Raw genomic sequence first — 54144 nt, forward strand, 5'->3', positions numbered from 1 at the left:
GGCGAGCCGCGCCGCCGGATCGGTCGCGTCGGCGGCCAGCAGGGGGTGCCAGACGATGCGGCGGCCGAAGACCCCGTCCGGGGCGGCGGCGGTGAGCGCATCGGCGAAGGCGGCGCGGAAGGCCTCCCCGCCCGGGCCGGGCGGCAGCAGCAGGCCGAGATGCACCGCCGCCGCCTCGACGCCCGGCACCGTCCGCGCGTCCAGCGCGCGCAGATGCGCCAGCAGGGCGCGGCCGTCCTCCAGGCTCAGCGCATAGCGCGGCATGGCCGGATCCAGCGCCCGGCCGCCGGAATCGAAACCGAGGGCGATGGCGCGGAGCAGCAGCGCCTCGTCATAGGCGGGGCGCCCCGGCGCCGGGCGGGACAGGGCGGACCAGGCGAGCGCGGGCGGCCGGAGCCCGGCCTCCAGCCGGCCGCCCCCGCCATCCGCGCCGTGGCAGCCGGCACAGGGCATGGCGGTGGCCGGAAGGCTCATCCCCGCCCCGGCTGTCGCGCGGGGGGCCGGGGCGCCGGGGCGCGCGCCGCGGGTGAAGATCGCCTCCCCCTCCTCCGGCGCGCCCTCCTTCGGCGCCCCGGCGCTCGCCAGGGCCGCAGGCAGGACCAGGACGGCCGCCAGCGCCAGCCGGGCGGGGCGAGAGCTCAGCCGGAACATGCCCTGGCATCCACCAGCGGCGCGGCGGCGGCCAGCTCGGCCAATTGAAGGCCGGCGGCGGCGGGCGGCAGATCGGGCCGCAGCTTCGCCCAGCGCCGCGCCGCGACATGGCCGGCGAGCATCAGGGTGGTGTGGCGGTCGGGCCGGTCCTCGTCCACCGCCTGCCCCAGCCGCTGCGCCACGTGGCGGAGATCGGCCGGCGCGCCGGTCAGCAGCACCCAGTCGGGGTAGTCGCCGAAGCGGGCCGCCCAGGCCTTGAGCCGCGCCGGCTGGTCGCGCCGCGGATCGGTGGTCAGGTGCAGGATGCGCGGCCGCGCGCCGGCCTCCTGGGCGGCCTCGGCGATGGCGAGGCTGCGCGCCGCCAGCAGCGGGCAGGCATCGGGGCAGCTGGTGAAGATCCAGCCGATCAGCACCGAATGGCCGCGCAGGACGTCGTCGTAGAAGCGACGGTCCCGCCCATCCTGGTCGACCAGCACGCGGTTGCCGAAATAGTCGCGCTCGCGCTCGTCGCATTCCGGCGTGGTGGCCATGGGCGTGGCGGGGCGGAGCAGCAGGGCCGGGGCGGCCAGCAGCAGGCCGCGTCGCGGCAGGGCCGGCGGGGTATGGCTCATGCCGTCCTCCGCGCCGCCAGCGCCGCTTCCACCGCGCCGAGGATGGCCTCGGGCGTGGGCAGGCCCAGCACCCGGCGCAGCGTGCCGCGGCGGGCATCCAGGACCACCACCATGGGAGCATGCTCGCTGCCCGCTTCCGGCCCGCCGAGCGCCCGCAGCGCCTGCTCCAGCGGCTGGAAGCCAAGGGCGACGAAATCCCAGCCCGGCCCGGCCTCGAAGCGTTCGGCGTAATGCGCCAGCTCCTCGGGGGTGGCGCGCAGCGGGTCGAGGGCCAGGCTGAGCAGCCCGACCTCCCCGCCCAGCCGGTGGCCCAACAGGTCCTGCGCCCCGGCCATGGCGGCGGAGATCGCGGTGCAGAAGCCGCTGCAATCGGTCAGCACGAAGTCGATGGCGACGACGCGGCCGGCCAGCACCTGCGAGACCAGACGGCGGCGGCGGCCCTGCGCGTCCAGCGCCGGGGCGTCGGGCAGGCTGCCGCGCAGCCGGGGCACCCGCCCCGCCTCCGCCGCGCCGGCCTCCAGGCCCGTGGCGCCGGAGCCGGCGGGCAGGCCGGCGCAGAGGCCGAGGAGGCCGAGCAGGGCACGCCGCCCGGGCGGGCGGGGGAGAGAGTCCGTCATGGCGACACCGCCCTGAGCATGAGGGGAGGAAGCGTGCCGGCCTCCAGGCCGAGGGAGGGCGCCACGAGATGCAGCCGCAGCAGGCCTGGGCGCGGCGGCGTCACGCCCTCCGCCTCGTAGCGGCCATCGCCGACCGGCCGCAGCGGCAGGCGCTCCTGCCAGTGGCCGGAGAGCTGGGTCAGCAGCACGGAGGCGTCGGGGGCGCTGCGCCAGGCCGGGCTGTCCTCCGGCCCGCTGAGGCGCAGGCGCAGCGCCGAGGGAGTCCCGGCCGGCAGGGTGTCACCGGATTCGAGGGGCGCCACGGTGAGGCGGCGGGCGAGCGGCAGCGCCCTGTCCTCGCCCAGATCGGCCTCGAAGCAGTGCAGGAAGTCGCCGCCCTGCAGCATCACCGGCAGGATGTAGCGGCCGGGGCCGGGAAACACGGCGCGCGTCTCGTAGCGGCCAGGCGCCGTCTCGCGCAGCGCGTGGTCGATGGCGGCCAGGGCCAGCGGCCGGTGGCGCGGCGCGCCAGCACCACGGCGAGGGCCATCGCCACCAGGGCCAGGGGCGCCATGGCCTTGGATTGCAGCACGGCGACAAAGGGGGCGACGACCAGCGCGGCGACGAGGGGGGCGGTCGGCGCGCTCCAGGCGAAGGGCGTCCGGCCCGCCGGCGCGCCGCTCATGCGGCCGGGGCCCGGCCAGGCGGGAAGGGGAGGGAGGAGGTCATGCCGCCGCTCCTGCAATCTCCGGGGCGGCGAGGCAAGAGCGGACCGGTGCTTTCTCTGGCGCTTTATCTAGCGGGCGTAGTCGGGTTCCTCGCGGTCGAGGATGCGGCGCCACGCATCGAGGTGCAGCCGGGCGTCCATGCGCTCGCCCCAGGGGCCATGATGATGGCGCCGCAGGCCCTCGGGCAGGCGATGCAGCGGCTGCCCCGTCTGCAGGGCGGTCATCTGATACATGGCGGTACGCTCCGCCATGTAGCATTCGTCGAAGGCATCGGCGACCGTCGGCCCGACCACCGTGACGCCATGGCCGCGCATCACCATGATCGATTTGTCGCCCATCAGGCGGGCGATGCGGTCGCCCTCCTCGTTCACATGCACCGGCTCGTCGCCCTCACGGTCATAGACCATGCGGTCGTTCAGCAGCAGGTTGTTGTGGTGCGACAGGGCGAACTCGGCGTCGCGCAGCAGCGACAGCGCGGTCAGCCAGCGCGGATGCACATGCACGACGCAGGCGGCGGCGGGATTCTGCACATGGATGCGGGCATGGATGTGGAAGGCGACCTTGCGCAACTCGCCGCTGCCGCGCAGCACGCGCCCGTCCAGGTCGCAGACGATGAGGTCGCTCGCCTTCAGCTCCTGGAAGAGGTAGCCGCGCGGATTGATGAGGAAGCGCGGCTCCGCCTCGTCCGGCAGCATCAGGCTGTTGTGGTTGCCGATCTGCTCGTTCCAGCCGAGCCGCGCGGCGACGCGGAACACCGCGGCCATGTCGCAGCGCAGCGCCCATTCGCGCTCCTCCGCCGCGCTGCTGGCCAGGGATTGCACCATCGCGCTCATCCGCCCGCTCCGTTCGCCTCGTGCCGCGTCGCAGCTTGCACCGGTCCCGCCGGGAGACCAAGCACTTTCACCGGCCCGTCGCCGACTTCGCTTCCGGGCAAATCGAAGTTCGCGGCCGGCGGAAGGGCTTTGCGGCGGCGGGGCGGCGAGTAGACTTGCCCTTCGTCTCGTCCTGCCGGAGCGAACCGCATGTCCGCATCTCCCCGCCGCGCCGACCAGCCCCGAGGCCACGGCGCATGACGGCGCCACGCGAGCTGCCGATCACCGGCTATCTCGACCGCTTCTCGCGCCGCCCGGGCGAGACCTTCGCGGTCCAGGTGAGCGTCCCCTCCGGCGAGCCCTACCGCGCGCGCCTGCTGCGCGTCATCAGCGGCGATCCGAACCCCGCCGGGCCCGGCCTCCGCTTCGAGGACCTCTCGGGCCGGTTCAGCGCCGGCTTCCAGGGCCGGCACCAGCCGGTCCGCTCCGGCTCCTGCGCCGTCATCCCGTCCGGGCCGCGCCGCGGGCCCGGGCCGGTGACCTGGACGGTGCTGGTCTGGGCGGCCGTGCTCCCCGACCGGACCGCGGCGCTGATCAGCGAGGCGCAGGGCGATGTCATGGTGACGCTCGGGCTCGGCGCTCAGGGCGCGGTGGCGCGGTTCCGCCAGGGCGCGACGGTGCGCGAGGTCGCGACCGGCGTGCCGCTGGCCGAGCGCGGCTGGTACCGTCTCTGGCTCAGCCTCGATGCCGATGCCGGCTGCTTCGACCTGGGGCAGGTGCCGCTGGCGGAGGTCTCGGGCGGCGTCGCCGCGCTGCGCGGCGCGCTGGAGGGCTTCCAGCCGCCCGGCGGTGGCGGCCCGGTGGTGATCGCCGCCGAGGACGCGGCGGAGCCCTGCGCGCATTTCACCGGCAAACTGGAGGAACCGGCGCTGCTGGCCGGGGCGCGGACGAGCTGGCCCGAGCCGCTGCGGCGGCCGGAGCGGGTGCTGGCGCTGTGGGACTTCGCGCGGGGCATTCCCACCCAGAGCGTCAGCGACATCGGCCCGCAGGCCTGCCATGGGAGCCTGCGGAACGTGCCGACGCGCGCCGTGGTGGGCGCGCGCTGGAGCGGCGACGAGATGTGCTGGCGCCATCGGCCGGAGGACTATGCCGCGATCCATTTCCACGCCGACGACCTGGGCGACTGCGGGTGGCGGACCGACTTCCGCTTCACCGTCCCGCCGGATCTGCGCAGCGGCGCCTACGCCCTGCACCTGAGCTGCGGCGCCGGCGAGGACTGGCTGCCCTTCTACGTGCTGCCGCCGCGCGGCGGGCCGACGGCCGATATCGTCTTCCTGGCCTCCACCTTCACCTACCAGGCCTATGCGAACCATGCGCGCGGCAACGCGGATGCCGCCTACCGGGCGCGGGTGGCGGCGTGGGGCGCCTATCCGCACAATCCGGACGACTATCCGGTCTATGGCCGCTCCACCTACAACCGCCACCCGGACCGCAGCGGCATCGCCTTCTCCTCCCGGCTGCGGCCGATCCTGACCATGCGTCCCGGCTTCCTCACCTTCAACGACGCGCGCGGCTCCGGCCTGCGGCACTATCCGGCGGACACGCATATCCTCGCCTGGCTGGAGGACAAGGGCTTCTCCTTCGACATCGTCACCGACGAGGATCTGCACGAGGAGGGCGCGGCGCTGCTGGCACCCTACCGCCTGGTGATGACCGGCTCGCATCCCGAGTATCACACGGCGCCGACACTCGACGCCCTGGCGGCCTTCACCGCCGGCGGCGGCCGCATGATGTATCTGGGCGGCAACGGCTTCTACTGGCGCATCGCCTGCGTGCCCGAGCTGCCGGGCATGATCGAGCTGCGCCGCGCCGAGGGCGGCATCCGCGCCTGGGCCGCGGAGCCGGGCGAGTACCACCATCAGCTCGACGGCCAGTATGGCGGGCTCTGGCGCCGCAACCGCCGGCCCCCGCAGGCCCTGGCCGGTGTCGGCTTCTCCGCCCAGGGCCTGTTCGAGGGCACGCGCTACCGGCGCCTTCCGGCCAGCCACGCGCCGGAGCATGCCTGGATCTTCGAGGGTGTCGAGGGAGAGACCTTCGGCGATTACGGGCTTTCAGGCGGCGGCGCCGCGGGCTTCGAGCTGGACCGCGCGGATGCCAGCCTGGGCTCGCCGCCCGGCACGGTCGTGCTGGCGCGCTCGGAGGAGCCGCCGTCCTCCTTCGTCACCGTGCCGGAGGAGCTGCTGTCGCATCTGGCGACGGTCAGCGGCGAGACACCGGAGGCGCTGAAACGCGGCGAGATCGCCTGGTTCGAGACGCCGGGCGGCGGCGCGGTCTTCGCCGTGGGCTCGATCACCTTCTGCGGCTCGCTCTGGCGGGAGGGTTTCGAAGGGCCGGTCAGCCGGGTGATGGAAAATGTGGTGCGGCGCTTCTCCGCGTCAGGATGATGATTTGACAGGCAAACGGCATCGTTTGCAGGCCACTCTTGCTGCGATGCGGCAGGAACTGCCCCAGAATGAGGCTTGACGGCCCCAGCCGCTGATTTGAAGCTTCACGGCGAGGCTTCACATCACAACAAGCGAGCGGGGGATCATGCTGATGCAGCGTTCCATCCTGGCGTCCTGCGGGCTGGCGGCGGCCATCGCCCTGCCGCTTTCTCCGGCCGCGGCGGCGCCCTTCTCCTGCCCCAGCCGGGGCGGCGATCTGGTCTTCGGCCAGGAAGCCAATGTGAACAGCCTGGACCAGATGACGTCCAGCACCATCTCCACCCGCAACATCGCGATGAACATCTACGAATCGCTGGTGACGCGCGACGAGAACAACAAGGTCATCGCCGAGCTGGCCGAGAGCGTCGAGGAGGCGCCGGACCGTCTCAGCTACACCTTCAGGCTGCGCCAGGGCATCGGCTTCCACAACGGCAAGCCGATGACCTCGGCCGATGTCGCCGCCTCCTTCGACCGCTACAAGCGCATCGGCCTGCAACGCAGCACGCTCGACAACGTGCAGGGCTGGGAGGCGCCGGACGCCGCCACCTTCGTCATCCGGATGGCGCGCGTGCAGCCGACCTTCCTGGAGGCGCTCTCCTCCTTCAGCGTGCCGATCGTCATCATTCCCGCCGAGCACAAGGACGATCCGCCGCAGCAGCTCCGGCCGGTCGGCACCGGCCCCTTCCGCATCGCGGAATTCGTCCCCGGCAGCCATGCGAAGCTGGTGCGGTATGACGGGTACAAGCCGAACACGGCCTATGAGGAGCGCACCGGCTTCGGCGGCTACAAGGCGGCCTGCCTCGACAGCGTGACCTTCCGCATCGTCACCGAGGCTTCGGCCCGCGTCGCTGGGCTGGAGACGGGCGAGTTGCAGGGGGTGGAGGATGTCCCGACCAAATCCGTCGAGGCGCTGAATAAGGACAGCAACGTCACCATCCTGCCGCTGGAGAACTGGTGGATCCAGATCGCGCTGCCCAACACCGCGCAGGCGCCGACCAGTGACCTGAACTTCCGCAAGGCGGTGCAGGCGGCGATCGGCGCCGAGGACGTGATGGATGCCGCGACCGACGGCAACTACCGGCTCAACGTCGGCTTCCAGTATCCGAACCAGCCGACCTACACGGACGCCGGCAAGGAGACCTACAACATCAACGACCCCGAGAAGGCCGCGGCGCTGCTGAAGCAGTCCGGCTACAAGGGCGAGCCGATCACCATCCTGACCAATCGCGACTATCCGGCCATGTACAATGCCGCGCTGGTCATGCAGCAGCAACTCCAGGCCGCGGGCATCAACGCGCAGCTCCGCGTGGTGGACTGGCCGACCTCGGTGCAGATGTCGCAGAAGGTCAACAGCACCGAGTGGCACTTCTTCCACAGCGGCTGGGGCACGCAGCCGGCGCTGGGCGCGCTGGCCACGATGCAGTTCCTGGCCTCGCCCGGCGCCAATTACCGCCCGCGCGACGACAAGGGCGACCCGGATGTCGAGGCCGCCTGGCGCGACATGAACGACCTGCCGACCGAGGCCGAGCGCAACGCCGCCTTCGCGCGGATGCAGAAGCTGGTGCTGGAGCGGGCCTATGCCTATCCCTTCGGCTCGCTCACCAAGGTCCAGGCGGTGCGGGCCAACGTGAAGAACTTCAAGCCCTTCCGCATCCCGCGCTTCAGCAACGTCTGGATCGCCAAGTGAGCGGACGCCGCGCCGGGCCGCGCCGGGGCGCCGCGGCATGATCGGCGTCGTGGCGCGGCGGCTGCTCAGTGCGGTGCCGGTGCTCCTCCTGGTCAGCCTCATCACCTTCGGCATGATGCGGCTGATCCCGGGCGATCCGGCCGCCGCCATCGCCGGCCTCTCGGCGACGCCGCAGCAGGTGCAGCAGATCCGCCAGGACCTGGGGCTCGACCAGCCTTTCCTGACGCAGCTGCTCCACTGGTACGGCGGCCTGCTGCAGGGCGATCTGGGCCGCTCGATCCTGCTCGGCCGCGGCGTCTTCGCCTCCGTCATGGAGCGGCTTCCGGTCACGCTCGCGCTCTCCGCCTATGCCCTGGTGCTGACGCTGCTGATCGGCCTGCTGGCGGGCATCCTGGCGGCGCTGAAGCAGAACACGGTGATCGACCAGCTGGCCATGGCCTTCGCCATGATCGGCATCTCGCTGCCGAGCTTCTTCCTCGGCCTGGTCATGATCATCGTCTTCGCGGTGCATCTCGGCTGGCTGCCGACCGGCGGCTACATCCCGCTGACGGAGGACCCCTGGGGCTGGTTCCGCACCTCGACCATGCCGGCCGTCTCGCTGGCGCTGCTGCAGGCGGGGCTGCTCGCCCGCATCACGCGCTCGACCATGCTGGAGGTGATGCGGCAGGACTATATCCGCACGGCGCGCGCCAAGGGGCTGAGCCAGCGCAGCATCATCTTCCGGCACGCGCTGTCCAACGCGATGATCCCGATCACCACCGTCGTCGGCATCATCGTCAGCCTGCTGATCTCGGGCGCCGTGGTGACGGAGGCGATCTTCTCCATCCCCGGCATCGGCCAGCTGCTGACGCAGGCGGTGCTGAACCGGGACTACCCGATGGTGCAGGGCGGGCTGCTGCTGGTCACCGGCTTCCTGGTGCTGGTCAATATCGGCATCGACGTCCTCTATGCCTTCCTGGATCCGAGGGTGCGCTATGAGTGAGACGGGAGCCCTGCCGCTGGAAGTCGATCTCGCCGGGCCGGCGGCGGAGCCGAAGCGCCGCAGCCCGGCCTGGGCCACGCTGCGCCGGCTGTTCCGGCACCGCCTCTTCGTCACCGGCCTGATCCTCTTCGGCATCATCGCGGTGATGGGGGCGCTCGCGCCCTGGATCACCACGGCCAATCCGAACCGGCTGGCGATGCGCAACAAGTTCCTGCCGCCGGGCGGCGACTACATCCTCGGCACCGACAATTTCGGCCGCAGCCTGTGGTCCCGCACCGTCTGGGGGGCGCAGCTCTCCGTCATCATCGGCCTCTCCGTCGTGGCGCTGAACGCAGTCTTTGGCACGCTGATCGGCGCGCTGGCCGGCTATTTCCGCCGCGTCGACAATCTCCTGATGCGCATCAACGACGCGTTGATGGCCTTTCCCGCCATCCTGCTCGCCATCGGCGTCACCGCCATGCTGGGGCCCTCCACCCTCAACGTCATCCTGGCGCTGGGCATCGTCTATATCCCGCGCACGGCGCGCATCGTCCGCGCCTCGGTCATCGTGCTGCGGGAGATGGAGTATGTGCAGGCGGCGGTGGCGGCGGGCGCCGGGCACTGGCGCATCCTGCGGCATCACATCCTGCCGAACGCCATGGCGCCGATGATCGTGCAGCTCTCCTTCCTCTTCGCCTATGCCGTGCTCTCGGAGGCGACGCTCTCCTTCCTCGGCCTCGGCGCCGTGCCGCCGACGCCGACCTGGGGCAACATCATGGCCGAGGGGCGGGACTTCATGCGCGACGCGCCCTGGATCATCTGCATCCCCGGCGTGGCGCTGATGATCACCGTGCTCGGTCTCAACATGCTGGGCGACGGGCTGCGCGACGTGCTCGACCCCCGGCTCAGGATCCAGCAATGAGCCTCCTTGAGATCAGCAACCTCACCACCGCCTTCGCCACCGAGCGCGGCGAGGTGACGGCGATCGAGGATGTCTCCTTCTCCCTGGAGGAGGGCGAGATCCTCGGCATCGTCGGCGAGTCCGGCAGCGGCAAGAGCGTCACCGCGCTGACCGTGATGGGGCTGCTGCCGCGCCCGCCGGCGCGCATCGTCTCCGGCTCCGTGCGCTTCGCCGGGCAGGAGCTGACCGGCCTGTCGGAGCGGCAGATGCAGAAGGTGCGCGGCCCCGGCATCGCGATGATCTTCCAGGAGCCGATGACCTCGCTGAACCCGGTCTTCCGCATCGGCGAGCAGATCATGGAGACGATCCGCGCGCATGAGCGCCTCTCGCCCCGCGCGCTTCGCGACCGCGCGCTGAGGATGCTGGAGAAGGTCGGCATCCCCTCCGCCGCGCGGCGGATGGACGACTATCCGCACCAGCTCTCGGGCGGGCAGCGGCAGCGCGTGATGATCGCCATGGCGCTGGCCTGCAACCCGAAGCTGCTGATCGCCGACGAGCCGACGACGGCGCTCGACGTGACCATCCAGGCCCAGATCCTCGACCTGCTGATGGATCTGCGCGACGAGTTCGGCATGGCCATCATGATCATCACGCACAACATGGGCGTGGTGGCGGAGACCGCGGACCGGGTCATGGTGATGTATGCCGGCCGCATCGTCGAGCAGTCGCCGGTGACGACGCTCTTCGACCGGCCGCTGCATCCCTATACGCGCGGCCTGCTCGACTGCGTGCCCTCGCTGGAGCAGGACAGGCCCCGGCTGGTCGCGATCCCCGGCAGCCTGCCCGAGCCGGCGCGGCGCCCGAGCGGATGCCGCTTCCGCCCGCGCTGCGGCCATGCGGTGGCCGCCTGCGCCGAGGCCATCCCGCCGCTCGCCGATTATGCGCCCTCGCACCGCGCCGCCTGTATCCGGGTGCCGGAGATCGCCGCCCCATGAGCCTCGCCACCCACCCCTCCGCGGCGACGCGGCCGCTGGTCGAGGCCGCCGGACTGTCCAAGCACTTCCCCCTCAGTGGCGGCTGGCTCGGCCGGCCGACCGGCCTGCTGCGCGCCGTGGACGAGGTCTCGCTCCGCATCATGCCAGGCGAGACCCTGGGCCTGGTCGGCGAGTCCGGCTGCGGCAAGTCCACCCTCGGCCGGCTGCTGATCCGGCTGATGGAGCCCTCCGACGGCCAGGTTCTCTTCGACGGCGCGGATATCAGCGGCCTGCCGCCGCGCGTGCTGCGCGAGAAGCGCCGCTCCATGCAGATCGTCTTCCAGGACCCCTATGGCGCGCTGAACCCGCGCATGACGGTGGAGGACATCATCATGGAGCCGCTTCTGATCCACGGCGCGAAGGCCGATGCGGCGGCGCGGGCGCGGGTGGGGGAGATGCTGGAGAAGGTCGGCCTGCCGGCCCGCGCGGCGATGCGCTACCCGCACGAGTTCTCCGGCGGGCAGCGGCAGCGCGTCGGCATCGCCCGCGCCCTGGTGCTGAACCCGAGCTTCATCGTCTGCGACGAGGCGGTCTCGGCGCTGGATGTCTCGGTGCAGGCGCAGATCGTCAATCTGCTGCAGGACCTGCAGCGCGAGATGGGGCTGACCTACCTGTTCATCGCGCATGACCTCTCGGTGGTGCGGCATATCTCGGACCGGGTGGCGGTGATGTACCTCGGCCGCGTCGTCGAACTGGCGCCGAAGGCCGCGATCTATGACACGCCGCTGCATCCCTATACCCAGGCGCTGATCGCCGCCGTGCCGACGCCGCATCCGGCCGGCCGCGCCGCCCGCCGGGCCGGGCGGGCGAAGGTCTCGGGGGACCTGCCGAGCCCGATCAACCCGCCGCCCGGCTGCCGCTTCCACACGCGATGCCCGCACGTCATGGCGGTCTGCCGGCAGGTGTCGCCGCCGCTGGCCGAGATCCGGCCGGGGCATTTCGCTGCCTGCCACCTGCACGCACCGACGCACTGACCTCCCGGGGGAAGCATGTCCGAGACCAGAAAGAGCCGCGTTCTCTGCGATGTGGACTTCGACCGCGACGGGAGGCAGACCGGATTCCTGCGCCTGTTCCACTCCTCGCACGTCTCCGCCTATGGCTTCCTGCCCATCCCGATCGTGGTGCTCCGCAACGGCGAGGGGCCGACGGCGCTCTTCGTCTCGGGCAATCACGGCGACGAGTACGAGGGGCAGCTGGCGCTCTGCGGGCTGGCGCAGTCGCTCGATCCGGAGCGGATCCGCGGCCGCGTCATCATCCTGCCGACGGCGAACTATCCGGCGGCGCTGGCCGGCAACCGCGTCTCGCCGGTGGACAACCTCAACCTCAACCGCATCTTCCCCGGCGATCCCGATGGCAGCGTCACCGAGCAGATCGCCTACTTCATCAGCAGCGAGCTGATCCCGCGCGCCGATCTGGTCTGCGACCTGCACTCCGGCGGCTCCTCGCTGCTCTACACGCCCTGCTCCCTGACCAATCACGTCGCCGATCCGGACCTCTTCCGCCGCCAGATCGCCGCGCTCCGGGCCTTCGGCGCGCCGCTCGGCTATGTGCAGGGAAGGGCGCAGGGGCAGGGCGGCAACCTCACCCTGGGCGGTGTCGCCGAGCGGCGCGGCATCGTCACCCTGGGCACCGAGCTGGGCGGCGCCGGCGCCGTCTCGGCCGAGGGCCTGGCCATCGCCCGGCGCGGCGTGCGCAACCTCCTGGTCCATCTCGGCATCCTGCCGGAGACGGAGCGCGAGCCGGCGGAGGAGACGCGGATCTACGGCCTCGGCGGGCAGGACCATTTCGTCTATGCGCCGGAAGGCGGTGTCTTCGAGCCGCTGGCGGAGCCGGGCGAGACGGTGCGGGCCGGCCAGCCGGCGGCGCGCATCCACACGCCCGAGACGCCCTGGGCGCCGCCGGCCGAGGCGGTCTTCGCGCGCGACGGCTTCGTGCTCTGCAAGCGGCAGCCCGGCCGGACCCTGCGCGGCGACTGCCTCTATGTGCTGGGCGGCCCGTTCACGCCATCCGGTTGAACAGCCTGGCCCGTCGGCTACGCAACGATCGTCAACTCCCTGCAACATTGCGGACACGGTACCGTCGCAGCTCTCGGCTAAGGGCTTCCCGCACGCAACGTTCCTGCTCCCCACGGACTCGCCGCGCGGGGGAAGGGGCCAGCTGAAGGGAAGCCGGCCATGGCACCGATCCTCGCCCCGCGCCGCTACCGCGCGATCTTCCTCTCCGACACGCATCTCGGCATGCGGGGCTGCCGCGCCGACCTGCTGCTGGACTTCCTGCGGCAGGTGGAGTGCGAGCAGCTCTACCTGGTGGGCGATATCGTCGATGGATGGCGCCTGCGCCGCTCCTGGTACTGGGACCCGGTGCATGACCAGGTGATCCGCCGCATCCTGGCCATGGCGCGGAGCGGCACCCGCGTCACCTATATCCCCGGCAATCATGACGAGGTCTTCCGCGACTGGGCCGGGCCGGAATTCGTCATCGCCGGCGTCTCGCTGGTGCGCGAGGCGGTGCACGAGGCGGCCGATGGCCGGCGCTTCCTCGTCATGCACGGCGACGAGTTCGACAGCGTGGTGCGCTACGCGACCCTGCTCGCGCATCTGGGCGACTGGGCCTACGACGCCGCGCTGCGCCTGAACCGCTGGTTCAACGCGGTGCGCCGGCGCCTCGGCTATCCCTACTGGTCGCTGTCGCAATGGCTGAAGCTTCAGGTGAAGGAAGCGGTCAAGGCGATCGATCGGTTCGAGGAGGCACTGGCCGAGGAGGCGCGGCGGCGCGACCTGGACGGCGTCATCTGCGGCCATATCCACCATGCCGAGATGCGGCAGGTGCACGGTGTCACCTACATGAACGATGGCGACTGGGTGGAGAGCTGCACCGCGCTCGCCGAGCATGCGGACGGGCGCTTCGAGCTGATCGACTGGGCCGCCGAACAGCGGCGGCGCCATGCCGCCCCCGTCGCCGCCCCCGTCGCCCTGATCCCGCCGGCGCCCCATCCCCAGGCCTCCCTGCCGGTGGCCGAGGGCTGAGATGCGCCTGCTGATCGTCTCGGATGCCTGGACGCCGCAGGTGAACGGCGTCGTGCGGACGCTCGGCATGGTCAGCGAGGCGCTGCGGCGGCAGGGGGACGTGGTCGAGGTGATCGGCCCGGATCGCTTTCCCAGCTGGCCCGCGCCGGGCGATCCCGCCATCCGGCTGGCGCTGCTGCCGCGCCGCCGCCTGGCCGGCCTGGCGCGCGCGTTCCGGCCGGATGCGGTGCATATCGCGACGGAGGGGCCGCTGGGCTGGGCCATGCGCGCCCTCTGCCGCCGTTGGGGCTGGTCCTTCACCACCGCCTTCCACACCCGCTTCCCGGACTACCTGCGGGCGCGCTTCGGCCTGTCGCCGCGTCTGTCCTGGCCCCTGCTGCGCCGTTTCCATGCCCCCGCTGCGACCACGATGGTGGCGACCGAGGCCTTGCGCCGCGAGCTGAAGACGCAGGGCTTCCGCCATCTCAGCCACTGGTCGCGCGGGGTGGACACGGCGCTGTTCCGCCCCGGCGCGCGGGACGCCTTCCCCGACCTGCCGCGCCCGATCTTCCTCTGCGCCGGCCGGCTGGCCGCGGAGAAGGGGGTGCGCGACTTCCTCGGCCTGGATCTGCCGGGCAGCAAGCTCGTCGTGGGGGACGGGCCGGAGCGCGCGGCGCTGGAGCAGGGCTTCCCGCGGGCGCGCTTCACCGGCTTCCTGCACCGCGAGGCGCTGGCGGCGGCCTATGCCGCGGCCGATGTGCTGGTGTTTCCCTCCCGCACCGACACCTTCGGCCTGGTGCTGCTCGAGGCGCTGGCCTGCGGCACGCCGGTGGCCGCGCTGCCGCAACCCGGCCCGCTCGCCATCCTGCAGGGCGCCGATGGCGTGGTCGGCGCCGTGGCCGAGGATCTGCGCAGCGCCTGCCTGGCGGCGCTGGGCGCCGACCGCGAGGCCTGCCGGCGCCGGGCGGAGGATTTCTCCTGGTCCGCCAGCGCCCGCCAGTTCCGCGCCCAGCTCGCGCCGTTTCAGGCCGGCGCGTAGCGCCAGACGCTGGCCGGGGGAAAGTTCCTCGGCGTCCAGGCCTCCCGCCGCGCCGACAGGCCGAGCTTGCGCCAGGGCAACGGCGAGGTGATGCAATAGGTATAGAGCAGGAAGCCGCGCCCCGGCGCCACCGCCTCGACGCTCTCCAGGAAGCGGCGCTGCCGTTCCAGCGGCAGCAGCACCAGGGGAATGCCGCAGATCACCGTCCCGATGCGGCCCCGCGCGGCCTCCGGCAGGGCGCCGCGCAGGTCGAAGGCATCGCCCTCGATCACCGGCACGCCGGGAAGGGTGGCGCGCAGATGCGTGGCCATGGCGGGAACGATCTCGACCGGCAGCAGCCTGTCGGCCGGCAGGCCCCGCTCCAGCAGTGTCCGGGAGAGCACGCCGGTGCCGGCGCCCAGCTCCACCACATACTCCCCCGGCGCCCAGCGAGTCAGCGCCGCGATGCGCCGGCACAGGCTGGGCGAGGACGGCACCACCGACCCCATCTGCAACGGATTGGCCAGCCAGCGGCGCAGGAAGAGACCGGCCCCGGCCGCGCGGGGCGGCGCTCCGGTGCTCTGGCGGTCCGGCGATCCCGTCGTGGTGGAGAGGGGCAGGGCATCGGTCATCGGCACGTTCCTGTGACAGGCCGAGGTCCGCTTAGCCGCCGATCCGGGACAGTAGAATGGCAGGGGAATGACGATCCGGCGAAGGCGCCGGCCCGGCTCAGCGATTCGGCCAGAGGCCCGGGGTGGCGAATTCGATGAGGTGCCCGTCCGGGTCGCGCAGGAAGATGCTGTGCCCGCCGCGCGGCCAGGACACCCGGCCCTCGATGGCGATGTCCCGGCCGGTCAGCCAGTCCTCCCAGCTCCGCAGCGCCTCGCCGGGGACCTGGAAGGCGATGTGCTGCCGGCCCTCGGCATCATGGCCCGGAATGGTGCCGCCCGGCGTCCTGGCCGGCTCCGCGCTTCCGCCCCGCAGGAAGAGGAGCAACACGCCGGGGCCGATCCCCAGGGCGCAGAAGATCGGGCTGGCCAACAGCGGTTGCAGACCGATGACGCTCTCGTAGAAACGCCGCGCCGCCGCCATGTCCCGCACGTAGAGCGCCGTCTCCAGCAGCCGCCCGGGGGGCAGGGGGCGGGCCCCCTTCGTCTCCGCGTCCGGCTGATCGCTTCGCATGGCTGGCCTGTCTCCCTCGGCTCCCCTGGCCCGGCGCGCCGCCGCCGTCCGGAATGCAACCCCGCCGCCCGGGTCGGGTTGCTGGTCCAGGGACCCGGCTCCGGCCGGGCCCGGACAACAGGATGAGGAGATACGCCATGTCGGGATCCAAGCCTTCCGGCGTCGAGCGACCCTCGCCGCCGCCCGGTGACGGGAAGCGCCCCTCCCAGGGCAAGGCGGCCGAGGAGTCGCTGGAGGAGGCCCTGGAAGATACCTTCCCGGCGAGCGATCCGCCGGCCCAGTCCAGCCCGGGCCATTCGGTCGGCTGGGACGCGCCGGAGGGCGACGGGAAGGAGGAGGACGGCAAGGCGAAGACGGGCTGATCCGCCACGCCTCACGCCTCGCCGGACGACCTCGCCGCCCGGCGAGGCCTCAGTCCGGCGGGGAGAGCGCGGCGCGGGGGAAGCGGATGGCGAAGCGGCTGCGCGGGTGCCGCTCGAGAAGCAACTGGCCGCCCAGCTGCTGGGCGCAGGACTGCACCAGGACCATCCCGATGCCCTGCGCGCCGAGCGCGGCGAATTCGTTGAACGGCGCTCCGTCATTGCAGATCGTGAGGATGCAGTCTCCCTGCTCCTCGGTGAGCGTCACGGTGATCGTGCCCCGCCGTCCCTCGGCGAAGCCGTGGCGCACGGCGTTGTCCAGAATCTGCGTCATCGCCAGGCCCAGCAGCAGCGCCTGGTCCGCCGGTGCCTGACAGGAGCCGATGTCGAGCGTCAGGTGGATCCGCTCGTCCTCTCCCTCGACCGCCTTGCGGGCAACTTCTCCCAGATAGCGGCGGAGATCGACCTTCCCGAGATCGGCATCGCGATAGAGCGCCTCGTGCAGGCTTCCCATCCCCTGGATGCGCTGGGCGGCCCCCTCCAGCGCCCGCCGCAGGGGCGGCGTGGCGCGGCGGGACTGCAGGCGCAGCAGGCTGGTCACCATCTGGAAGTTGCTGCGGACCCGGTAGATCAGCTCGTGATGCAGCCGCTCCTGCCGGTGCTGGGCCAGGCGGGCGGCCTCCTGCGCCTGATGCAGCGCGTCGCGGTCGAGCAGGATGCCCGCCAGCTCGCCCTCCTTCGTCCGCGCGCCGCGCATGCGGAGCCAGGGCATGCCCCCGTCGGCCCGGATGACGCGGAATTCCTGATCCAGACGCCCCGCGGGATCGGCCAGGGCGGCGCGCATGGCCTGGCGGAAGCCCTCGACGTCGTCGGGGTGGAGGTGGGTGTGCAGCCAGAGCATGCTGGAAGGCTCCGGCTCGGGCTCCCGGCCGAGCAGGGCCCAGGCGATGGGTGACAGGGTGAGACGATTGGCCTCCTGCGACCACGCCCAGTCCCCGAGATTCCCCAGCGTCCAGGCCCGGTCCCGCTGCTCCCGCAGGGGTGCGGCGCGATCGAGCACCTCGCGGAACTCGCCGCCCAGGGCGGCGGCGAAGCCGCCGGCGAGCAGCGGCGCCACGAGGTTCCGCCATTCCGCGCCTCCCGTTCCCGTCATGGCGAGCCAGGCTTCCTGCAGGGCATAGACGGCAAGTGCCGCCAGCCCGGCGGGGCGCCCCCCGATGACCGCAGCCAGGGCGACGCCCACGACCAGGAGGAGCGAAGCCACGGCCGGCGGATCCGGCCAGACATGCTGCAGAGCGGTGGTTCCCGCCCCGATGGCAAGCCCGGTCAGCTGGCTGGCCAGCACGCCGGTGGCGGCGGGAAGGCGGGCGAAAAGGAGAATCAAGGGTGGATTGGTCCGGATCTGTGCCGCTCAGGCAGGAATAGGAGACTTATATCGAAAACAGACCATTTCCGGGAATAATTCCGCGTGATGAGACTGCTCCGCGCGGAGCGCCCAGGCATGACGTTCCGGAGGGGCCAGGGGTTTCCGGATCGTTCCACAGTGCTGCCCGATGCCATCCCATCTCCACCGCCCCGGTGGAGGCCCGGTTCCGTCGGCCGGAAGGGCTTGTCTGTCATCGAAGCTTCATAAATCTGCAATCCAACGGTCGCAGCCAGCGCCTAGAAGGCGGCCACCGCACCGGCCCCTCCCAATGGGCGCCAAAAGACGGAGATACATGGTGAGCAATCGGCTTCTTGCCCTGGCCGCTGGCCTGGTCGCGACGATCGGCGTGAGCATGGCGGCGAACGCCCAGCAGGCTTCCATCACGGGCGCAGGCGCGAGCTTCCCCAATCCGCTGTACCAGAAGTGGGGTGCCGCGGCGCGTGAGGCCATCGGGCTGCAGCTCAACTACCAGTCGGTCGGCTCGGGCGCGGGGCAGACGCAGATCCGCAACCGCACGGTCGATTTCGGCGCCTCCGACGCGCCGATGAAGGCCGAGGAGCTCGCCGAGCATAAGCTGCTGCAGTTCCCCTCCACCATGGGCAGCCTGACCGCGATCGTGAACATCCCGGGCGTCGAGGACCACAAGCTGCGCCTGACCGGCGAGGTGATCTCGGACATCTACCTCGGCAAGATCAGCAAGTGGAACGACCCCCGCCTGGTCGAGCTGAACCCGGGCGTCGAGCTGCCCAACCTCGCCATCGCTCCGGTCTACCGCGCCGACGGCTCCGGCACGACCTATGTCTGGGTCTCCTACCTCTCCGCCGTCTCGCCCGAGTTCAAGGACCGCGTCGGCGTGGGCACCTCGGTGCGCTGGCCGGCCGGCACGGGTGCCCGCGGCAATGAGGGCGTGGCCGGCACGGTGCGCAACGTCCGCGGCGCCATCGGCTATGTCGAGCACGCCTATGCGGCGCAGAACAAGCTCGTCACCACCCAGCTGCGCAACAAGGCCGGCCAGTTCGTGGTGCCGAACAGCGAGGCCTTCGAGGCCGCCGCGTCCAACGCCGACTGGAGCACGCCGAACTTCGCCGCCAACCTGGTGAACACCGAGGGCGAGAAGTCCTGGCCGATCGTCTCGCCGACCTTCATCCTGCTGCCGAAGAACCCGCAGGACGCGACCCGGGCGCAGAACGTGATGAAGTTCTTCGACTGGGCCTATCGCGACGGCGATGCCGCCGCCCGGGAGCTGGACTACATCCCGCTGCCGGAGAAGGTCGAGGAGGCGGTGCGCGCCGCCTGGGCCCAGGTGCAGGTGGACGGCAAGCCGCTCTGGCCGGCGAAGTGACGAACGCGCGGCGCCCGGGCGGTCAGCCTGGGCGTCCTGGCAGGCTGCCCGCGCACCGAACGGCCAGGGCCGCGCGGCGCCGGGCATGCCGAGCTTCCGGAGTCTGATCGTGCAGCAAGCAGCCACCCTTCCCCTCGAGACGGGCGCCGCCCCCGATCCACGTCCCGGCCTGCGCCGCGGAGGTGGATCCGGCGCGACGGGCGACGCCATCTTCGCGATCGCCTGCCGGGCCGCCGGGGTGCTGGTCCTGGTCCTTCTCGGCGCCATCATCCTGGAGCTGTTCTGGGGTGGGCTGCAGGCCTTCCGCGCCTTCGGCGCGGGCTTCGTCACCGGCACGGACTGGGATCCGGTGCAGGAGGTCTTCGGCGCCGGCGTCTCCGTCTACGGCACCGTGGTGACCGCGGTGCTGGCCCTGCTAATGGCCGTGCCGCTGGCCTTCGGCGTCGCCTTCTACCTGACCGAGCTGGCGCCGCCCTGGCTCCGCGGCCCGGTGGGCACGGCGGTCGAGCTGCTGGCGGCGGTGCCGTCCATCATCTTCGGCATGTGGGGCTTCTTCCTGATCGTCCCCTTCATGTCGCAGTACGTGCAGCCCTTCGCCATCGACACGCTGGGCGAGCTGCCGCTGATCGGCGCGCTCTTCGCCGGCCCGCCCTTCGGCACCGGCATCCTGACGGCGGCGCTGATCCTGGCCATCATGGTGCTGCCCTTCATCGCGGCGACGATGCGCGACGTCTTCAACACCGTGCCCCCGGTCTACAAGGAGAGCGCCTACGGCCTCGGCTGCACCCAGTGGGAGGTCGTGCGCAATGTCGTGCTGCCCTATACCCGCATCTCGGTGGTCGGCGGCATCATGCTCGGCCTCGGCCGGGCCCTGGGGGAGACGATGGCGGTGACCTTCGTCATCGGCAACGCCAACCGCATCTCCACCAGCCTCTTCGGGCCGGGCAACACCATCGCCTCGCTGATCGCGCTGGAGTTCGGCGAAAGCCAGATGGGCAGCCTGAAGCTCTCCGCCCTGCTCGGGCTCGGCTTCATCCTCTTCGTCATCTCCTTCATCGTGCTGGCCGCCTCGCGCTTCCTGTTGCGTCCGCGGCTGAAGGGTTGAAACCATGAGCGCGTCCAACCCGACCCTGGAGGTTGCCTCCGGCAGCGGCCCGGCCAAGGACATGCGCGTCGCGGAGGCCCTGGGCCGCCGCCGCCGCCGCGTCGCCAAGGCCGTCAAGTACGCCTGCTACGGCGCCACCGGCCTCGGCCTCCTGCTGCTCTTCTCGATCCTGGCCACGCTGTTCTGGAACGGCTTCTCCGCCCTGTCGCTCGGGGTCTTCACCCGCGTCACGGCGCCGCCGGGCTCGGAGGGGGGGCTGCTCAACGCCATCGTCGGCAGCCTGATCCAGACCGTCATCGGCACCGTCATCGGCACGCCCATCGGCCTTCTGGTCGGCACCTACCTGGCGGAGTATTCGAAGTCCTCGCCGCTGGCCAACGCGGTTCGCTTCGTCTCCGACATCCTGCTCTCCGCGCCCTCGATCCTGATCGGCCTCTTCGTCTACCAGATCCTGGTGGTGCCCTTCGGCGGCTTCTCGGGCTGGGCCGGCTCGGTGGCGCTGGCCATCATCGTCATTCCCATCGTCGTCCGCACCACCGAGGATATGCTGCGCCTACTGCCGGACACGCTGCGCGAGGCCGTGATCGGCCTCGGCGCGCCGAAGTGGAAGATGGTGACCATGGTCTGCTGGCGCGCGGCGGCGAGCGGCATCGTCACCGGCGTGCTGCTGGCGGTGGCGCGGGTGGCGGGCGAGACGGCGCCGCTGCTCTTCACCTCGCTTGGAAACCTGAACTGGTCGCTCAGCCTGTCCGGCCCGATGTCGAGCCTGCCGCTGACCATCTACGCCTATGCCGGCTCGCCCTATCCGGACTGGATCGCGCTGGCCTGGGCCGGCGCCCTCATCATCACGCTCGGCGTGCTCGGGCTCAACATCGTGGCGCGCAGCCTGCTGCGCAGGAAGTGAGGAACCGCATATGAGCGCCTCCATGACCCAGACCCAGACCCAGACCGAGACCGGCAAGCTGCACGCCCGCTCGCACGCCCCGCTGAACGAGCCCCGCATCGCGGTCCGCAACCTCGATTTCTACTACGGCGCCAACAAGGCGCTGAAGGGGATCGACTTCGACCTGCCCGACCGGCAGGTGACCGGCATGATCGGGCCCTCGGGCTGCGGCAAGTCCACCCTGCTGCGGGTGCTGAACCGCATGTACAGCCTCTATCCGGGCCAGCGCGCCACGGGCGAGGTTCTGCTCGACGGCAAGAACATCCTCGACACCGACATCGATATCAACGCGCTCCGCTCGCGGATCGGCATGGTGTTCCAGAAGCCCACGCCCTTCCCGATGACCATCTATGAGAACATCGCCTTCGGCATCCGCCTGCACGAGAAGCTGTCCCGGTCGCAGATGGATGAGCGGGTGGAATGGGCGCTGACCCGCGCCGCCATCTGGGGCGAGGTCAAGGACCGGCTGAACACCAGCGCCATGGGCCTCTCGGGCGGCCAGCAGCAGCGCCTCTGCATCGCCCGCACCATCGCCGTGCGGCCGGAGGTCATCCTGCTCGACGAGCCGACCTCGGCGCTCGATCCGATCAGCACGTTGAAGATCGAGGAGCTGATCGACGAGCTGAAGCGCGACTTCACCATCGCCATCGTCACGCACAACATGCAGCAGGCGGCGCGCTGCGCCGATCAGGTGGCGTTCTTCTACCTCGGCGAACTCATCGAGGTGGCTCCGGCGGAGGAGATGTTCACCGCGCCGAAGCAGAAGAAGACCCAGGAATACATCACCGGCCGGTTCGGCTGAGCGAGGTCATCAGGACGATGCCCAACGAGCATATCGTGCGATCCTACGAGGAGCAGCTCAAGCGGCTGCGCGAGCTGGTGGCGCGCATGGGCGGCCTGGCCGAGCGCCAGGTCGCGGACGCCGCCTCCGCCCTGATCCGCCGCGATGTGGAGCAGGCCACCACCGTGATCGGCCGGGATGGCGAGATCGACGCGCTGGAGCGCGAGATCGAGAACTTCTGCGTCCGCCTGCTGGCCCTGCGGCAGCCGATGGCGGCCGACCTGCGGCTGATCGTCGCCGCCATGAAGGTCTCGACCGACATCGAGCGCATCGGCGACTACGCCCGCAACGCCGCCAAGCGCGCCATCGTCGTCTCGCAGCAGCCGCAGCTGGGCAGCCTGAACGGCTTCCAGTGGATGGCCAAGCTGGTGCAGGAGAACCTGAAGGAGGCGATCGACGCGCTGGTGAAGGAGGACGCCGCTGCGGCCGAGCGCGTCTGGGCGGCCGACGCGCCGGTGGACGACATCTACAACGGCATCTTCCGCGAGATGCTGACGCACATGATGGAGGATCCGCGCAACATCACCGCGGCCACCCACCTGCTGTTCATCGCCAAGAACTTCGAGCGCATCGGCGACCACGCGACGAACATCGCCGAGACCGTGCACTACGCCGTGCTCGGCCATACCCTGCCGGAGGACCGGCCGAAGTCGGACTCCTCAGCCTACACTGTCGTCCGCCCGCCGGCCTGACAGAGCGAGGAAAGATCTGATCATGGCCGAGCCCAACACCGGCATGGCGCGTCCCACCATCCTGGTGGTCGAGGACGAGGCGCCGCTGCTGACGCTGCTGCGCTACAATCTGGAGAAGCAGGGCTTCCTGGTGGACGAGGCCGCCGATGGCCAGGAGGCGCTGATGCGCGTGGCCGAGGCGCCGCCGGATCTGGTGCTGCTGGACTGGATGCTGCCGGCGCTGTCCGGCCTCGAGGTCTGCCGCCAGCTCCGCCGGCGCCCCGATACGCGCAACATGCCGATCATCATGGTCACCGCCCGCACGGAGGACCAGGACGCGGTGCGGGCGCTCGATACCGGCGCCGACGACTACATCGCCAAGCCCTTCGTGATGGACGCGCTGCTGGCGCGCATCCGGGCGCTGCTGCGCCGCTCCGGCGGCGTCGCCACCAAGGGCATGCTCGCCTGGCACGACATCACGATGGACCAGGATTCCCACCGCGTGACCCGCAACGGGCGGTCGCTGCACTTGGGCCCCACCGAATACCGGCTGCTGGAGTTCTTCCTGCAGCATCCGGGGCGGGTCTTCTCGCGCGAGCAGCTGCTCGATGCCGTCTGGGGCCGCGACATCCATGTCGAGCCGCGCACGGTGGACGTGCATATCCGGCGGCTGCGCAAGGCGGTGAACGGCGAGGGCGAGGCGGACGTGATCCGCACGGTCCGCAGCGCCGGCTACGCGCTGGATCTCGAACTGGCCTGACGGCGGAACATCCCCCCTCGTGTCGGAGGGGGGATGCCGGCCCTCAGCGGCGGTTGCCGTCGAGGCTGAAGGCGCCGGCTCCGGCGAAGACCAGATAGAGGAAGATGAAGCAGAACAGGATGGCGGCATCGCCGCCGTTCAGCGCCGGAAAGAAATTGCGCGGCGCGTGGAAGGCGAAGTAGGCATAGGCCATCTGGCCCGAGGCCAGGAAGGCCGCCGGGCGCGTGTAGAGGCCGAGCGCGATCAGCACGCCGGTGACAATCTCGATGATCCCGCCAATCCAGAACAGGCTGAAGGCGGCCGGCATGGGCGAGGAGGGCGGCGGGAAGCCGAGGATCTTCTGCGTGCCATGCGCCAGGAACAGCAGCGCCGCGATGATGCGCAGTGCCGCCAGAGCCGCCGGTGCGTAGCGCTGGAGAGACGAGCCGGAAACAGCCATGGGATTCTCCGTGGATGGATGCTGGCTGTGTAACACCCCCTTTCGCCGGTTGTCCCGCGCGACTTACGGCCGCCAGGGCAGGGTTCCCGGCGGCAGGCGGCGCCCGAGCAGGCTGGCCGCGCCCATCAACCCCGCCACCAGCACCAGGGAGAGGCAGGACACCGCCGCCGCCTGCGGCGTCTGTCCCGCATCCTGCAGATTGAAGACCAGCACGCCGAGCGTGCGGCTGCCCGGCCCGTACAGCAGCGCGCTGACCGTCACCTCGTTCACCGCCAGCAGCGCCACCAGGATGGCGCCCGCCATCAGGGCGGGGGAAAGGGCCGGCAGATGGATGCGCCGGAGCCGCGCCCATCCGCCGGCGCCGAGGCTGCTGGCCGCGCGCTCCAGCATCGGGTCGAGCCGCGCCGCGGCGGCCGCCACGGGCCGCAGCGCCAGTGCCTGGAAGCGCGCCAGATAGGCGAAGAGGATCAGCCCCAGCGTGCCGTAGACGAGACCGCCGCCGGGCAGCGTCAGCACCAGCAGGATGACGGAGACGGCGGTGCAGGCGCCCGGCAGGGCGTAGGACAGGTCGGTGCCGGTGGCCGCCCAGCGCAGCACGGGATGGCGCAGGGCGAGCGCGACGGGAAGCGCGGCGAGGCAGAGGATGGCCGCCGCCCCGCAGGCCAGCAGCAGCGAATGGCCCAGTGCCGCCAGGGTCTGCGCGCCCGGCGCCAGCATCGCCGCGAAGTGCCGCAGGGTCAGGCTCTGGGCGGTGAGCGGAACTCCCATGGCCGGCACCAGCGCCGTGGCCAGCAGCGCGCCCAGCGGCAGCGCCAGGACCAGCAGGAGATAAAGCACGAGCGGCAGCAACGCCACGCGGTGTCCCCGGCCCGCCGGCAGCGGGCGGAAGGCGCGTCCGGCCTCGAAGCCCGACCGGCGCCCGGCCCAGAACTGCGCCGCCAGCCCCGGCACCGCCAGCAGCGCCAGCAGCAGGGAGAGCCAGGACACCTCGGACAGCGCCGCAGGTCCGGTGGCCGAGAGGCGCTGCCAGATCAGCACGGTCAGCAGCGGGTAGCGGCCCGGGATGCCGAGCAGGGCGGCGACGCCGAAATTGCCCAGCGCGGCGACGAAGGCCAGCCCCGCCCCGGCCGCCAGGCCCGGCGCCAGCAGCGGCCAGGCGACGCGGCGCAGCGCCACGCGCGGCGCGGCCCCGAGCCCGCGGGCGGCGACCATCAGCTCGTCCGGCAACCGCCGCGCCATGGCCGCGACCGCCAGCAGCACCAGCGGCGCGCCCTGGATGCCGAGCAGCAGCATCATGCCGCCCGGCCCGTAGAAGGGGTTCGGCGTGCCGAGCGGCGGCGCCAGCCCGAGGGCCAGCAGCAGCGGCGAGGCGGGGCCGCCCAGCTGGATGAAGGACAGGGCCAGGATCTGCGGCGGCACCAGGAGCGGCAGGATGCAGAGGAAGAGCAGCAGCCGCCGCCCGGGCAGCGCGCGCAGCAGCAGGAGCCCGGCTTGAAGCGTGCCGATGGCGGCGGCCAGCAGCGCCGCGCCGCCCGCCACCAGCAGGCTGCGCCAGACGGCGCGCCAGATGGCGGCATCGGCGAGCAGCGGACGCGGATCGCTGCCCAGCGCCTCGGCGAGCAGGCGGAGCGCCGGCGCCAGGCCGATGGCCGCCAGCCAGGCCAGGCCGAGCCAGGCCAGCGGCGGCAGGCCGGCGAGGCGCCCCGGCGCCGCCGGGCTCACGGCGTTCCCCGGCAAGCCCTACTGGCCGACCAGCCCGCTGAAGCGCTTCAGGTCCTGGCCGCTCTCGGCGGCGGCGCGGGCGCTGTCGAGCGGCAGCAGGGTCAGGCCCTTGCGGTCCGGGAAGCCGGCGGGCGGCGCGACGGCGGGATCGGCCGGCAGGAAGCCCTGGGCGGCCGCCAGCTCCTGGCCCTCGCGGGAGAGCAGGAAGGTGACGAAGGCGATGGCGGCCTCGGGGTTGCGGCTGGACTTCAGGATCGCCGCCGGCTCCGTGATGGCGCTGACCCCGTCCTCCGGCACGATGAAGCGCACCGGCGCGCCCTTCGCCGCCTCGCGGATCGGCATGTAGTCCACCACCATGCCGAAGGCCCGCTCGCCGCTGGCCACGGCCTGCATCACCGCGCCATTGCCGCCGCGCGGCTGCACGCCGGCGCCGGCCAGCTTCTCCCAGAACTCCCAGCCGAGGCCGGGCGCCGCGGCCAGGGCCTGCACATGAATGGCGGCGGCGCCGGAGACGCTGGGCGAGGGCATGGCGGTGAGGCCCCGGGCCTCCGGGCGCAGCAGGTCGGACCAGCGCTTCGGCGTGAAGGGCGCGCGGGTGTTCATGACGATGCCGGTCGTCATCAGCTTGGTGCCGAAATACTGCCGCCCGGTGTCGATCAACTCCGCCGGCACGCCGCCGGTCCCGACCTCGGGGCTGGGGCGCAGCAGCCCCTCCTGCTTCAGCCCCTCGAAGGTCAGGCTGTCGGCCAGCAGCAGCACGTCGGCGCGGGGCGCGCCGGCGGCGAGCTCGGCGCGCAGCCGGGGCATGATCTGGTTGGTGCCGCCCCGGATCCACTCGACCGTCACCTTCGGGTAGTGCCTGCGGAAGGCCTCGGAGGTGCGGGCGGCGTCCTCCTCGAGCTGGCTGGTGTAGAGGACCAGGCTGCCCGCCGGCTCGGCCGCGGCCGGGGCGGCCGGCGACAGGGACGACAGAAGGGCGGAGAGGCCGAGGGCCAGGAAGCCGGCGCGCCGCATGCGGGGGATCTCCTTGGGGAAGGGGCGGTGTCGGGCGAGGGCTGAACTAGCCGGGACGGCGCGCTTGGGGCAGGGGGGTCGAATGAAGTTTCGATGAACGGCCCCGGAAGTGTCGGTTGTTGATTGTTTACACGCCTGCCATGCCATCCTAAGACCGCTGGAAAGGCCGGTCTCCCGCCGGCCGGTCCGAGGAGGCCCGAGGCATGAGCGAGAACGACGATATCCTGTTCGAGAGGCTGGAGGGAGGGATCGCCCGCGTCACCTTCAACCGTCCCCAGGCGCGCAATGCCTTCACCTTCGCCATGTACGAGCGGCTCGGCGCCTTCTGCCAGGAGGTCGCGGAGGACAAGTCGGTCCGCGCCGTCATCCTGACCGGCGCCGGCGACAAGGCCTTCGCCGCCGGCACCGACATCAACCAGTTCCGCGCCTTCAAGACCCCGGAGGACGCGATCCAGTATGAGGAGCGCATCGGCCGCATCGTCGCCACGCTGGAGAGCTGCCCGAAGCCCATCATCGCGGCGATCAACGGCGCCTGCACGGGTGGCGGCGGCGCCATCGCCGCCTCCTGCGACATCCGCGTCGGCGCCGCGCATTCCCGCTTCGGCTTCCCGATCGCGCGCACGCTCGGCAACATCCTCTCCATGGGCGCCTTCTCGCGGCTGGTGGCGCTGATCGGCCCATCCCGCACCAAGGAGATGATCTTCACCGCCCGGCTGCTGGACGCGCAGGAGGCCAAGGAGATCGGCCTGCTGCACGAGGTGGTGCCGGAAGGTGGCGATCTCGCCGCCCGCGCCCTGGAGCTGGCCCGCACCATCGCCGGCAACGCGCCGCTGACCCTGCGCGCCACCAAGGAGGCGATCGCGCGGCTGCGCCCGCAGATCTCCTCCGAGGAGGGCCGCGACCTGGTGCTGATGTGCTACATGAGCCAGGACTTCCGCGAGGGCATGGACGCCTTCCTGAACAAGCGCCAGCCGCAGTGGAAGGGTGAGTAAGGGCCTGGCCCCCTTTCCTTTTCGGCCTTCCGGGGGCAGATGACAGGACCGGGGAGGGGGATCTGCCCCCTGCCTCCCCGGTGCTCCAGGAAAGGCCGCCTGCCCGATGATTCCCCGCCTGACTGACCTGCCGTCCCCGGCCCAGCCTTCCCGGGCCTTCCTGGACGAGTTGCGGCTGCGGGGCTTCGGCGGCGACATCGCGCCCGGCGACGCCGACCGCGTGGTCATGGCGACCGACAACTCCATCTACCAGCGCCTGCCGCAGGCCGTGGTCTATCCGCGCGGGGCGGAGGATCTGCGGCGCATCGCCCGCGTCGCCGCCGATCCGCGCTTCCACGGCGTCGCCCTCGCGCCGCGCGGCGGCGGCACCGGCACCAACGGCCAGTCGCTGACCGACGGCATCGTCGTCGATGTCTCGCGCCACATGACGCGCATCCTGGAGGTCAACGCGGCCGAGGGCTGGGTGCGGGTCGAGCCCGGCCTGGTGAAGGACGCGCTGAACGCGGCGCTGAAGCCGCTCGGCCTGTTCTTCGCGCCCGAGTGCTCCACCAGCAACCGCGCCACCATGGGCGGCATGATCTCCACCGACGCCTGCGGCCAGGGCTCCTGCCTCTACGGCAAGACGCGCGACCACGTGCTGTCGCTCACCGTGGTGCTGATGGACGGCACGCTCTGGGAAAGCCGCAAGCTGGCGCCCGAGGAGCTGGCGCGCGTCACGCGGCGGCAGGACATGGCGGGCGCCATCCACCGCGTCGCCGACGGCATCGCGCGGGAGGAGCGCCAGCTCATCGCCGAGCGCTTCCCGCCGCTGAACCGCTGCCTCACCGGCTACGACCTCGCGCATCTGCATGACGCGGAAGGCCGCTTCGACCTGAACGCGCTGCTCTGCGGCTCCGAGGGCACGCTGGCGATGATCGCGGAGGCGAAGATCCGCGTGCTGCCGGTCCCCCGGCGCAGCGCGCTCATCAACCTGCGCTACGACAGCTTCGACGCCGCGCTGCGCGACGCGCGGGTGCTGATGGCGCTCGGCGCCGCCTCGGTCGAGACGGTGGATTCCAAGGTGCTCGGCCTGGCGCGCGGCGACATCGTCTGGGAGGGCATCCGGCAGTTCTTCCCCGACGATCCGGAAGGCCCGGCGGCCGGCATCAACCTGATCGAGTTCGTCGGCGACAGCGAGGCCGAGGTGCGGGAGAAGCTCGCCCCGGTCGAGGCGCGCCTCGCCGCCGAGGGCCGCGCCTCCGGCCGGCGCGGCCATACCCTGGCCTGGGACGGCGACGGCGAGCGCATCCAGGGCATGCGGAAGCGCGGCGTCGGCCTGCTCGGCAACATGAAGGGCGAGAGGCGGCCGATTCCCTTCGTCGAGGACACCGCCGTCCCGCCCGAGCACCTCGCCGACTACATCGCCGAGTTCCGCGCCGCGCTAGACCGGCGCGGCCTGGAATACGGCATGTTCGGCCATGTCGATGCCGGGGTGCTGCATGTCCGCCCGGCGATCGACATGAAGGCCGAGGGCGCCGAGCGGATGATCCGCGAGGTCTCCGACGAGGTCTTCGCGCTCACCCGCAAGTACAACGGCCTGCTCTGGGGCGAGCACGGCAAGGGCGTGCGCTCGGAATACGTCCCCGAGGTCTTCGGCCCGCTCTATCCGAGCCTGCAGGCGATCAAGGCCGCCTTCGATCCGCGCAACCAGCTGAACCCGGGCAAGATCGCCGCCCCCGAGGGCGAGGCGCTGCTGGCCATCGACCGCGTGCCGATGCGCGGCCAGCTCGACCGCACCATCCCCGCCGCCACCCGCGCCGCCTATGACGAGGCGCTGCACTGCAACGGCAACGGCGCCTGCTTCAACTACGACTGGCAGGACGCCATGTGCCCCTCCTTCAAGGCGACCGGGGACCGCCGGCATTCGCCCAAGGGCCGTGCCGGCCTGTTCCGCGAATGGCTGCGCCAGCTCGCCGCCGCCGGGGTCGATCCGGTGGCCGAGGCCGGGCGGCTGCGCGACGCCTCGGCGCTGGGCTTCCTGCGTGCCCTTCCGGAGCGGCTGCGCAACAGCCGCGCGCTGCGGCGCGGCACGCCGGATTTCTCGGCCGAGGTGAAGGCGGCGATGGATGGCTGTCTCGCCTGCAAGTCCTGCACCGGCCAGTGCCCGATCAAGGTCGATGTGCCGAGCTTCCGCGCCAAGTTCCTGGAGATCTATCACGGCCGCTATGCCCGGCCGCTGAAGGACTATCTGCTGGGCGGGCTGGAGCGGATGCTGCCGCTCGGCGCGCGCCTGCCGGGCCTGGCCAATGCGGTGATGGGCAGCCTGCCGGGGCGTGCGCTGGCGGCGAAGGCGGGCCTGGTCGACGCGCCCCTCTTCTCGGGCCTCGACCTCGGGCGGGAGGCGGCCGCGCGCGGTGTCCGCCTGGCCTCCGCCGCCGCCCTGGCCGCCGTGCCGGAGGCGGAGCGCGAGCGGCATCTCGTCATCGTGCAGGACGCCTTCACCAGCCATTTCGAGACCCGGCTGGTGCTCGACCTGATCGAGGCGCTGAAGCTGATGGGCTTCACGCCCTGGCTGGCGCCCTTCCGCCCGAACGGCAAGCCGTTGCACGTGCACGGCTTCCTCGGCGCCTTCCGCCGGCAGGCCGAGGCCCAGGCCGCCCTGCTGCGCGCGCTGGCCGCGAGCGGCATCGACCTCGTCGGCGTCGATCCGTCGATGACGCTCAGCTACCGCAGCGAGTATCTTGGCATCGGCGTCGAGACGCCGCCGGTGCTGCTGCCGCAGGAATGGCTGGCGCGGCGCCTGCATCTCATCCCGGCGCGCGAGGCCGGGGAGGGCTTCGCCCTGCTGCCGCACTGCACCGAGCGCACCAACGCCCCGGCCGCCGTGAAGGACTGGCAGGGCGTCTTCGCCCGGCTGGGCGCGCCGCTCACCGTGCTGGCCGCGGGCTGCTGCGGCATGGCCGGCACCTTCGGGCACGAGGCGGAGCACCGCGCCGTCTCGGAGCAGCTCTATGGCATGAGCTGGAAGACGCATGTCGCGGCGCGGGGCGAGCGGCTGCTGGCCAGCGGCTATTCCTGCCGCAGCCAGGTGAAGCGCCTCGACGGGGTCACGCTGCGCCACCCGGTGCAGGCGCTGCTGCTGCGGCTGCGCGAGGCGCCGGCGCGGCCGGCGACGTTGCCCGAGGCGGCCTGACGGACAGGCCGGCCCCAGGCGAACAGGTCAATCGGGCGGGGTCATCGAGCAGGCGGGTCAGAACCGCTCCGGCCGGTAGGGCTCCGGGTCGATGAACGGGGTCTCGCCCGCCATCATCGCGGAGAGCAGCCGGCCGGTGGTCGGGCCCAGGGTCAGCCCCTGATGGGCGTGGCCGAAGGCGCACCAGGCTCCCTCCTGCCGCGGCAGCCGCCCGATGATCGGCAGCATGTCCGGCGTGCACGGGCGGACGCCGAACCAGGGCCTCTCCTCCACCTGCTCGCCGAGGGGGAGCAGCGCGCGGGCCGAGGGCGTGGCGCGCTCCAGCTGGATCGGCGTGGGCGGCGCGGCGTCGCCGGCGAATTCCACGCCGGTCGTCAGCCGGATGCCGCGCCGCATCGGGATCAGCCCGTAGCGCAGGTCGGCGTCGAAGATCGGATGGTTCAGCACCGCATTGCCCTGCATCGTGTAGTGCAGGTGGTAGCCGCGCTTGCCGAAGAGCGGCGCGTTGTAGCCGAGCGGCCGCGTCACCTGGCCCGCGGCGGCGCCGAGGGCGATCACCACGTGGCGCGCCTCCACCGGCCCCGTGTCGGTCCGCACCTGCCAGCCCGCGCCCTGGCGGCGGAGCGTCGCCGCGTCGCCGCGCAGCAGCCGGCCGCCCTTCTCCTCGAGAAGCCGGGCATAGGCCGTGGTCAGCCCGTGCGGGTCGCTCACCGAATAGGGGTCGGTCCAGTGGATGGCGCCGGCCTTGCGTTGCAGAAGGTGCGGCTCGGCCTCGGCCAGCGCCTCGCCGTCCAGCAGGCGGTGGCCGACGCCGAACTCGGCCCGGGCCCGTTCCGCCTCCCGCCGGGCCGCTTCCAGCGCGCCCTCCTGGCCGTAGATCTGGATGAAGCCCAGCGGCCGCAGCAGCTCGGTGGCGCCGGCCTCGCGGGCCTGGGCCATGTGGTCCTCGAGGCAGCTCGCCACCAGCCGCGACTGGCCCAGCACGGCCTTCAGGTAGCGCTCCGGCGCCGAGTTCCACCAGTAGCGCAGCAGCGGCGAGGCCAGGCGGGGCATGGCGAGGGGGTGGAAGGAGACATCGACCGAGCGGTTGCGCGCGACGCGGGACAGCTCCGCCAGGGCGCGCGGGAAGGGGTGGGGATAGACCGCCTCCCGCTGGATCAGCCCGGCATTGCCGAAGGAGGCGCCTTCGCCCGGTCCCTGCCGGTCCACCAGCGCCACGTCCCATCCCCGCTGCCGCAGATGCAGCGCCACGGAGACGCCGACCATGCCCGCGCCGAGCACCAGGGCGGTGTCAGCCATCACGACGATCCTTTCCATCCAGTCCGGCGAGGGCGACGACCCTCTGCCCGGAGGGCCGCTGTCCCGCGGCGCGTGGCGTGTCTTCCCGGGCGGGCCGGAAGTCTCGCGCCACCGGTCTCCAGCCCGGCTTTGTACACCCCTGCCCGACCTGCGAAAGGGGGGCGGCGTCGCAAATCAGCCGAGCTCGCGCCCGGCCTGCCAGAAGGCCTCCACCAGCCGGCCGCGGGCGCCGCCGCGGGCCCAGATCAGGCCGATCCGCCGCGGCGGGAAGGGGCGGGGCAGGGGATGCTTGGCGAGGGCGGTCCCGGCCGGCCAGGGCGGCGCCCAGTCGGGCACCAGGGAGACGCCGAGGCCGCGATCGACCAGCAGGGCGATGGCGTCCAGCGCGTCCAGCTCGATCCGGTCGCGCGGGCGGATGCGCGCCTCGCGCAGATAGCGGTCGGCGAGGCGGCCGCCCCACTGGTTGCGGTCGTAGCGGATGAAGGGCTCCTCGGCGAGCAGGCGGTGAGGGGCGCGACCCGCCAGGGCCGCCGGCGCCAGCACCACCAGGGGCTCCTCGCGCAGCATCCGCCATTCGCAGCTCTTGGGCAGGGCGAATTCGGGCTGCACGATCATCGCCGCGTCGAGGTCGCCGGTCAGGACGGCGCGGTAGAGGTCGGTCGAGATGCCGGGCGAGATATGGATCTCGAGGTTCGGATAGGCGCCGGCCATGCGCGCCATCATGCCCGGCAGCAGGCCGGTCAGCGCGGTGGCGATGGCGCCGAGCCGCAGCTCGCCCGCCAGCCCGCCCCGGGCGGCGCCGTCGCGCAGGTCCCGCACCTCGCGCAGCAGGGCGCGGGCGCGGTCGAGGATGGCCAGCCCCGCCTCGGAGGGGGCCACGGCGCGGCCGGCCCGCAGCAGCAGCGGCGCGCCGAGCTCCGCCTCCAGGGCGCGGATGCGCTGCGCCAGCGCGGCCGGCGTCAGGTGCAGGCGGCGCGCCGCAGCGGCGATCGAGCCTTCCTCCACCACGGTGACGAAGCTGTCCAGGAAGCGCGTGTCCATCGGCCTGCTCACGAGAGAGTGGAAAACCTATCTTCCGAAAGCGGGAATGGAAGGGTTTTTCTTTGCCCTCGCCGGCACCAGACTGGCCTCGAGACGATAGGAGAGCAGCCATGGATCTGGGCCTCAGGAACAAGGTGGCGCTGGTGCTCGGCGCCGGTGGCGGGCTGGGCGGGGCGATCGCCCGCTCCCTCGCCGCCGAGGGCGCGAAGCTGGCGCTGGCCGATATCAGCGCCGAAGGGCTGGCGCGCAGCGCCGAGGCCGCGCGGGCGGCCGGCGCGGCGGCGGTGATGACGCTGGAATGGGATCTGGCCGACCTCGCCGCCATCGACGGACAGGTCTCCCGCATCGAGGCCGAGCTGGGCCCGGTGCAGGTGCTGGTGAACAACACCGGCGGCCCGCCGCCGACCCCCGCCTCCGGCCAGGACCTGGCGCTCTGGGCCAAGCACTTCAACGCCATGGTGCTCTCGGTCATCGCGCTGACCGACCGGGTGCTGCCCGGCATGAAGGCCGCGCGGTGGGGCCGCATCGTCACCAGCACCTCCTCCGGCGTGGTGGCGCCGATCCCCAATCTCGGTGTCTCCAACGCGCTGCGCTCGACGCTCGTCGGCTGGTCGAAGACCCTCTCGCGCGAGGTGGCGCGGGACGGCGTCACCGCCAACATCATCCTGCCCGGCCGCGTCGCCACCGACCGCATCCGCTTCCTCGACGAGCAGAAGGCGAAGCGCGAGGGGCGCAGCGTCGAGGAGGTCGCCGCCGAGAGCACCGGCTCCATTCCCGCCGGGCGCTACGGCCGGCCGGAGGAATACGGCGATGCCGTGGCCTTCCTGGCCTCGGAGCGCGCCTCCTACATCACCGGCTCCGTCATCCGCGTGGATGGCGGGCTGATCGCCAGCATCTGAGGACCACCGCCATGTCCATCGAAGTCGCCCCGCTCGATCCGAGGATCATCGAGACCCTGTCCGGCATCTCCACCGCGACGCTGACCACGGTGCTGCTCAAGAAGGGGCTGCGCAACGTGTGGATGCGCGGCACCCGGCCGCTGAAGCCCGGCCAGCCGCGCCTGGTCGGCCGCGCCTTCACGCTGCGCTTCGTCCCCGCCCGCGAGGATCTGGCGACCCCGGCCTCCTGGTCCAACCCGATCTCGACCCGCAGCGCCATCGAGGCGATGCCGGAAGGGGTCATCGTCATCGCCGACGCCATGGGCGTGACCGATGCCGGCATCTTCGGCGACATCCTCTGCGCCCGGATGGCGAAGCGGAAGGTGGCGGCGCTGATCACCGACGGCGTGGTGCGCGACGGCGCCGGCGTCATCGGCACCGGCCTGCCGGTCTGGTGCCAGGGCAACGCGGCGCCGCCCTCGGTCGCCGGCCTCACCTTCATTAACTGGCAGGAGCCGGTGGGCTGCGGCGGTGTCGCCGTCTTCCCCAACGATGTCGTGGTGGTGGACGATGACGGGGCCGTGCTGATCCCCGCCGCGCTGGTCGATGAGGTGACCGACCTCGCCGCCGAGCAGGAGGCGCAGGAGAGCTGGATCATGGGCGAGGTGGAGCAGGGCGCCGCGCTGCCCGGCCTCTATCCGCCCAACGCCGAGAACAAGGCGCGCTACGAGGCCAGCCGCCGGAAGGGCTGACCGGACGGGCGCCAGCCCCCCGCCGAAGAAGGGGGAGGCGCCGCCCGCGCGCGATATCCCCGCGCGCGTATCAAGGGAAGAAGGACCGAGAGATGACAATGATCCGCCGCCGCGCCCTGGCCGGCCTGGGCGCCGCCGCCCTCGCCGCGCCCTTCGGGGCCCCGCGCCACGCCGCCGCCGCCGCCTGGCCGGCCGAACGCCCGATCCTGGTGGTGGTGCCCTTTCCGCCGGGGGGTGGGGTGGACCAGATGGCGCGCGTCATCCTGCCCTATGTGCAGAAGCACCTGCCGGGGGCGACCTTCGTGGTCGAGAACCGCCCCGGCGCCGGCAGCCAGATCGGCATGGAGTTCGCCTTCACCGCCCGCCCGGATGGCTACACGCTGGGCGCCGTCACCTCGCCGGCGCTGATGACCATCCCCTTCGAGCGGCCGGTGCGCTACAGGGTCGAGGACTTCGTCTATGTCGCGAATGTCGTGGACGACCCGGGCGGGCTCTGGGTCGCCAAGGGCTCGCCGGTCCGCGACATGGCGGATCTGCTGGAGCGGGCGCGGAAGGACCCGGGCGGGCTGAGCTTCGGCACGACGGGCATCGGCTCCGACGACCATCTGGTCATGCTGGAGATCGAGGAGGCGGTGCCGGGCATCCGGTTCAGCCATGTGCCCTTCAACGGCGCCGCGCCGCTGCAGACCGCCGTGCTGGGCGGGCACCTGGATGTCGGCTGCTTCAATGTCAGCGAGGGGGCGCCGGGCTATCGCGACGGGCGCTTCCGCTGCCTGGGCCAGGCGGGCGCGCAGCGCGACCCCGCGCTGCCGGAGGTGCCGACCTTCACCGAGCTCGGCGTCAAGGTGGTGGCGGGCGCGCAGCGCGGCATCGTCGCGCCGCCCGGCATTCCGGAGGAGGTGCGGACCAGGCTGAACGCGGCCTTCGCCGCCGCCCTGGCCGATCCCGAGTTCCTGGCCGACGCGCAGCGGCTGCAACTGCCCGTGAAGGCCATGATCGGCGACGAGTATCGCCAGGCCGTGCTGGGCCTGGACGCGCGGCTGAAGGAGATGTGGGCGCGCAAGCCCTGGCGCGACCAGTAAGGCCGGGGGGGGGCTTTGACCCCCCCCCTTTTGCCTCAGCCCGCCGCGGCCAGCGCGCCGCTGCGCTTCCAGGCGCGCAGCCGCTCCAGCGCCTCCTCCAGCACCGATTCGCGCTTGCAGAAGGCGAAGCGGATGAAGTGCCGCGGCGCATCCGGCCCGGCATAGAAGGCCGAGACCGGGATGGCCGTGACCTTGGCCGCCTCGGTCAGGTGCCGGCAGAAGGCCACGTCGTCCCCGGCGAAGCCCAGGGTGGTGAAGTCGCAGGTGATGAAGTAGCTGCCCTGGGTCGGCAGCACGCCGAAGCCCAGCTCGGACAGGCCCCTGGCCAGCAGGTCGCGCCGGGCCTGCAGCTCGGTGGCGATGCCGGTGAAATAGGCGTCCTCCTTCGCCAGCCCGAGCGCCACGGCGCGCTGCAGATTGGGCGCGGTGGTGAAGGTCAGGTTCTGGTGCGCCTTGGCGACATTGGGGGCCAGCGAGCGGTCGGCGGTGATGTAGCCGACCTTCCAGCCGGTCAGGCTGAAGGTCTTGCCGGCCGAGCCGATCCGCATGCAACGCTCGCGCATGCCCGGCAGCGTCATCAGCGGGATATGCTTCCAGCCGTCGAAGGTGAGGTGCTCGTAGACCTCGTCGCAGATGGCGTAGGCGTCGTGCCGCTGCAGCAGGTCGGCGATGAAGGCCAGCTCCGCGCCGGTGAAGACCTTGCCGGCCGGGTTCATCGGGCTGTTGAGCAGGATCGCCTTGGTCCTCGGTCCGAAGGCGGCGGCCAGCTCGGCGCGCGGCAGCTCCCACTTCGGCGGCGAGAGGCGCACCAGGCGCGGCACCGCGCCGAGCAGCTTCACCACCGGCAGGTAGGTGTCGTAGAGCGGCTCCAGCAGCACCACCTCGTCGCCCGGATTGAGCACCGCCATCAGGCAGGCGATCAGCGCCTCGGTGGCGCCGGAGGTGACCACCACCTCGGCGTTCGGGTCGATCTCCAGTCCGTAGAATCGGCGATTCGCGCCGGACACCGCCTGACGCAGCTCGGGCAGGCCGGTGAGCGGCGGATACTGGTTGCGGTTGTCCAGCAGCGCCTCGGCCGCGGCGCGCACCACGTCTTCCGGACCTTCGTAATCCGGGAAGCCCTGGCCGAGGTTGATCGCGCCATGCTGTTGCGCGAGCGCCGACATCACGGTGAAGACGGTGGTGCCGGTGGCGGAGAGCAGGTCGTTCTGCGGCTTCATGCGATGACTGGGTCCCGTGGCAGGCGGCCCGATGCTCGGCGCGCGCGCGCGGCGACGCCCCACGCCCCGGCCCCGGGCGAGCGGCGAATATGCGGATGTGCCGGCGGCCGTGCAACCGCCTACCGCGCATGCCTGCCACTTCGGCGGGCAGGCTGCCGCTTCCGCGGGCGGGGCCTTGTCGCGAAGCCGGCGAATTCCCGTCTCATGCCATTGCCCCTACGGCCCGGGGCATGCAACACACCACTGCGAGCCGCTTCCCGCCCCCGGGCCACGGGGGCGGGCGCAACCCGGGAGGAAGGAAGGACGGGCCGGCCCTGACCGGCAGGGTCCGTGAATGGAGCCGATGAAGAAGATCGAGGCGATCATCAAGCCCTTCAAGCTCGACGAGGTGAAGGACGCGCTGCACGAGATCGGCCTGCAGGGCCTGACCGTGGTGGAAGCGAAGGGGTTCGGGCGGCAGAAGGGCCACACCGAGCTGTATCGCGGCGCCGAATACGTCGTCGACTTCCTGCCGAAGGTGAAGATAGAGGTGGTCTGCTCGGACGACCTCGCCGAGCGCGCGATCGAGGCCATCCAGGCCGCGGCCCGCACCGGCCGTATCGGCGATGGCAAGATCTTCATCTCCGATGTCCAGGAGGTGATCCGCATCCGCACCGGCGAACGGGGCGAGGACGCGGTCTGAGCGTGGAATTCCGGCCGGTGCCGATCTGGCGCCGGCCTGGCTGAAGGCGGAAGGACGGCGCAGGAGCGCCGGACGCCGCCGGCACGGAAGCAGGCGGAAGCCGCGCCGTGTCGACTGTTACTGTCAGAGCGTCGTTTGGGGAACAGGATCGCACACGATGGCGAAGAAGCCCGCAGCCGCAGCGTCCAACGCTGTTTCCAAGGTCATGGAGATGATCAAGGAGAACAGCGTCGAGTACGTGGACTTCCGGTTCACGGATCCTCGGGGCAAGTGGCAGCACACCGCGCAGCATGTCTCCACCATCGAGGAGGAGGTGTTCACCGACGGCATCATGTTCGACGGCTCCTCGATCGCCGGCTGGAAGGCGATCAACGAGTCCGACATGATCCTGATGCCGGACGCCTCGACGGCCTGCATGGATCCCTTCGCGGCCAAGCCGCAGCTGATCCTGTTCTGCGACATCATCGAGCCCTCGACCGGCCAGGCCTATAGCCGCGACCCGCGCTCGACAGCGAAGAAGGCCGAGGCCTATGTCGCCTCCACCGGCATCGGCGATGCCGCGCTGTTCGGCGCCGAGGCCGAGTTCTTCATCTTCGACAACGTGAAGTTCGGCACCGGCGGCAATTACGGCATCTACCAGCTCGACAGCATCGAGGGGCCCGGCGCCAGCCTGAAGGACTACCCCGAGGGCAACATGGGCCACCGCCCGGTGGTCAAGGGCGGCTACTTCCCGGTGCCGCCGGTCGACAGCGAGACCGACCTGCGCGCCGAGATGCTCTCGACCATGATCGAGATGGGCGTGGCCGGCGAGAAGCACCACCATGAGGTGGCGCAGTCGCAGCACGAGCTGGGCACCCGCTTCGGGCCCCTGGTGCAGCACGCCGATCACATGCAGATCTACAAGTACGTGATCCACAACGTCGCGCACAGCTACGGCAAGACGGCGACCTTCATGCCGAAGCCGATCTATGGCGACAACGGCTCGGGCATGCATGTGCACCAGTCGATCTGGAAGGGCGGCAAGCCGGTCTTCGCCGGCAACGGCTATGCCGACCTGTCCGACCAGGCGCTGTGGTACATCGGCGGCATCATCAAGCACGCCAAGGCGCTGAACGCCTTCACCAACCCCAGCACCAACTCCTACAAGCGCCTGATCCCGGGCTTCGAGGCGCCGGTGCTGCTGGCCTATTCGGCCCGCAACCGCTCCGCCTCCTGCCGCATCCCCTACGCGACCAGCCCGAAGGCGAAGCGCGTCGAGGTGCGCTTCCCGGATCCGACGGCGAACCCCTACCTGGCCTTCTCCGCCATGCTGATGGCCGGCCTCGATGGCATCAAGAACAAGATCCATCCGGGCGACGCCATGGACAAGGATCTGTACGACCTGCCGCCGGAGGAGCTGAAGGGCATCCCGACGGTCTGCGGCTCGCTGCGCGAGGCGCTGGAAGCGCTGGCCGCCGATCACGACTTCCTGCTCGCCGGGGATGTCTTCTCGAAGGACCAGATCGAGAGCTACATCGAGCTGAAGTGGAACGAGGTGTACAAGTTCGAGCACACCCCGCACCCGGTCGAGTTCGAGATGTACTACTCCGTCTGATCCCTGGCGGATCGGATGCGGATGGCGCCCCGGGGAAGACCCCGGGGCGTTTCGCGTTGAAGCGGCCTACTTCGACAGCGCCTTCTCGATCTCGGCCGTGGTGTGGTTGGTCAGGTCCTTGGCCAGGGACTGCACCACCCGCTCCTCCACCGTCCGCGGCAGCGCGGCGCGGATCTGGCCGAGCGTCTCGGGATCGGCGATCAGCACCAGCGCCTCGAACTGGTTCTGCTGGTGCATCTGCTCCAGCGTCTGGCTGATCCGCTTGGCGAAGGTGGCCTCGGCGGTCTGCTTCGCCGACTGCTCGGGCGGCTGGGCGCCGGACGGGCCCTGGTCGCCCAGCGTGTCGGGGGTGATCCGGCTCACCTCCTGCAGCCGGACCACCGCCTCGGCGCTAGTGTTGCGCAGCAGCATGGCCTTGCCGCCATCGGCGACCAGGACCAGGGCGTTCTTCGGGATTCGATCGGACATGCGGCATCTCCACGGAGCGTGATGGCCGGGCCGCGTGGCCCGGCCGTGGAGGTGCAACGCCCCCGGGGGCGAAAAGGCGTCCGCCGCCGGCGCAAAAAAGCCGCGCCGTGGTTCAGGCTTCCGCCAGATGCCGGGCGCCGTCGCGCAGCGAGGCCTCGCTGATGCGGATGCCGAGCCCGGGCGCCTGGGGCACCACCACGGCGCCGCCCTGGTTCGGGATCCGCTCCTCCAGCACGTCCTCGGTCAGCACATGGTGCGGCATGTAGAACTCGCAGCCGAGCGAGATGCCGGGCGTCGCCGCGATCAGCTGCGTGCCGGCCGCCAGCGCGATGCCGCCCTCCCACAGCGTGCCGCCATAGCCGGGCAGGCCCGCGGTGTCGGCGATCGCCATCATCGCCTGGGCCTTCAGCAGCCCGCCGCATTTCATCAGCTTGACGCTGATGGCGTCCGCCGCCTGCCGCCGCACCACCTCCAGCAGGTCCGTGGCGTCGAAGCAGCTTTCATCGGCCAGGATCGGCGTGTCCAGCGCGGCCGCGAAGCCCGCCATGGCGTCGAGATGACGGCGCGGCACCGGCTGCTCGATGAAGGTGGGGCGGAAACGGTCCACGTCGCGCAGCACCGTCATGGCGCGGAAGGGCTCCAGCGCCTGGTTGTAGTCGAGGCGGAGATCGACATCCTCGCCGAAGGCGTCGCGGATGGCCTCCAGATGCGCCATGTCCTCGGCATGCCGCTTGACGCCGGTCTTGACCTTGAAGAGCCGGTTGCCGGCCGGGACCATGACCTTCATCCGCTCCAGGTCGGCCGCGAAGTCGGGGTCGGCGATGGAGAAGGAGAGGGGGATGGTGTCGCGCACCCGGCCGCCCAGCAGATCCGCGACGCTGAGGCCGGTGCTTTGGCCCAGGATATCGAGCAGCGCCATCTCGACCGCCACCTTGCTTTCCGGGTGGCCGGTCAGGGCGCGGTCCATCATGGCCATCAGGGCACGCGGGCGGCGCGCGTCGGCGCCGAGGATCAGCGGGCGCAGGTAGCGGTCGAGCGCGGCGAAGGCGCCTTCGGGCGTGCCGGTGAACACCTCCCACGGCGCCGCCTCGCCCCAGCCCACGAGGCCGTCCCGCGTCGTCAGTTGCAGCAGCACGCGCCGCACGCTGCCCTTCACATTGCCGACGCCCTGGGCCCGGGCCATCCTGATCGGGCTTTCCACGAGAAAGACCCGCATGCGATCGATGATGGGCGGATGCATCGGCTCTCAGCCTTCACGCTGGCGGTGGAAATGCGCGAGGAAGGCGCGCGTCGCCTCCTCGCGCGGAGAATCGATCACCTGCCGCGCCAGCCCGTCCTCGACGATGACGCCGTCGCGCAGGAAGACGACGCGGTCGGCGACCTCGCGGGCGAAGGCGATCTCGTGGGTCACGATCACCATGGTCATGCCCTCCGCGGCGAGGGACTGCATCACGCCCAGCACCTCGCCCACCAGCTCCGGGTCGAGCGCGCTGGTCGCCTCGTCGAACAGCATCACCGCCGGCTGCATGGCCAGCGCGCGGGCGATGGCGACGCGCTGCTTCTGCCCGCCGGACAGGCGCGAGGGATACTGCTCCGCCTTGTCGGCCAGGCCGACCTTGGCGAGCAGGCCGCGCGCCAGCGCCTCGGCCCCGGCGCGCGCCATGCGGCGGACGACGAGCGGCCCCTCCATGACGTTCTCCAGCGCCGTCCGGTGCGGGAAGAGGTTGAACTGCTGGAAGACCATGCCGGTGGCGGCGCGGAAGCCGGCGAGAGCCCGGTTGCCCGGCTGGCTGGCGCCGGCGCCGAAGCGGAAGCTCTTCCCGCCGACCCGCACCGCGCCGCCATCGGGCACCACCAGCAGGTTGAGGCAACGCAGCAGGGTGGACTTGCCGGAGCCCGACGGCCCGATCAGCGCCACCACCTCGCCGCGTCCGACCTTCAGGTCGACGCTGCGCAGCACGACATGATCGCCGAATTGCTTCCTCAGCGCCGCGACCTCGATCATGATCTCGCTCATCGGCCCCTCCTCAGTCCGCGCGCGCCAGCCGCCGCTCCAGCCGGCCGACCAGCAGGGTCAGCGGGAAGAGCACGGCGAAGTAGAGGACGGCGATCAGCGTGTAGATCTCGAGCGGCCGGTAGCTGTCATGCGCCGCCGCCTGGCCCTGGTAGAGCAGGTCGGGCACCGCCAGCACCGAGACGAGCGAGGTGTTCTTGAGCTGGATGATCGACTGGTTCATCAGCGGCGGCACCATGCGCTTCAACGCCTGGGGCAGCACGATGCGGCGCATCGACTGCGCCGGCGTCATGCCCAGCGCCAGCGCCGCCTCGGTCTGGCCGCTCTCGATCGAATTGATGCCGCCGCGGATGATCTCGGCGTAGAAGGCGCCGCCATAGAGCGAGAGGGCCAGCACCGCCGCCGTGGTCGCCGTCATCTCGATCCCGGCCAGGATCGGCAGGGCGTAGTAGAACCAGACCAGCTGCACCAGGATCGGCGTGCAGCGGAACACCTCGACATAGGCCTGGCTCAGCCAGCGCAGCGGCGCGATGGAGGAGAGGCGCAGCAGGCCCGAGACCAGCCCGACCACGAGGCCCAGCACGACGATGGCGGCGGTGAAGGCGAGCGTGACCCAGAGTCCGTTCAGGAACAGCCAGCGGTAGCTCCAGAGGATGCTGAAATCCCATTGATACATGCATGCGGTCCTGAATCGGGTCGCGGCGGCGCCCTGCCCCGGGGCGCCCCGCCTGGCCGGTCGGTCAGATCAGAGCGTGACGCCCGGCGGGAAGTCGGCCTCGGAGATGCCCACCAGCTCCATGTTGGAGACGATGGCCGATCGCACCGCGCCGAGTCCCTTGTTGAACTCGATCCAGGTGTTGACGTAGTCGCGCCAGGTCTTGTCCGCCTCGCGCCGGAAGCCGGCATTGGAGGTGGTGGCGAAGACCGGCGTCGGCACCAGCACATCGCCCAGCGTCGGCAGCTTCTTCTTCGCGGTCAGCGCCAGGATCAGCACGAGGCACTGCGCATCGGCGCGGCCGGACTGCACCGCCATCGTCGCCTCATCGGCGCTCTTGAAGCGGGAGACGCTGGCCCTGGGGCAGAGCCGCGTCACCACCTGGTCCTGCGAGGAGCCGGTGTCGACGGCGATCTTCACCTCGGGCCGGTTGAGATCGTCCCAGGTCCTGGCCTGGAAGCCGCGCTTGGTGACGAAGCTGAAGGCGTTGCTGAAGCAGGGGACCGAGAAGTCGACGACCAGCGCCCGCTTTGGCGTCGGGTTCAGCCCGAAGAAGATGTCGATCTTGTTCGACTGCAGATCGAGGACGGCATTGCCCCAGGTGGTCTCACCGAGCTCCAGCTCGCATTCCAGCTCCTCGGCCAGCATCCTCAGCAGGTCGACATAGAAGCCGCGCCACTGCCCGGTGGCGAGATCCTTGTGATAGTAGGGCGCGCCGCCCACCACCGCCGCCGAGCGCAGCTTCCTGGTGCGGCGGATCCGGTCGAAGGTGGTCTCCGCCGGGCTACCCTGCGCGGCGGCGGGGGCGGCGGTGGCGGCCATGGTGAGCGCCAGTCCGGCGGCGCCACCCATCATGCGGCGTGACAGCATCCTCGATCTCTCCTCAACGCGGCGGGACGTTCCGGCCAGGTGGCCGTTGCCCCGGTACCGCTCCGGCACCCGCGGCGGACCGCGACTTCATGGTGGCCTGCGCCTTCATAGCGACTTCCATGCCACGGCGGGAGATGCCTCGCGATGCCGGGCAATTGTGGAGCCGTCGCCGCCCCTCTTATCCTGGTGCCGACACCAACCGCGGGAGCCGCGACTTTGGAACGTTTCTTCGAGATGGCCGAGCGGGGCACGACGCCGCGCCGCGAGATCATGGCCGGGCTGACCACCTTCCTGACCATGGCCTATATCATCGTGGTCAATCCGGGCATCATGGCGGCCGCCGGCATCGATCATGGCGCCGCCTTCGTCGCCACCTGCATCGCCGCCGCCATCGGCTCCGCCATGATGGGGCTGCTGGCCAACTATCCGGTGGCGCTGGCGCCGGGGATGGGGCTGAACGCCTACTTCGCCTTCGTCGTCGTCGGCGCCATGGGCGTGCCCTGGCAGATTGCGCTCGGCGCCGTCTTCCTCTCGGGCCTGATCTTCTTCGCGGTCTCCGTCACCGGCTTCCGGGAATGGCTGATCAACTCCATCCCCCTCTCCCTCAAGCTGGGTATCGCCGCGGGCATCGGCTTCTTCCTCGGCCTGATCGGCCTGCGGGGCATGGGGCTGGTGGTGGACAACCCGGCGACGCTGGTCAGCCTCGGCTCGTTGCGCGAGATCCCGACCGTGCTGTCCTGCCTGGGATTCATCCTCATCGCCGGGCTGGTGGCGCGCGGCGTGACGGGCGGCATCGTCATCGGCATCCTGGTCACGGCGCTGCTCGGCATTCCCTTCGGCCTCACCGAGTTCCACGGCGTCTTCGCCCTGCCGCCCTCCCTGGCGCCGACCTTCCTGCAGATGGACCTGGCCGGCGCCATCGGCTTCGGCCTGGTCGGCATCGTCTTCACCTTCTTCCTGGTGGATCTCCTGGACAATGCCGGCACCCTGATCGCGACCACGCACCGCGCCGGGCTGATGCGTCCGGACGGCTCGGTGCCGCGGCTCGGCCGGGCCCTGCTCTCGGACAGCTGCGGCGCCATGATCGGCGCCATGCTCGGCACCTCCACCACCGTGTCCTATATCGAGAGCGCGGCGGGCGTGCAGGCCGGCGGCCGCACCGGGCTGACGGCGCTGACCGTCGCCGTGCTGTTCCTGCTGGCCCTGTTCCTGGCGCCACTCGCCACCAGCGTCCCCGCCTTCGCCACCGCGCCGGCCCTGGTCCTGGTGGCCTGCCTGATGGCCCAGGGGCTGCGCGACCTCGATTGGGAGGATGCGACGGACTACCTGCCGGCCATGCTGACGGCGCTCGCCATGCCCTTCACCTTCTCGATCGCGACCGGGATCGGCCTCGGCTTCATCGCCTATGCGCTGGTGAAGCTGATGGCGGGGCGGGGGCGGCAGGTCGGCGGGGCGGTCTGGGTCATCGCCGCCGCCTCCGCCGTGAAATTCTACCTGCAGAGCTAGAGGGAGAGAGGGGGAGGCGCTCCGCCTCCCCCTGCGCGGATCAGTCTGCGCGGATCAGTCCGGCGCCTCCGCCATCTCCAGGAGCGCCCGGCCATCGCGCCGCACGCGGGCGATCTCGGTGTTGCGGCAGCCATTGCCGCTCAGCAGGGCGCTGCCCGGGCTGACCACCTGGAGCTTGGCCTGAACCCGGCAGACCAGCTTGTTGACGGTGCCGGGGGCGGCGCCGTTCCAGCGGCGTAGCGCGTCCGCCCAGTTGCCATAGGTGTCATAGTGCTGGCGGAGATAGCGCGCCGCCCATTCGGTGGCGCGCCGGGGGTCGAGCGGCCAGTCGGCGCCGCCCTTGGCATGCACCTGGGCATTCACCTGCACGCAACCGGCCATGACCGACTGGCCCTGGCTGGACTTGAGCAGGTTGCGCGCCTCGGCGCGGCTGTCCGGGTAGTAGGCCTGGCCGCCGATGTTCAGGGCATGGGCGTGCAGGCCGGATTCGGCCAGCGCGACGGCCACCAGAAGGCCGTCGGGCAGGTCGAACCTCGCCTCGGCGGCCCGGGCGGCCTCGAGACAGGCATTGCGGGGACCGGCCACGGCCGGACTGCTCATCAAGGCAGGGGCCCCCAGCAGGAAGGCACCCAGGAGTGTCGCCGGCCATGCTTTCCATGGACCTTTGCGCGGGCGACGTGTCTGGCCCCGATCGGGGGGCGGAAAGGCGCTCCGTGCCTGCTGGCACGGGAACGCCGCGGGGCGTGGGCGGCGCGGGGGCACCGCCCTGCTAATCGCGGGCGTCATGGGCCCTGGCTAGCACGCGCGCCGGGGCAGGGGAAGCAAAACGGCCTTCCGCCTTGGGAAAACCCACAATGGATAAGGGAGGTTTCAGCTTTGGCCGCAAAAATTACGCCAGATCCAGAAAGTCTTTCGCCTCCGACGCGATCTCGCGGACCAGCTTCGCCCTGAGGGCGCGCGCGAAATCCTCCCGCCCCGCCGCGCGCATGACGAAGGCGCCCGGCCCTCCGATCACCTCGGCCTCGTAGCGGCGGTCGAGGTCGGCATGGCCGTCCAGGATGGCCAGGGCATTGACCGTCACGCCGGCGGCGACCGCGGCGTCCCGCGCGGCGGCGGCCGGGCGATGGCCACGCATGTCCGGGGCGTCGCCCGACAGATCGATCACCTGCCGCGTGGCCTCGAAGGGCGCCGCCCGCAGCAGGCCGGCGGCGTGGTCCAGCGCATCGCCGATGGCGTTCCAGCTCTGCCGCGAGCGGGGCGCGGCGCGCAGTTCCAGGGCCGTGGCCTCCGCCTCACCGGCGCCGCCGATGCGCCGCCAGGGCATCACCGTCGCGGCCCCGCCGGGGCTTCCCCATTCCACGAGGGCGAGCGCGATGGCGCCGAGCGGCCCGCCCCGGATGGCTGCCAGCACCGCCGGATGCGTCAGCGCCCCGGCGCAGCCTTCGCGCTGCAGGCGGAACTCCTCGTCCGTGATGCTGCCCGAGGCGTCCACCGCCAGCACCAGCGCCACATCCACCGGCCCGGCGGCGGGGCCTGTGGCGGCCAGCAGGCCGGGCAGGGCGAGGAGACCGCGTCGGTGCATCGGGGGCGCTCCGCCAGGATGGATCACAGGATGGGTGAGGGGCAGCCTCGGCCCCGCCTCCGCCCGCGGTCAAGCGGCAAGGCGCCGCGCCGCTGTGCAGCGGTGGCGCGGAACTGGGCAGCCAGGGGCCAGGGGGCGCGAAACCGGCCGCAAGGTCTCTTGCGCCCGGCCACCCGGCCTTGCTCAATGTGAGCCGACCGTTGTTTCCTGCGCGGAACCTTGCGGGACCAGGACCAACCGCGTAGGCCAACATGCCGCAACCGCCGAGGACGCCGGAACCAACGTGGCCGATCGCCCTGCCTCTGCCTTCGATGAAATGCGCGCCGATGGCGGCATCCGTTCCCCCTATGCCGAGATGGCGCGCTTCCTGGAGGCGACCGGACAGGCCGCCCTGGACCAGAAGCGACGCGAGGCGGAAGTGCTGTTCCGCCGCATCGGTGTCACCTTCGCCGTCTATACGGAGGGCGGGGACCCGGAACGGCTGATCCCCTTCGACGTCATTCCCCGCATCCTCTCGCGCGCCGAATGGGACCGTCTGGCGAGCGGGCTCGAGCAGCGCGTGCGGGCGCTGAATGCCTTCCTGGCCGATGTCTATGGTCCTCAGGAGATCATCCGGGCCGGCCGAATCCCGGCCGAGCTGATCCGCGGCAATGAGGGCTTCCTGCCGCAGATGGTGGGCTTCACCCCGCCCGGCGGGGTCTATACCGTCATCTCCGGCATCGACCTGGTGCGCACCGGGCCCGACGAGTTCTACGTGCTCGAGGACAATTGCCGCACGCCGTCCGGCGTCTCCTACATGCTGGAGAACCGGGAGGCCATGATGCGCCTCTTCCCCGAGGCCTTCACCCGCCACAGCATCGCCCCCGTCAGCCACTACCCGGAGGAGCTGCTGGAGACGCTGAAGAGCCTGGCGCCGGCCGGCTGCAGCGGGCCGCCCACCGTGGTGGTGCTGACGCCGGGCGCCTACAACAGCGCCTATTACGAGCATTCCTTCCTGGCCGACGAGATGGGCGTCGAGCTGGTCGAGGGCGCCGACCTCTTCGTGCGCGACAAGATCGTCTACATGCGGACCACGGCCGGCCCGAGGCGGGTCGATGTCATCTACCGCCGCATCGACGACGACTATCTCGACCCCGAGGCCTTCCGCCCCGACAGCGCGCTCGGCGTGCCCGGGCTGATGGCGGCCTACAAGGCGGGGAATGTCGCCCTGGCCAACGCGCCGGGCGCCGGCATCGCCGATGACAAGGCGGTCTACCCCTATGTGCCGGAGATGGTGCGTTTCTATCTGAAGGAGGAGCCGCTGCTCTCCAACGTGCCGACCTTCATGTGCGAGAGGGATGTCGACCGGGACTACGTGCTGTCCAACCTCGACAAGCTGGTGGTCAAGCTGGCCCGCGGCTCGGGCGGCTATGGCATGCTGGTCGGGCCGCATGCCACGCAGGAGCAGCGCGACGACTTCGCCGCGCGAATCCGCGCCCGGCCCGGCGACTACATCGCCCAGCCGACGCTGGCCCTCTCCACCGTGCCCACGCTCTGCGAAAGCGGCGTCGGGCCACGCCATGTCGATCTGCGTCCCTTCATCCTGTTTGGCCGCTCCATCCGCATGGTGCCCGGCGGGCTGACGCGGGTCGCGCTGCGCGAGGGTTCGCTGGTGGTCAACTCCAGCCAGGGCGGCGGCACCAAGGACACCTGGGTGCTGGACGAGGCGGCGCCGCCCGCCGGCTCCTCTCAGTCTCAGTCCCAGTCCCAGTCCCGGGCGGCCGCCGAGCCTCCACCCGGGCCGCCCGCCAACGATCCCGCCGGCGGGGGGAGCTGAACCATGCTCTCCCGTACCGCCGACAGCCTCTTCTGGCTCGGCCGCTATTCCGAGCGCGCCGGCAATGTGGCGCGCGGCCTGGGTGCCACGCTGCGGATGGCGCTGCTGGCGCATCCGGTGAGCCGGGCCGACAGCGAGTGGCGCGCCCTCATCATCGCCACCGGCTGCGAGCCGGGCTTCCGCGCCCTGGTGGGCGAGACCTCGCAGCCCGGCCTGCAGGACGAGGCGGTCCGCTGGCTGACGCTGGACCCGGCCAATCCCTCCGGCATCGCCGCCTGCGTCGAGGCGGCGCGGCGCAACGGCCGCACGGTGCGCACCGCGCTGACGGTCGATATGTGGGAGGCGATCAACGACACCTGGATCGAGTTCCGCCGCCTGGACTCCAGCGCCATCCGCGGCGACCGGCTGCCGGGCTTCCTCGACTGGGTGCGCTCCCGCACGCTGCTGTTCAACGGCGCGGCCGCCGACACCATGCTGCGCGACGACGCCTGGCGCTTCTGCCACCTCGGCACCATCCTGGAGCGCGCCGACAACACGGCGCGGCTGCTCGACGTGCGGCACGGCGCCTTCGCCCCCGACGCGGCGGCCGATGCGGCCTGCTATGCGCAGTGGCAGGCGGTGCTGCGCTCGGTCTCGGCGCTGCGCGCCTTCCAGCATGTCTATCACGCCCGGCTCGATCCCGCGCGCGTGGCCGAGCTGCTGATCCTGCGCCCCGAGCTACCGCGCTCCCTGCTCGCCTGCTACCGGCGCGTGGAGAGCACGCTCGATGTCATCGCCGCCGCCAATGGCGGGCAGCGCGGCGAGTGCCACCGGATGGCGGGCGCCATGCATGCGCGGCTGCGCTACGGCCGCATCGAGAGCATCCTCGAGGGGGGGCTGCATGACTTCCTGACGGGCATCATCGACCAGAACATCGCCCTGGGGCAGGAGATCGCCCAGATGTACCTCAGTGGCCGCCAGATGTGAGACGCCGGACATGACCTATTGCGTCGGGCTGCTGCTGCGGGACGGGCTGGTGATGCTGGCCGATACCCGCACCAACGCCGGGGTCGACCATATCTCCACCTATTCCAAGATGTATCCCGTGCTGCAGCCGGGCGAGCGGATGCTCTGCCTGATGGCGGCCGGCAACCTGGCCATCACCCAGGCGGTCTGGAGCCGCCTGCAGGAAGGGCTGGCGCTGGAGGGGGAGGAGCGGCAGACGCTGCGGAGCGTGCCGACCATGTTCCAGGCGGCGCAGCTCGTCGGCGCCGCCATCCGTGCCGTCTTCGCGCAGGACGGGCCGGCGATGAAGGCGCAGGATGTGCGCTTCGACGTCTCGATCATGCTGGGCGGGCAGATCATGGGCGGCCCGCCGAAGCTCTACCTTGTCTACGCCGCCGGCAACTTCATCGAGGCCACGCCGGACACGCCCTTTCTCCAGATCGGCGAGCACAAGTACGGCAAGCCGATCCTCGACCGCGCGCTCTCCCACACCACCGGCCTGGAGGACGGGGTGCTGCTCACCCTGGTCAGCATGGACAGCACGCTGCGCTCCAACCTGACGGTCGGCCTGCCGCTCGACCTGCTGGTCTATGAGCGGGACAGCTTCGCCATCCGCCTGCAGCGGCGCATCACCGAGGAGGACCCCTACTTCCGCCCGCTGCGCGAGGCCTGGTCCGAGGCGCTGCGCGAGGCCTACCGGCGCCTGCCCAGGCCCGGCTGGCTGGACAAGCCCGCGCCGTCCTGAGCGGCGTCCGCAAAATCCCGGCCGGGGGTGCAGCCTTTCGGCCCGCCCGGGATTGATCCCGCATGGCCGCGCCGCACCCGGACCGCTGGATCCGCATCACGCCCCAGGGCCTCTACTGCGAGCCGGGGGATTTCTTCATCGATCCCGTCGCGCCGGTGCCGCGTGCCGTCATCAGCCATGGCCATTCGGACCACGCCCGGCCGGGGCACGATGCCGTCCTGGCCACGCCCGAGACGCTGGCCATCATGACCGCGCGGCTGGGCGAGGGCCGGGCCGGGCACAGCCAGCAGCCGCTCGGCTACCACCAGCCGCTGACGCAGGGGGGCGTGCGCGTCACCCTGGTGCCGGCCGGGCATGTGCTTGGCTCGGCGCAGGCGGTGCTGGAATGGGAGGGCAGCCGGATCGTCGTCTCCGGGGACTACAAGCGGCAGCCCGACCCCACCTGCGCGCCCTTCGAGCCTGTGCCCTGCGACGTCTTCGTCACGGAGGCGACCTTCGCCCTGCCGGTCTTCCGCCACCCGCCCATCGCGCATGAGATCGGCCGCCTGCTCGACAGCCTGCGGCTCTTCCCGGAGCGGACGCACCTCGTCGGCTGCTACGCGCTCGGCAAGTGCCAGCGGCTGATCGCGGAGCTGCGCCGTGCCGGCTGGGACCGGCCGATTCATCTGCACGGCGCCCAGGCCGCCATGTGCGCGCTCTACGAGCGCTTCGGCCTCGGGCTCGGCGAACTTCGCCCGGTGCCGCGGCCGGCGCGGCGGGGCGAGACCGTGCTGCCCGGCGAGCTGGTTCTGGCGCCGCCCTCCGCCGAGGCCAGCCCCTGGGCCCGGCGCCTGGCCGATCCGGTGACGGCGCTGGCCTCCGGCTGGATGCGCGTGCGGCAGCGGGCGCGGGCGCGCGGGGTGGAGCTTCCCCTGGTCATCAGCGACCACGCCGACTGGGACGACCTCCTGGCCACCTGCGCCGAGGTCGCGGCGCCGGAGGTCTGGGTCACGCACGGGCGGGAGGAGGCGTTGATCCACGCGCTGGCGGGCCGTGGCGTGCGGGGCCGCGCCCTGCACCTCGTCGGACGGGAGGAGGACGAGGCCGACCCGCTCGACCTGGCGGCGGAACCGGCGGCATGAGCCTGCCCGCCTTCGCCGACCTTCTGGAGCGGCTGGTCTTCACCCCCGGGCGCAACGCCAAGCTGGCCCTGCTGCGGCGCTGGTTCGCCACCCAGCCGGACCCCGATCGCGGCATCGGCCTCGCCGCCATCGCCGGCGAACTGACCTTCACCGCCGCCAAGCCCTCGCTGGTGCGCGAACTGGTGGCGACGCGCATCGACCCGGTGCTGCTGGCCTGGAGCCACGACTATGTGGGCGACCTGGCGGAGACGGTGGCGCTGATCTGGCCCGCGCCCTCGCCGCCGCCGAACCGGCCGCCGCCCGACCTGGCCGATGTGGTGGAGACGCTGGAGCTGGCGCCCCGGGGCGAGGTGCCGGCGCTGCTGGAGGGCTGGCTGGATGTGCTGGACCCCGGTGGCCGGCTGGCGCTGATCAAGCTGGTCACCGGCGGCCTGCGGGTCGGCGTCTCCGGCCGGCTGGCGCGGCAGGCCCTGGCCGAGTGGTCCGGCCGGCCGGTCGAGGAGATCGAGGAGGTCTGGCACGGCGTGCCGCCGCCCTACCTGCCGCTCTTCGCCTGGCTGGAGGGACGCGGCCCGCGGCCCGACCCGAAGGACATGCCGGTGTTCCGCTCGCCCATGCTGGCGCATCCGCTGGAGGCGCCGGACATCGCCGCGCTGGACCACACCGCCTTCCGCGCGGAATGGAAATGGGACGGCGTGCGGGTTCAGGCCTCCGCCGGTCCTGGCGGGCGGCGCCTCTGGTCGCGCACCGGCGAGGATATCGGCGGCAGCTTCCCGGAGATCCTGGAGGCCATGGACTTCGACGCCGTCCTGGATGGCGAGCTGTTGGTGATGCGGGACGGCCAGGCGGCGCCCTTCGCCGACCTGCAGCAGCGGCTGAACCGCAAGGTGGTGGGGCCGAAGATGCTGCGCGACTTCCCCACCGGCCTGCGCCTCTACGACATCCTCTTCGAAGGCGGCGAGGACCTGCGGCCCATGCCCTACGACACGCGGCGCGACCGGCTCGAGGCCTGGTTCGCCCGCGCCCGGCCGGACCGCATGGACCTCTCGCCGCAGATCGCCTTCGTCTCCCTCGAGCAGCTCACCGCGCTGCGCGAGGGCGCCCGCGCCGCCGGCATCGAGGGGCTGATGCTGAAGCGCGGCGACGCCCCCTATCTCGCCGGGCGGCCCAAGGGGCTGTGGTGGAAGTGGAAGCGCGCGCCCCTCTCGGTCGATGCCGTGCTGATGTATGCCCAGCGCGGCCATGGCCGGCGCAGCAGCACCTACAGCGACTATACCTTCGGCCTTTGGCGGCCGGACGGGCAGGGGGGGCGGGAACTGGTGCCGGTGGGCAAGGCCTATTCCGGCTATACCGACCAGGAGCTGGTCTGGCTCGACCGCTGGATCCGCAACCATACCACCTCCCGCTTCGGTCCGGTGCGGGAGGTGGAGAAGCATCTCGTGCTGGAGGTGGTGTTCGACGCCGCGCAGCGCTCGGCGCGGCACAAGTCGGGCGTCGCCATGCGCTTCCCCCGCATCGCCCGGCTGCGGCCCGACAAGCCCGCCGCCGAGGCCGACGCGCTGGAGACGCTGATGGCGATGATCGAATCGGCCTCTGGCTGAACGGTGGCGCGAGCGGCAACCAGGCTTGACCCTGGGCTTTTCTGACCCTGGGCTTTTCTGACCCTGGGCGTTTCTGACCCTGGGCGTTGCAGCCCCGTGGCCGGCGGGGGCCGGCGATGTCTCGGGAGGGCGACATGCTGAAATGGGCGGTGATCTTCCTCGTCATCTCGATCGTCGCCGGGGCGGTCGGCTTCACCGGCGTCTCCGCCGTGGCCGGCCGCATCGCCAAGCTGCTCTTCGGCATCTTCCTGGCGCTCTTCGTCATCGCCCTGCTGCTGGCCCTGCTGGCGGGCGAGCTCATCTTCTGAACGGGCCCTGCGCGAGGCCGGTTGACGCCGGCCCGCGCGCGGCTTATTTCCGCCCACCTCGGCGCCCTTCGCGGTTGCCGGGGACGGTGGTATGGCGGCCTTAGCTCAGTTGGTAGAGCGCCACGTTGTGGTCGTGGATGTCACGGGTTCGAGTCCCGTAGGTCGCCCCACTTTCCCAGCCCGGAAGGGTCCCCCATGCAGCTTTCCCTCGAGAATCGCACCGCGCTGATCACCGGCGGGTCGAAGGGCCTCGGCCTCGCGATGGCGCGCACCTTCGCCGAGGCCGGCGCCAGGGTCGCCATCGTCGCGCGTGGCGAGGCGGATCTCCACACCGCCGCCGCGGCCACCGGCGCGGTTCCGATCCGCGCCGATATCGCCACGGCCGAGGGGTGCGAGGCCGCCTTCGGCGAGGCCAGCGCGGTGCTCGGCCGTGTCGACATCCTGGTCAACAATGCCGGGACCAGCCAGCGCGGCGCGTTCCCGCAGGTCACCGACGCGGTCTGGCAACAGGATCTCGACCTCAAGCTCTTCGCCGCCATCCGCCTGACGCGCCTGGCCTGGGCGGGCATGGCGGAGCGACGCTGGGGCCGCGTCCTCAATGTGCTGAATATCGGTGCCAAGGCGCCCCCGGCCGAGGGCGCGCCCACCGCCGTCTCCCGCGCCGCCGGCATGGCGCTGACCAAGGTTCTGGCGAATGAGGGCGCTCCGCTGGGCATCCTGGTAAACGCGCTGCTGGTCGGCATCATCGAGAGCGACCAGTGGGTGCGGCGGCATGCCGCCGATCCGCGCGGCCTCAGCTTCGAGGAATGGAAGGCCGAGGCCGGCCGGCCGGTGCCCCTGGGGCGCATCGGCCGGCCGGAGGAATTCGCCGCCACCGCCCTGTTCCTGGCCAGCGAGGCCGGCGGCTACATCACCGGCACCGCCATCAACGTGGATGGCGGCCGCAGCCCCGTGGTGTGACGGCGCCGCGTCAGGCCGAGAGTCGCCGGGTCAGGGCCAGGTAGTCGTCGCGCATCTCGGTCTCGACCAGCGCGGCGACCAGACGCGGGAAGTCCGGCCGAGGGCAGAGGCCGGCGATCGCCGCCGCGCTGTCGCCCAGGCGGAGGCGCCGCGCCGCGCGCAGCGCCAGCCGATCGGCGAAGGGATAAAGCTCGGGCCAGAGGAGCTGGATCTCGCGGAAGAAGATATCGGCCGCGACATCGCCGACACCTGGAATGCGCTTCAGCAGGCGGCGCAGCGCCGCCGGGTCCTCGGCCGCCTGCCGGCGCAGCGCGTCGAGATCCCCGCCATGCTCCTCCATCACCCGCCGTGCCATGCCGCCCCGCCGGCGGGCGGCGAGGCCGGCGCAGCGGGCATAGCCGGCGGCGCGCAGCACCGCCTCGCGCGCCGCCTCGTCGCTGCCGGCCAGCCG

54 protein-coding genes and 1 tRNA gene are annotated in these 54144 nt (G+C 71.6%); 32 read left to right on the forward strand and 23 right to left on the reverse strand.

The window, feature by feature from the left end:
* From ACVMLK_RS05680 to ACVMLK_RS05705, 6 genes are all read right to left on the reverse strand, one after another.
* The coding region (locus tag ACVMLK_RS05680) for a c-type cytochrome (RefSeq protein ID WP_457485851.1) at positions 1-651 on the reverse strand (651 nt) is incomplete at its 3' end.
* Positions 639-1262 carry an SCO family protein gene (locus tag ACVMLK_RS05685; RefSeq protein ID WP_457485852.1) on the reverse strand — a complete coding sequence of 208 codons (624 nt, stop codon included), beginning with the start codon at positions 1260-1262 and terminating at the stop codon, positions 639-641. The genes ACVMLK_RS05680 and ACVMLK_RS05685, both read right to left, overlap by 13 nt.
* A complete protein-coding gene (locus ACVMLK_RS05690) occupies positions 1259-1879 on the reverse strand; it encodes an SCO family protein (protein ID WP_422925203.1) in 621 nt (206 codons plus the stop codon). Before ACVMLK_RS05690 ends, ACVMLK_RS05685 begins: the two co-directional genes overlap by 4 nt.
* A complete protein-coding gene (locus tag ACVMLK_RS05695; RefSeq protein ID WP_457485853.1) occupies positions 1876-2301 on the reverse strand; it encodes a hypothetical protein in 426 nt (141 codons plus the stop codon). The genes ACVMLK_RS05690 and ACVMLK_RS05695 overlap by 4 nt, the downstream gene beginning before the upstream one ends.
* Entirely contained in the window at positions 2265-2543 is a 279-nt protein-coding gene (locus tag ACVMLK_RS05700; RefSeq protein ID WP_457485854.1) for a hypothetical protein, read from the reverse strand. The genes ACVMLK_RS05695 and ACVMLK_RS05700 overlap by 37 nt, the downstream gene beginning before the upstream one ends.
* A gap of 111 nt (positions 2544-2654) precedes the next feature.
* Positions 2655-3419, reverse strand: a complete 765-nt coding sequence (locus tag ACVMLK_RS05705) for a class II aldolase/adducin family protein (protein ID WP_198364770.1) — start codon at positions 3417-3419, stop codon at positions 2655-2657.
* 236 nt (positions 3420-3655) lie between these two features.
* On the opposite strand from ACVMLK_RS05705, the gene ACVMLK_RS05710 reads away from it, so the two are divergent.
* The 9 genes from ACVMLK_RS05710 to ACVMLK_RS05750 all read left to right on the forward strand — a co-directional run bounded on the left by ACVMLK_RS05710 (position 3656) and on the right by ACVMLK_RS05750 (position 14508).
* Positions 3656-5842, forward strand: a complete 2187-nt coding sequence (locus ACVMLK_RS05710) for a N,N-dimethylformamidase beta subunit family domain-containing protein (RefSeq protein ID WP_457485855.1) — start codon at positions 3656-3658, stop codon at positions 5840-5842.
* A 151-nt stretch (positions 5843-5993) separates the two neighbouring features.
* Entirely contained in the window at positions 5994-7568 is a 1575-nt protein-coding gene (locus tag ACVMLK_RS05715) for an ABC transporter substrate-binding protein (RefSeq protein ID WP_457485856.1), read from the forward strand.
* Between the two features lie 37 nt (positions 7569-7605).
* On the forward strand, positions 7606-8550 hold the full coding sequence (locus ACVMLK_RS05720) for an ABC transporter permease (protein WP_198364773.1): 945 nt from the start codon (positions 7606-7608) through the stop codon (positions 8548-8550).
* On the forward strand, positions 8543-9451 hold the full coding sequence (locus ACVMLK_RS05725) for an ABC transporter permease (protein WP_198364774.1): 909 nt from the start codon (positions 8543-8545) through the stop codon (positions 9449-9451). The genes ACVMLK_RS05720 and ACVMLK_RS05725 overlap by 8 nt, the downstream gene beginning before the upstream one ends.
* Positions 9448-10425 carry an ABC transporter ATP-binding protein gene (locus ACVMLK_RS05730; protein WP_422924333.1) on the forward strand — a complete coding sequence of 326 codons (978 nt, stop codon included), beginning with the start codon at positions 9448-9450 and terminating at the stop codon, positions 10423-10425. Before ACVMLK_RS05725 ends, ACVMLK_RS05730 begins: the two co-directional genes overlap by 4 nt.
* A complete protein-coding gene (locus ACVMLK_RS05735) occupies positions 10422-11438 on the forward strand; it encodes an ABC transporter ATP-binding protein (protein WP_457485857.1) in 1017 nt (338 codons plus the stop codon). Before ACVMLK_RS05730 ends, ACVMLK_RS05735 begins: the two co-directional genes overlap by 4 nt.
* 15 nt (positions 11439-11453) lie before the next feature.
* The gene (locus tag ACVMLK_RS05740; RefSeq protein WP_422924331.1) at positions 11454-12479 is read left to right on the forward strand and encodes a succinylglutamate desuccinylase/aspartoacylase family protein; all 1026 of its coding nucleotides are present in this window, start codon (positions 11454-11456) and stop codon (positions 12477-12479) included.
* A 159-nt stretch (positions 12480-12638) separates the two neighbouring features.
* Positions 12639-13490, forward strand: coding sequence for a UDP-2,3-diacylglucosamine diphosphatase (locus ACVMLK_RS05745; RefSeq protein WP_457485858.1), 852 nt, complete (start codon positions 12639-12641; stop codon positions 13488-13490).
* A 1-nt stretch (position 13491) separates the two neighbouring features.
* A complete protein-coding gene (locus tag ACVMLK_RS05750) occupies positions 13492-14508 on the forward strand; it encodes a glycosyltransferase family 4 protein (RefSeq protein ID WP_198364779.1) in 1017 nt (338 codons plus the stop codon).
* Here ACVMLK_RS05750 and ACVMLK_RS05755 read toward each other — a convergent pair.
* Positions 14493-15119, reverse strand: coding sequence for a class I SAM-dependent methyltransferase (locus ACVMLK_RS05755; RefSeq protein ID WP_457485859.1), 627 nt, complete (start codon positions 15117-15119; stop codon positions 14493-14495). The two genes, ACVMLK_RS05750 and ACVMLK_RS05755, sit on opposite strands and share 16 nt — an antisense overlap.
* A gap of 97 nt (positions 15120-15216) precedes the next feature.
* Positions 15217-15669 carry a VOC family protein gene (locus ACVMLK_RS05760; protein ID WP_457485860.1) on the reverse strand — a complete coding sequence of 151 codons (453 nt, stop codon included), beginning with the start codon at positions 15667-15669 and terminating at the stop codon, positions 15217-15219.
* A 137-nt stretch (positions 15670-15806) separates the two neighbouring features.
* Here ACVMLK_RS05760 and ACVMLK_RS05765 point away from each other — a divergent pair, with 137 nt between their 5' ends.
* The gene (locus ACVMLK_RS05765) at positions 15807-16031 is read left to right on the forward strand and encodes a hypothetical protein (protein WP_198364782.1); all 225 of its coding nucleotides are present in this window, start codon (positions 15807-15809) and stop codon (positions 16029-16031) included.
* A 49-nt stretch (positions 16032-16080) separates the two neighbouring features.
* On the opposite strand, the gene ACVMLK_RS05770 is transcribed toward ACVMLK_RS05765, so the two are convergent.
* Positions 16081-17412, reverse strand: coding sequence for a sensor histidine kinase (locus ACVMLK_RS05770; RefSeq protein ID WP_457485861.1), 1332 nt, complete (start codon positions 17410-17412; stop codon positions 16081-16083).
* A 334-nt stretch (positions 17413-17746) separates the two neighbouring features.
* On the opposite strand from ACVMLK_RS05770, the gene pstS reads away from it, so the two are divergent.
* From pstS to phoB, 6 genes are all read left to right on the forward strand, one after another.
* On the forward strand, positions 17747-18796 hold the full coding sequence (gene pstS, locus ACVMLK_RS05775; protein ID WP_422924322.1) for a phosphate ABC transporter substrate-binding protein PstS: 1050 nt from the start codon (positions 17747-17749) through the stop codon (positions 18794-18796).
* Between the two features lie 109 nt (positions 18797-18905).
* On the forward strand, positions 18906-19901 hold the full coding sequence (gene pstC, locus ACVMLK_RS05780; protein ID WP_370591916.1) for a phosphate ABC transporter permease subunit PstC: 996 nt from the start codon (positions 18906-18908) through the stop codon (positions 19899-19901).
* Between the two features lie 4 nt (positions 19902-19905).
* Positions 19906-20805: a phosphate ABC transporter permease PstA gene (pstA, locus tag ACVMLK_RS05785; RefSeq protein WP_198364786.1), complete on the forward strand. Its 900-nt coding sequence runs from the start codon at positions 19906-19908 to the stop codon at positions 20803-20805.
* Positions 20806-20827: 22 nt separating this feature from the next.
* A complete protein-coding gene (gene pstB / locus ACVMLK_RS05790) occupies positions 20828-21646 on the forward strand; it encodes a phosphate ABC transporter ATP-binding protein PstB (protein WP_232476804.1) in 819 nt (272 codons plus the stop codon).
* A 17-nt stretch (positions 21647-21663) separates the two neighbouring features.
* Entirely contained in the window at positions 21664-22377 is a 714-nt protein-coding gene (gene phoU, locus ACVMLK_RS05795) for a phosphate signaling complex protein PhoU (protein ID WP_198364787.1), read from the forward strand.
* Positions 22378-22399: 22 nt separating this feature from the next.
* Entirely contained in the window at positions 22400-23116 is a 717-nt protein-coding gene (phoB, locus tag ACVMLK_RS05800) for a phosphate regulon transcriptional regulator PhoB (protein ID WP_198364788.1), read from the forward strand.
* A gap of 43 nt (positions 23117-23159) precedes the next feature.
* Here the strand turns inward: phoB and ACVMLK_RS05805 are convergent, their stop codons facing one another.
* The 3 genes from ACVMLK_RS05805 to ACVMLK_RS05815 all read right to left on the reverse strand — a co-directional run bounded on the left by ACVMLK_RS05805 (position 23160) and on the right by ACVMLK_RS05815 (position 26291).
* On the reverse strand, positions 23160-23555 hold the full coding sequence (locus ACVMLK_RS05805; protein ID WP_457485862.1) for a DoxX family protein: 396 nt from the start codon (positions 23553-23555) through the stop codon (positions 23160-23162).
* Positions 23556-23618: 63 nt separating this feature from the next.
* Entirely contained in the window at positions 23619-25277 is a 1659-nt protein-coding gene (locus ACVMLK_RS05810; protein ID WP_457485863.1) for an ABC transporter permease, read from the reverse strand.
* An 18-nt stretch (positions 25278-25295) separates the two neighbouring features.
* Positions 25296-26291 (reverse strand): ABC transporter substrate-binding protein, encoded by a 996-nt coding sequence (locus ACVMLK_RS05815; RefSeq protein WP_422924313.1) that lies wholly within the window; start codon positions 26289-26291, stop codon positions 25296-25298.
* 203 nt (positions 26292-26494) lie between these two features.
* Here ACVMLK_RS05815 and ACVMLK_RS05820 point away from each other — a divergent pair, with 203 nt between their 5' ends.
* On the forward strand, positions 26495-27283 hold the full coding sequence (locus ACVMLK_RS05820; protein WP_198364791.1) for an enoyl-CoA hydratase/isomerase family protein: 789 nt from the start codon (positions 26495-26497) through the stop codon (positions 27281-27283).
* 106 nt (positions 27284-27389) lie between these two features.
* On the forward strand, positions 27390-30455 hold the full coding sequence (ydiJ, locus tag ACVMLK_RS05825; protein WP_457485864.1) for a D-2-hydroxyglutarate dehydrogenase YdiJ: 3066 nt from the start codon (positions 27390-27392) through the stop codon (positions 30453-30455).
* A 57-nt stretch (positions 30456-30512) separates the two neighbouring features.
* Here the strand turns inward: ydiJ and ACVMLK_RS05830 are convergent, their stop codons facing one another.
* A complete protein-coding gene (locus ACVMLK_RS05830) occupies positions 30513-31754 on the reverse strand; it encodes an NAD(P)/FAD-dependent oxidoreductase (RefSeq protein WP_457485865.1) in 1242 nt (413 codons plus the stop codon).
* A gap of 174 nt (positions 31755-31928) precedes the next feature.
* The gene (locus ACVMLK_RS05835; RefSeq protein ID WP_198364794.1) at positions 31929-32795 is read right to left on the reverse strand and encodes a LysR family transcriptional regulator; all 867 of its coding nucleotides are present in this window, start codon (positions 32793-32795) and stop codon (positions 31929-31931) included.
* A 110-nt stretch (positions 32796-32905) separates the two neighbouring features.
* On the opposite strand from ACVMLK_RS05835, the gene ACVMLK_RS05840 reads away from it, so the two are divergent.
* The 3 genes from ACVMLK_RS05840 (at position 32906) to ACVMLK_RS05850 (ending at position 35507) form a co-directional block, all read left to right on the forward strand.
* On the forward strand, positions 32906-33694 hold the full coding sequence (locus tag ACVMLK_RS05840) for an SDR family oxidoreductase (protein ID WP_457485866.1): 789 nt from the start codon (positions 32906-32908) through the stop codon (positions 33692-33694).
* A gap of 11 nt (positions 33695-33705) precedes the next feature.
* Entirely contained in the window at positions 33706-34425 is a 720-nt protein-coding gene (locus ACVMLK_RS05845) for a ribonuclease activity regulator RraA (RefSeq protein WP_198364796.1), read from the forward strand.
* 92 nt (positions 34426-34517) lie between these two features.
* Entirely contained in the window at positions 34518-35507 is a 990-nt protein-coding gene (locus ACVMLK_RS05850) for a tripartite tricarboxylate transporter substrate binding protein (RefSeq protein ID WP_457485867.1), read from the forward strand.
* Between the two features lie 35 nt (positions 35508-35542).
* Here ACVMLK_RS05850 and ACVMLK_RS05855 read toward each other — a convergent pair whose 3' ends face one another.
* Positions 35543-36727: an aminotransferase gene (locus tag ACVMLK_RS05855; RefSeq protein WP_457485868.1), complete on the reverse strand. Its 1185-nt coding sequence runs from the start codon at positions 36725-36727 to the stop codon at positions 35543-35545.
* Positions 36728-37070: 343 nt separating this feature from the next.
* Between ACVMLK_RS05855 and ACVMLK_RS05860 the strand changes: the two genes are divergently transcribed.
* Together ACVMLK_RS05860 and glnA are read left to right on the forward strand one after the other, a co-directional pair.
* Positions 37071-37409 (forward strand): P-II family nitrogen regulator, encoded by a 339-nt coding sequence (locus ACVMLK_RS05860; protein WP_198364799.1) that lies wholly within the window; start codon positions 37071-37073, stop codon positions 37407-37409.
* A 157-nt stretch (positions 37410-37566) separates the two neighbouring features.
* Positions 37567-39003 carry a type I glutamate--ammonia ligase gene (glnA, locus tag ACVMLK_RS05865; protein WP_198364800.1) on the forward strand — a complete coding sequence of 479 codons (1437 nt, stop codon included), beginning with the start codon at positions 37567-37569 and terminating at the stop codon, positions 39001-39003.
* A 66-nt stretch (positions 39004-39069) separates the two neighbouring features.
* Here the strand turns inward: glnA and ACVMLK_RS05870 are convergent, their stop codons facing one another.
* The 5 genes from ACVMLK_RS05870 to ACVMLK_RS05890 form a co-directional block, all read right to left on the reverse strand.
* On the reverse strand, positions 39070-39471 hold the full coding sequence (locus ACVMLK_RS05870) for a host attachment family protein (protein WP_198364801.1): 402 nt from the start codon (positions 39469-39471) through the stop codon (positions 39070-39072).
* Positions 39472-39583: 112 nt separating this feature from the next.
* Positions 39584-40711 carry an enolase C-terminal domain-like protein gene (locus ACVMLK_RS05875; protein ID WP_422924295.1) on the reverse strand — a complete coding sequence of 376 codons (1128 nt, stop codon included), beginning with the start codon at positions 40709-40711 and terminating at the stop codon, positions 39584-39586.
* 6 nt (positions 40712-40717) lie between these two features.
* Entirely contained in the window at positions 40718-41488 is a 771-nt protein-coding gene (locus ACVMLK_RS05880; protein WP_457485869.1) for an amino acid ABC transporter ATP-binding protein, read from the reverse strand.
* 10 nt (positions 41489-41498) lie between these two features.
* On the reverse strand, positions 41499-42161 hold the full coding sequence (gene ehuC, locus ACVMLK_RS05885) for an ectoine/hydroxyectoine ABC transporter permease subunit EhuC (RefSeq protein WP_198364803.1): 663 nt from the start codon (positions 42159-42161) through the stop codon (positions 41499-41501).
* A gap of 69 nt (positions 42162-42230) precedes the next feature.
* Positions 42231-43070 (reverse strand): transporter substrate-binding domain-containing protein, encoded by an 840-nt coding sequence (locus tag ACVMLK_RS05890; protein WP_457485870.1) that lies wholly within the window; start codon positions 43068-43070, stop codon positions 42231-42233.
* Positions 43071-43286: 216 nt separating this feature from the next.
* Between ACVMLK_RS05890 and ACVMLK_RS05895 the strand changes: the two genes are divergently transcribed.
* Positions 43287-44576, forward strand: a complete 1290-nt coding sequence (locus ACVMLK_RS05895; protein ID WP_232476808.1) for an NCS2 family permease — start codon at positions 43287-43289, stop codon at positions 44574-44576.
* A 54-nt stretch (positions 44577-44630) separates the two neighbouring features.
* On the opposite strand, the gene ACVMLK_RS05900 is transcribed toward ACVMLK_RS05895, so the two are convergent.
* Positions 44631-45161, reverse strand: coding sequence for a transglycosylase SLT domain-containing protein (locus tag ACVMLK_RS05900; protein WP_370591918.1), 531 nt, complete (start codon positions 45159-45161; stop codon positions 44631-44633).
* A 304-nt stretch (positions 45162-45465) separates the two neighbouring features.
* A complete protein-coding gene (locus ACVMLK_RS05905) occupies positions 45466-46158 on the reverse strand; it encodes a DUF1194 domain-containing protein (RefSeq protein ID WP_422924291.1) in 693 nt (230 codons plus the stop codon).
* Positions 46159-46474: 316 nt separating this feature from the next.
* On the opposite strand from ACVMLK_RS05905, the gene ACVMLK_RS05910 reads away from it, so the two are divergent.
* The 8 genes from ACVMLK_RS05910 (at position 46475) to ACVMLK_RS05945 (ending at position 53693) form a co-directional block, all read left to right on the forward strand.
* Entirely contained in the window at positions 46475-47974 is a 1500-nt protein-coding gene (locus tag ACVMLK_RS05910; RefSeq protein WP_198365013.1) for a circularly permuted type 2 ATP-grasp protein, read from the forward strand.
* A 3-nt stretch (positions 47975-47977) separates the two neighbouring features.
* Positions 47978-48940, forward strand: coding sequence for an alpha-E domain-containing protein (locus tag ACVMLK_RS05915; RefSeq protein WP_198364807.1), 963 nt, complete (start codon positions 47978-47980; stop codon positions 48938-48940).
* Positions 48924-49703, forward strand: coding sequence for a peptidase (locus tag ACVMLK_RS05920; RefSeq protein ID WP_457485871.1), 780 nt, complete (start codon positions 48924-48926; stop codon positions 49701-49703). The genes ACVMLK_RS05915 and ACVMLK_RS05920 overlap by 17 nt, the downstream gene beginning before the upstream one ends.
* 62 nt (positions 49704-49765) lie before the next feature.
* A complete protein-coding gene (locus ACVMLK_RS05925) occupies positions 49766-50824 on the forward strand; it encodes a ligase-associated DNA damage response exonuclease (RefSeq protein ID WP_198364809.1) in 1059 nt (352 codons plus the stop codon).
* The gene (locus ACVMLK_RS05930) at positions 50821-52425 is read left to right on the forward strand and encodes a cisplatin damage response ATP-dependent DNA ligase (RefSeq protein ID WP_457485872.1); all 1605 of its coding nucleotides are present in this window, start codon (positions 50821-50823) and stop codon (positions 52423-52425) included. The genes ACVMLK_RS05925 and ACVMLK_RS05930 overlap by 4 nt, the downstream gene beginning before the upstream one ends.
* Before the next feature lie 134 nt (positions 52426-52559).
* Complete coding sequence (locus ACVMLK_RS05935; protein ID WP_198364811.1) at positions 52560-52733, forward strand: DUF1328 domain-containing protein; 174 nt, start codon at positions 52560-52562, stop codon at positions 52731-52733.
* Between the two features lie 94 nt (positions 52734-52827).
* A tRNA-His gene (locus tag ACVMLK_RS05940) sits at positions 52828-52903 on the forward strand.
* Between the two features lie 25 nt (positions 52904-52928).
* Positions 52929-53693 (forward strand): SDR family oxidoreductase, encoded by a 765-nt coding sequence (locus ACVMLK_RS05945; protein ID WP_457485873.1) that lies wholly within the window; start codon positions 52929-52931, stop codon positions 53691-53693.
* 10 nt (positions 53694-53703) lie between these two features.
* On the opposite strand, the gene ACVMLK_RS05950 is transcribed toward ACVMLK_RS05945, so the two are convergent.
* Positions 53704-54144, reverse strand: a 441-nt coding sequence (locus ACVMLK_RS05950) for a hypothetical protein (RefSeq protein WP_457485874.1), incomplete at its 5' end; no start/stop codon positions are given.

This window comes from Teichococcus aerofrigidensis (assembly GCF_054073225.1).

What these genes read in the sequence shown, in the direction of transcription:
- ACVMLK_RS05685 (WP_457485852.1), bottom strand. Translation starts at nt 1,262, where the DNA reads ATGAGCCATACCCCGCCGGCCCTGCCGCGACGCGGCCTGCTGCTGGCC.
- ACVMLK_RS05690 (WP_422925203.1), bottom strand. Translation starts at nt 1,879, where the DNA reads ATGACGGACTCTCTCCCCCGCCCGCCCGGGCGGCGTGCCCTGCTCGGC.
- ACVMLK_RS05700 (WP_457485854.1), bottom strand. Translation starts at nt 2,543, where the DNA reads ATGAGCGGCGCGCCGGCGGGCCGGACGCCCTTCGCCTGGAGCGCGCCG.
- ACVMLK_RS05705 (WP_198364770.1), bottom strand. Translation starts at nt 3,419, where the DNA reads ATGAGCGCGATGGTGCAATCCCTGGCCAGCAGCGCGGCGGAGGAGCGC.
- ACVMLK_RS05710 (WP_457485855.1), top strand. Translation starts at nt 3,656, where the DNA reads ATGACGGCGCCACGCGAGCTGCCGATCACCGGCTATCTCGACCGCTTC.
- ACVMLK_RS05715 (WP_457485856.1), top strand. Translation starts at nt 5,994, where the DNA reads ATGCAGCGTTCCATCCTGGCGTCCTGCGGGCTGGCGGCGGCCATCGCC.
- ACVMLK_RS05720 (WP_198364773.1), top strand. Translation starts at nt 7,606, where the DNA reads ATGATCGGCGTCGTGGCGCGGCGGCTGCTCAGTGCGGTGCCGGTGCTC.
- ACVMLK_RS05725 (WP_198364774.1), top strand. Translation starts at nt 8,543, where the DNA reads ATGAGTGAGACGGGAGCCCTGCCGCTGGAAGTCGATCTCGCCGGGCCG.
- ACVMLK_RS05730 (WP_422924333.1), top strand. Translation starts at nt 9,448, where the DNA reads ATGAGCCTCCTTGAGATCAGCAACCTCACCACCGCCTTCGCCACCGAG.
- ACVMLK_RS05735 (WP_457485857.1), top strand. Translation starts at nt 10,422, where the DNA reads ATGAGCCTCGCCACCCACCCCTCCGCGGCGACGCGGCCGCTGGTCGAG.
- ACVMLK_RS05740 (WP_422924331.1), top strand. Translation starts at nt 11,454, where the DNA reads ATGTCCGAGACCAGAAAGAGCCGCGTTCTCTGCGATGTGGACTTCGAC.
- ACVMLK_RS05745 (WP_457485858.1), top strand. Translation starts at nt 12,639, where the DNA reads ATGGCACCGATCCTCGCCCCGCGCCGCTACCGCGCGATCTTCCTCTCC.
- ACVMLK_RS05750 (WP_198364779.1), top strand. Translation starts at nt 13,492, where the DNA reads ATGCGCCTGCTGATCGTCTCGGATGCCTGGACGCCGCAGGTGAACGGC.
- ACVMLK_RS05755 (WP_457485859.1), bottom strand. Translation starts at nt 15,119, where the DNA reads ATGACCGATGCCCTGCCCCTCTCCACCACGACGGGATCGCCGGACCGC.
- ACVMLK_RS05760 (WP_457485860.1), bottom strand. Translation starts at nt 15,669, where the DNA reads ATGCGAAGCGATCAGCCGGACGCGGAGACGAAGGGGGCCCGCCCCCTG.
- ACVMLK_RS05765 (WP_198364782.1), top strand. Translation starts at nt 15,807, where the DNA reads ATGTCGGGATCCAAGCCTTCCGGCGTCGAGCGACCCTCGCCGCCGCCC.
- pstS (WP_422924322.1), top strand. Translation starts at nt 17,747, where the DNA reads ATGGTGAGCAATCGGCTTCTTGCCCTGGCCGCTGGCCTGGTCGCGACG.
- pstA (WP_198364786.1), top strand. Translation starts at nt 19,906, where the DNA reads ATGAGCGCGTCCAACCCGACCCTGGAGGTTGCCTCCGGCAGCGGCCCG.
- pstB (WP_232476804.1), top strand. Translation starts at nt 20,828, where the DNA reads ATGACCCAGACCCAGACCCAGACCGAGACCGGCAAGCTGCACGCCCGC.
- phoU (WP_198364787.1), top strand. Translation starts at nt 21,664, where the DNA reads ATGCCCAACGAGCATATCGTGCGATCCTACGAGGAGCAGCTCAAGCGG.
- phoB (WP_198364788.1), top strand. Translation starts at nt 22,400, where the DNA reads ATGGCCGAGCCCAACACCGGCATGGCGCGTCCCACCATCCTGGTGGTC.
- ACVMLK_RS05805 (WP_457485862.1), bottom strand. Translation starts at nt 23,555, where the DNA reads ATGGCTGTTTCCGGCTCGTCTCTCCAGCGCTACGCACCGGCGGCTCTG.
- ACVMLK_RS05815 (WP_422924313.1), bottom strand. Translation starts at nt 26,291, where the DNA reads ATGCGGCGCGCCGGCTTCCTGGCCCTCGGCCTCTCCGCCCTTCTGTCG.
- ACVMLK_RS05820 (WP_198364791.1), top strand. Translation starts at nt 26,495, where the DNA reads ATGAGCGAGAACGACGATATCCTGTTCGAGAGGCTGGAGGGAGGGATC.
- ydiJ (WP_457485864.1), top strand. Translation starts at nt 27,390, where the DNA reads ATGATTCCCCGCCTGACTGACCTGCCGTCCCCGGCCCAGCCTTCCCGG.
- ACVMLK_RS05830 (WP_457485865.1), bottom strand. Translation starts at nt 31,754, where the DNA reads ATGGCTGACACCGCCCTGGTGCTCGGCGCGGGCATGGTCGGCGTCTCC.
- ACVMLK_RS05835 (WP_198364794.1), bottom strand. Translation starts at nt 32,795, where the DNA reads ATGGACACGCGCTTCCTGGACAGCTTCGTCACCGTGGTGGAGGAAGGC.
- ACVMLK_RS05840 (WP_457485866.1), top strand. Translation starts at nt 32,906, where the DNA reads ATGGATCTGGGCCTCAGGAACAAGGTGGCGCTGGTGCTCGGCGCCGGT.
- ACVMLK_RS05845 (WP_198364796.1), top strand. Translation starts at nt 33,706, where the DNA reads ATGTCCATCGAAGTCGCCCCGCTCGATCCGAGGATCATCGAGACCCTG.
- ACVMLK_RS05850 (WP_457485867.1), top strand. Translation starts at nt 34,518, where the DNA reads ATGACAATGATCCGCCGCCGCGCCCTGGCCGGCCTGGGCGCCGCCGCC.
- ACVMLK_RS05855 (WP_457485868.1), bottom strand. Translation starts at nt 36,727, where the DNA reads ATGAAGCCGCAGAACGACCTGCTCTCCGCCACCGGCACCACCGTCTTC.
- ACVMLK_RS05860 (WP_198364799.1), top strand. Translation starts at nt 37,071, where the DNA reads ATGAAGAAGATCGAGGCGATCATCAAGCCCTTCAAGCTCGACGAGGTG.
- glnA (WP_198364800.1), top strand. Translation starts at nt 37,567, where the DNA reads ATGGCGAAGAAGCCCGCAGCCGCAGCGTCCAACGCTGTTTCCAAGGTC.
- ACVMLK_RS05870 (WP_198364801.1), bottom strand. Translation starts at nt 39,471, where the DNA reads ATGTCCGATCGAATCCCGAAGAACGCCCTGGTCCTGGTCGCCGATGGC.
- ACVMLK_RS05875 (WP_422924295.1), bottom strand. Translation starts at nt 40,711, where the DNA reads ATGCATCCGCCCATCATCGATCGCATGCGGGTCTTTCTCGTGGAAAGC.
- ACVMLK_RS05880 (WP_457485869.1), bottom strand. Translation starts at nt 41,488, where the DNA reads ATGAGCGAGATCATGATCGAGGTCGCGGCGCTGAGGAAGCAATTCGGC.
- ehuC (WP_198364803.1), bottom strand. Translation starts at nt 42,161, where the DNA reads ATGTATCAATGGGATTTCAGCATCCTCTGGAGCTACCGCTGGCTGTTC.
- ACVMLK_RS05890 (WP_457485870.1), bottom strand. Translation starts at nt 43,070, where the DNA reads ATGCTGTCACGCCGCATGATGGGTGGCGCCGCCGGACTGGCGCTCACC.
- ACVMLK_RS05905 (WP_422924291.1), bottom strand. Translation starts at nt 46,158, where the DNA reads ATGCACCGACGCGGTCTCCTCGCCCTGCCCGGCCTGCTGGCCGCCACA.
- ACVMLK_RS05910 (WP_198365013.1), top strand. Translation starts at nt 46,475, where the DNA reads ATGCGCGCCGATGGCGGCATCCGTTCCCCCTATGCCGAGATGGCGCGC.
- ACVMLK_RS05915 (WP_198364807.1), top strand. Translation starts at nt 47,978, where the DNA reads ATGCTCTCCCGTACCGCCGACAGCCTCTTCTGGCTCGGCCGCTATTCC.
- ACVMLK_RS05925 (WP_198364809.1), top strand. Translation starts at nt 49,766, where the DNA reads ATGGCCGCGCCGCACCCGGACCGCTGGATCCGCATCACGCCCCAGGGC.
- ACVMLK_RS05930 (WP_457485872.1), top strand. Translation starts at nt 50,821, where the DNA reads ATGAGCCTGCCCGCCTTCGCCGACCTTCTGGAGCGGCTGGTCTTCACC.
- ACVMLK_RS05935 (WP_198364811.1), top strand. Translation starts at nt 52,560, where the DNA reads ATGCTGAAATGGGCGGTGATCTTCCTCGTCATCTCGATCGTCGCCGGG.
- ACVMLK_RS05945 (WP_457485873.1), top strand. Translation starts at nt 52,929, where the DNA reads ATGCAGCTTTCCCTCGAGAATCGCACCGCGCTGATCACCGGCGGGTCG.